The sequence below is a fragment of the Cytobacillus sp. EB106-05-05-XG126 genome (genome assembly GCF_058791715.1).
The window spans coordinates 57,672-113,824 of the sequence record NZ_JBYTDU010000007.1 but is presented as its reverse complement, the minus strand read 5'-3'; the positions used below and the strand labels follow the sequence as shown (position 1 = coordinate 113,824).

General features: G+C 40.3%; 65 protein-coding genes and 1 riboswitch (2 of these 66 cut by a window edge). Of the genes, 56 read left to right on the top strand and 9 right to left on the bottom strand.

The features are described from left to right. Nucleotides 1-270, top strand: partial view of a diaminopimelate decarboxylase gene (gene lysA / locus AC3WTL_RS18745; RefSeq protein ID WP_197213626.1) — the end only. The gene continues 1,050 nt to the left of window position 1, outside the view; only the last 270 of its 1,320 coding nucleotides appear in the window; its start codon lies beyond the left edge, outside the window; its stop codon occupies nt 268-270. A gap of 26 nt (nt 271-296) precedes the next feature. Here the strand turns inward: lysA and AC3WTL_RS18740 are convergent, their stop codons facing one another. After that, nucleotides 297-1,166, bottom strand: a complete 870-nt coding sequence (locus tag AC3WTL_RS18740; RefSeq protein WP_197213628.1) for a DUF1002 domain-containing protein — start codon at nt 1,164-1,166, stop codon at nt 297-299. Between the two features lie 482 nt (nt 1,167-1,648). On the opposite strand from AC3WTL_RS18740, the gene AC3WTL_RS18735 reads away from it, so the two are divergent. After that, nucleotides 1,649-1,996, top strand: a complete 348-nt coding sequence (locus AC3WTL_RS18735) for a GNAT family N-acetyltransferase (protein ID WP_035330083.1) — start codon at nt 1,649-1,651, stop codon at nt 1,994-1,996. Nucleotides 1,997-2,094: 98 nt separating this feature from the next. On the opposite strand, the gene AC3WTL_RS18730 is transcribed toward AC3WTL_RS18735, so the two are convergent. Further along, a complete protein-coding gene (locus tag AC3WTL_RS18730; protein ID WP_492369869.1) occupies nt 2,095-2,616 on the bottom strand; it encodes a DUF309 domain-containing protein in 522 nt (173 codons plus the stop codon). A 191-nt stretch (nt 2,617-2,807) separates the two neighbouring features. Continuing rightward, nucleotides 2,808-2,906, bottom strand: coding sequence for a YjcZ family sporulation protein (locus AC3WTL_RS18725; protein ID WP_076258148.1), 99 nt, complete (start codon nt 2,904-2,906; stop codon nt 2,808-2,810). Between the two features lie 207 nt (nt 2,907-3,113). Between AC3WTL_RS18725 and AC3WTL_RS18720 the strand changes: the two genes are divergently transcribed. From AC3WTL_RS18720 to AC3WTL_RS18630, 19 genes are all read left to right on the top strand, one after another. Then, the gene (locus AC3WTL_RS18720; protein WP_048008117.1) at nt 3,114-3,875 is read left to right on the top strand and encodes a segregation/condensation protein A; all 762 of its coding nucleotides are present in this window, start codon (nt 3,114-3,116) and stop codon (nt 3,873-3,875) included. A gap of 1 nt (nt 3,876) precedes the next feature. Then, the gene (gene scpB / locus AC3WTL_RS18715; RefSeq protein ID WP_095244736.1) at nt 3,877-4,464 is read left to right on the top strand and encodes an SMC-Scp complex subunit ScpB; all 588 of its coding nucleotides are present in this window, start codon (nt 3,877-3,879) and stop codon (nt 4,462-4,464) included. Nucleotides 4,465-4,572: 108 nt separating this feature from the next. Continuing rightward, nucleotides 4,573-4,995 carry a hypothetical protein gene (locus AC3WTL_RS18710; RefSeq protein WP_197213634.1) on the top strand — a complete coding sequence of 141 codons (423 nt, stop codon included), beginning with the start codon at nt 4,573-4,575 and terminating at the stop codon, nt 4,993-4,995. A gap of 28 nt (nt 4,996-5,023) precedes the next feature. Then, on the top strand, nt 5,024-5,512 hold the full coding sequence (locus AC3WTL_RS18705; protein ID WP_197247599.1) for a YpuI family protein: 489 nt from the start codon (nt 5,024-5,026) through the stop codon (nt 5,510-5,512). A 143-nt stretch (nt 5,513-5,655) separates the two neighbouring features. Further along, complete coding sequence (locus AC3WTL_RS18700) at nt 5,656-6,546, top strand: superoxide dismutase (protein ID WP_248348523.1); 891 nt, start codon at nt 5,656-5,658, stop codon at nt 6,544-6,546. Nucleotides 6,547-6,768: 222 nt separating this feature from the next. Continuing rightward, nucleotides 6,769-7,920 carry a D-alanyl-D-alanine carboxypeptidase family protein gene (locus AC3WTL_RS18695; protein WP_222497838.1) on the top strand — a complete coding sequence of 384 codons (1,152 nt, stop codon included), beginning with the start codon at nt 6,769-6,771 and terminating at the stop codon, nt 7,918-7,920. Continuing rightward, nucleotides 7,913-8,500 (top strand): nucleoside recognition domain-containing protein, encoded by a 588-nt coding sequence (locus AC3WTL_RS18690; RefSeq protein WP_222497840.1) that lies wholly within the window; start codon nt 7,913-7,915, stop codon nt 8,498-8,500. The genes AC3WTL_RS18695 and AC3WTL_RS18690 overlap by 8 nt, the downstream gene beginning before the upstream one ends. Before the next feature lie 7 nt (nt 8,501-8,507). Continuing rightward, complete coding sequence (locus tag AC3WTL_RS18685; protein ID WP_048008123.1) at nt 8,508-9,044, top strand: spore maturation protein; 537 nt, start codon at nt 8,508-8,510, stop codon at nt 9,042-9,044. Between the two features lie 210 nt (nt 9,045-9,254). Further along, nucleotides 9,255-9,980 carry a 23S rRNA pseudouridine(2605) synthase RluB gene (gene rluB, locus AC3WTL_RS18680; RefSeq protein WP_222497842.1) on the top strand — a complete coding sequence of 242 codons (726 nt, stop codon included), beginning with the start codon at nt 9,255-9,257 and terminating at the stop codon, nt 9,978-9,980. A 185-nt stretch (nt 9,981-10,165) separates the two neighbouring features. After that, complete coding sequence (gene resA / locus AC3WTL_RS18675; RefSeq protein WP_222497844.1) at nt 10,166-10,690, top strand: thiol-disulfide oxidoreductase ResA; 525 nt, start codon at nt 10,166-10,168, stop codon at nt 10,688-10,690. A gap of 19 nt (nt 10,691-10,709) precedes the next feature. Further along, nucleotides 10,710-12,341, top strand: a complete 1,632-nt coding sequence (gene resB, locus AC3WTL_RS18670; protein WP_197213639.1) for a cytochrome c biogenesis protein ResB — start codon at nt 10,710-10,712, stop codon at nt 12,339-12,341. 12 nt (nt 12,342-12,353) lie between these two features. Next, on the top strand, nt 12,354-13,535 hold the full coding sequence (gene ccsB / locus AC3WTL_RS18665; RefSeq protein WP_197247605.1) for a c-type cytochrome biogenesis protein CcsB: 1,182 nt from the start codon (nt 12,354-12,356) through the stop codon (nt 13,533-13,535). Nucleotides 13,536-13,982: 447 nt separating this feature from the next. After that, nucleotides 13,983-14,699 (top strand): response regulator transcription factor, encoded by a 717-nt coding sequence (locus AC3WTL_RS18660; RefSeq protein WP_048008128.1) that lies wholly within the window; start codon nt 13,983-13,985, stop codon nt 14,697-14,699. After that, nucleotides 14,696-16,480 carry an ATP-binding protein gene (locus tag AC3WTL_RS18655; protein WP_197213641.1) on the top strand — a complete coding sequence of 595 codons (1,785 nt, stop codon included), beginning with the start codon at nt 14,696-14,698 and terminating at the stop codon, nt 16,478-16,480. Before AC3WTL_RS18660 ends, AC3WTL_RS18655 begins: the two co-directional genes overlap by 4 nt. Before the next feature lie 252 nt (nt 16,481-16,732). Then, nucleotides 16,733-17,284: an RNA polymerase sigma factor SigX gene (gene sigX, locus AC3WTL_RS18650; protein ID WP_197208366.1), complete on the top strand. Its 552-nt coding sequence runs from the start codon at nt 16,733-16,735 to the stop codon at nt 17,282-17,284. Beyond that, nucleotides 17,259-18,521 (top strand): RsiX family anti-sigma factor, encoded by a 1,263-nt coding sequence (locus AC3WTL_RS18645; RefSeq protein ID WP_248348527.1) that lies wholly within the window; start codon nt 17,259-17,261, stop codon nt 18,519-18,521. Before sigX ends, AC3WTL_RS18645 begins: the two co-directional genes overlap by 26 nt. Nucleotides 18,522-18,734: 213 nt before the next feature. Continuing rightward, complete coding sequence (locus tag AC3WTL_RS18640) at nt 18,735-19,634, top strand: M23 family metallopeptidase (RefSeq protein ID WP_248348529.1); 900 nt, start codon at nt 18,735-18,737, stop codon at nt 19,632-19,634. Between the two features lie 68 nt (nt 19,635-19,702). Next, complete coding sequence (locus AC3WTL_RS18635) at nt 19,703-20,515, top strand: histidinol-phosphatase (protein ID WP_492369868.1); 813 nt, start codon at nt 19,703-19,705, stop codon at nt 20,513-20,515. Between the two features lie 158 nt (nt 20,516-20,673). Beyond that, nucleotides 20,674-20,845, top strand: a riboswitch (FMN riboswitch). A gap of 162 nt (nt 20,846-21,007) precedes the next feature. Then, a complete protein-coding gene (locus AC3WTL_RS18630; protein ID WP_197213649.1) occupies nt 21,008-21,592 on the top strand; it encodes an ECF transporter S component in 585 nt (194 codons plus the stop codon). A 123-nt stretch (nt 21,593-21,715) separates the two neighbouring features. On the opposite strand, the gene AC3WTL_RS18625 is transcribed toward AC3WTL_RS18630, so the two are convergent. Next, on the bottom strand, nt 21,716-21,964 hold the full coding sequence (locus AC3WTL_RS18625; protein ID WP_048008135.1) for a ferredoxin: 249 nt from the start codon (nt 21,962-21,964) through the stop codon (nt 21,716-21,718). A gap of 259 nt (nt 21,965-22,223) precedes the next feature. Here AC3WTL_RS18625 and AC3WTL_RS18620 point away from each other — a divergent pair, with 259 nt between their 5' ends. The 5 genes from AC3WTL_RS18620 to AC3WTL_RS18600 all read left to right on the top strand — a co-directional run bounded on the left by AC3WTL_RS18620 (nt 22,224) and on the right by AC3WTL_RS18600 (nt 26,743). Further along, a complete protein-coding gene (locus AC3WTL_RS18620; RefSeq protein ID WP_197213651.1) occupies nt 22,224-23,282 on the top strand; it encodes a YpbB family protein in 1,059 nt (352 codons plus the stop codon). After that, nucleotides 23,279-24,778, top strand: coding sequence for a RecQ family ATP-dependent DNA helicase (locus AC3WTL_RS18615; protein WP_492369867.1), 1,500 nt, complete (start codon nt 23,279-23,281; stop codon nt 24,776-24,778). The genes AC3WTL_RS18620 and AC3WTL_RS18615 overlap by 4 nt, the downstream gene beginning before the upstream one ends. Before the next feature lie 6 nt (nt 24,779-24,784). Further along, on the top strand, nt 24,785-25,414 hold the full coding sequence (locus AC3WTL_RS18610; protein ID WP_252219334.1) for a CPBP family intramembrane glutamic endopeptidase: 630 nt from the start codon (nt 24,785-24,787) through the stop codon (nt 25,412-25,414). 36 nt (nt 25,415-25,450) lie between these two features. After that, nucleotides 25,451-26,197, top strand: coding sequence for a LysM peptidoglycan-binding domain-containing protein (locus AC3WTL_RS18605; RefSeq protein ID WP_492369866.1), 747 nt, complete (start codon nt 25,451-25,453; stop codon nt 26,195-26,197). Nucleotides 26,198-26,284: 87 nt separating this feature from the next. Beyond that, entirely contained in the window at nt 26,285-26,743 is a 459-nt protein-coding gene (locus tag AC3WTL_RS18600) for a YpbF family protein (protein ID WP_492369865.1), read from the top strand. A gap of 54 nt (nt 26,744-26,797) precedes the next feature. On the opposite strand, the gene cotJC is transcribed toward AC3WTL_RS18600, so the two are convergent. The 3 genes from cotJC to AC3WTL_RS18585 all read right to left on the bottom strand — a co-directional run bounded on the left by cotJC (nt 26,798) and on the right by AC3WTL_RS18585 (nt 27,931). Then, on the bottom strand, nt 26,798-27,367 hold the full coding sequence (cotJC, locus tag AC3WTL_RS18595) for a spore coat protein CotJC (protein ID WP_048008140.1): 570 nt from the start codon (nt 27,365-27,367) through the stop codon (nt 26,798-26,800). 76 nt (nt 27,368-27,443) lie between these two features. After that, nucleotides 27,444-27,704 (bottom strand): spore coat protein CotJB, encoded by a 261-nt coding sequence (locus tag AC3WTL_RS18590; protein ID WP_048008141.1) that lies wholly within the window; start codon nt 27,702-27,704, stop codon nt 27,444-27,446. Next, nucleotides 27,704-27,931, bottom strand: a complete 228-nt coding sequence (locus AC3WTL_RS18585; RefSeq protein ID WP_048008142.1) for a spore coat associated protein CotJA — start codon at nt 27,929-27,931, stop codon at nt 27,704-27,706. Before AC3WTL_RS18585 ends, AC3WTL_RS18590 begins: the two co-directional genes overlap by 1 nt. Before the next feature lie 146 nt (nt 27,932-28,077). On the opposite strand from AC3WTL_RS18585, the gene AC3WTL_RS18580 reads away from it, so the two are divergent. From AC3WTL_RS18580 to AC3WTL_RS18550, 7 genes are all read left to right on the top strand, one after another. Continuing rightward, the gene (locus tag AC3WTL_RS18580; protein ID WP_061792426.1) at nt 28,078-28,710 is read left to right on the top strand and encodes a CBS domain-containing protein; all 633 of its coding nucleotides are present in this window, start codon (nt 28,078-28,080) and stop codon (nt 28,708-28,710) included. A 59-nt stretch (nt 28,711-28,769) separates the two neighbouring features. Next, entirely contained in the window at nt 28,770-29,174 is a 405-nt protein-coding gene (locus tag AC3WTL_RS18575; RefSeq protein WP_222497862.1) for a hypothetical protein, read from the top strand. Nucleotides 29,175-29,202: 28 nt separating this feature from the next. Then, entirely contained in the window at nt 29,203-29,991 is a 789-nt protein-coding gene (locus AC3WTL_RS18570; RefSeq protein ID WP_492369864.1) for a metallophosphoesterase, read from the top strand. 121 nt (nt 29,992-30,112) lie between these two features. Then, nucleotides 30,113-31,018 carry a MerR family transcriptional regulator gene (locus tag AC3WTL_RS18565; RefSeq protein WP_222497866.1) on the top strand — a complete coding sequence of 302 codons (906 nt, stop codon included), beginning with the start codon at nt 30,113-30,115 and terminating at the stop codon, nt 31,016-31,018. 126 nt (nt 31,019-31,144) lie between these two features. Next, nucleotides 31,145-31,723 (top strand): genetic competence negative regulator, encoded by a 579-nt coding sequence (locus AC3WTL_RS18560; RefSeq protein WP_222497868.1) that lies wholly within the window; start codon nt 31,145-31,147, stop codon nt 31,721-31,723. Nucleotides 31,724-32,112: 389 nt separating this feature from the next. Continuing rightward, complete coding sequence (locus AC3WTL_RS18555) at nt 32,113-33,387, top strand: Glu/Leu/Phe/Val family dehydrogenase (protein WP_048008147.1); 1,275 nt, start codon at nt 32,113-32,115, stop codon at nt 33,385-33,387. A 115-nt stretch (nt 33,388-33,502) separates the two neighbouring features. Further along, nucleotides 33,503-34,483 carry a YpdA family putative bacillithiol disulfide reductase gene (locus AC3WTL_RS18550; protein ID WP_261391205.1) on the top strand — a complete coding sequence of 327 codons (981 nt, stop codon included), beginning with the start codon at nt 33,503-33,505 and terminating at the stop codon, nt 34,481-34,483. Nucleotides 34,484-34,505: 22 nt separating this feature from the next. Here the strand turns inward: AC3WTL_RS18550 and AC3WTL_RS18545 are convergent, their stop codons facing one another. Continuing rightward, nucleotides 34,506-35,474, bottom strand: a complete 969-nt coding sequence (locus AC3WTL_RS18545; protein WP_492369863.1) for an asparaginase — start codon at nt 35,472-35,474, stop codon at nt 34,506-34,508. Nucleotides 35,475-35,606: 132 nt separating this feature from the next. Here AC3WTL_RS18545 and prsW point away from each other — a divergent pair, with 132 nt between their 5' ends. The 9 genes from prsW (at nt 35,607) to fni (ending at nt 43,849) form a co-directional block, all read left to right on the top strand. Beyond that, the gene (gene prsW, locus AC3WTL_RS18540; RefSeq protein ID WP_197208381.1) at nt 35,607-36,296 is read left to right on the top strand and encodes a glutamic-type intramembrane protease PrsW; all 690 of its coding nucleotides are present in this window, start codon (nt 35,607-35,609) and stop codon (nt 36,294-36,296) included. 118 nt (nt 36,297-36,414) lie between these two features. Beyond that, nucleotides 36,415-37,251: a spore cortex-lytic enzyme gene (sleB, locus tag AC3WTL_RS18535; RefSeq protein WP_048008151.1), complete on the top strand. Its 837-nt coding sequence runs from the start codon at nt 36,415-36,417 to the stop codon at nt 37,249-37,251. Between the two features lie 14 nt (nt 37,252-37,265). Then, complete coding sequence (gene ypeB / locus AC3WTL_RS18530; protein ID WP_048008152.1) at nt 37,266-38,615, top strand: germination protein YpeB; 1,350 nt, start codon at nt 37,266-37,268, stop codon at nt 38,613-38,615. A 409-nt stretch (nt 38,616-39,024) separates the two neighbouring features. Beyond that, a complete protein-coding gene (locus AC3WTL_RS18525) occupies nt 39,025-39,684 on the top strand; it encodes a flagellar brake protein (RefSeq protein WP_197213675.1) in 660 nt (219 codons plus the stop codon). Nucleotides 39,685-39,771: 87 nt separating this feature from the next. Beyond that, nucleotides 39,772-39,957, top strand: coding sequence for a YpfB family protein (locus AC3WTL_RS18520; protein WP_386852051.1), 186 nt, complete (start codon nt 39,772-39,774; stop codon nt 39,955-39,957). 166 nt (nt 39,958-40,123) lie between these two features. After that, complete coding sequence (cmk, locus tag AC3WTL_RS18515) at nt 40,124-40,804, top strand: (d)CMP kinase (RefSeq protein WP_197213677.1); 681 nt, start codon at nt 40,124-40,126, stop codon at nt 40,802-40,804. Beyond that, nucleotides 40,801-41,382 carry a lysophospholipid acyltransferase family protein gene (locus AC3WTL_RS18510; RefSeq protein WP_197213679.1) on the top strand — a complete coding sequence of 194 codons (582 nt, stop codon included), beginning with the start codon at nt 40,801-40,803 and terminating at the stop codon, nt 41,380-41,382. The genes cmk and AC3WTL_RS18510 overlap by 4 nt, the downstream gene beginning before the upstream one ends. 253 nt (nt 41,383-41,635) lie before the next feature. After that, a complete protein-coding gene (gene rpsA / locus AC3WTL_RS18505) occupies nt 41,636-42,775 on the top strand; it encodes a 30S ribosomal protein S1 (RefSeq protein WP_048008157.1) in 1,140 nt (379 codons plus the stop codon). A 12-nt stretch (nt 42,776-42,787) separates the two neighbouring features. Further along, nucleotides 42,788-43,849, top strand: a complete 1,062-nt coding sequence (gene fni / locus AC3WTL_RS18500) for a type 2 isopentenyl-diphosphate Delta-isomerase (protein WP_252219328.1) — start codon at nt 42,788-42,790, stop codon at nt 43,847-43,849. Nucleotides 43,850-43,919: 70 nt separating this feature from the next. Here the strand turns inward: fni and AC3WTL_RS18495 are convergent, their stop codons facing one another. Then, nucleotides 43,920-44,063 carry a YpzI family protein gene (locus AC3WTL_RS18495; RefSeq protein WP_082138921.1) on the bottom strand — a complete coding sequence of 48 codons (144 nt, stop codon included), beginning with the start codon at nt 44,061-44,063 and terminating at the stop codon, nt 43,920-43,922. Nucleotides 44,064-44,209: 146 nt separating this feature from the next. On the opposite strand from AC3WTL_RS18495, the gene AC3WTL_RS18490 reads away from it, so the two are divergent. From AC3WTL_RS18490 to hepT, 14 genes are all read left to right on the top strand, one after another. Continuing rightward, nucleotides 44,210-44,818: a YphA family membrane protein gene (locus AC3WTL_RS18490; RefSeq protein ID WP_222497878.1), complete on the top strand. Its 609-nt coding sequence runs from the start codon at nt 44,210-44,212 to the stop codon at nt 44,816-44,818. Continuing rightward, nucleotides 44,815-45,702 (top strand): YIEGIA family protein, encoded by an 888-nt coding sequence (locus AC3WTL_RS18485; RefSeq protein ID WP_048008160.1) that lies wholly within the window; start codon nt 44,815-44,817, stop codon nt 45,700-45,702. The genes AC3WTL_RS18490 and AC3WTL_RS18485 overlap by 4 nt, the downstream gene beginning before the upstream one ends. 3 nt (nt 45,703-45,705) lie before the next feature. Beyond that, entirely contained in the window at nt 45,706-45,891 is a 186-nt protein-coding gene (locus AC3WTL_RS18480) for a capping complex subunit for YIEGIA (RefSeq protein ID WP_048008161.1), read from the top strand. A 240-nt stretch (nt 45,892-46,131) separates the two neighbouring features. Then, nucleotides 46,132-47,442, top strand: a complete 1,311-nt coding sequence (gene der, locus AC3WTL_RS18475; RefSeq protein WP_048008162.1) for a ribosome biogenesis GTPase Der — start codon at nt 46,132-46,134, stop codon at nt 47,440-47,442. A 94-nt stretch (nt 47,443-47,536) separates the two neighbouring features. After that, nucleotides 47,537-48,598 (top strand): NAD(P)H-dependent glycerol-3-phosphate dehydrogenase, encoded by a 1,062-nt coding sequence (locus tag AC3WTL_RS18470; protein ID WP_252219326.1) that lies wholly within the window; start codon nt 47,537-47,539, stop codon nt 48,596-48,598. Nucleotides 48,599-48,842: 244 nt separating this feature from the next. Further along, nucleotides 48,843-49,046, top strand: coding sequence for a DUF2768 domain-containing protein (locus tag AC3WTL_RS18465; protein WP_048008164.1), 204 nt, complete (start codon nt 48,843-48,845; stop codon nt 49,044-49,046). Between the two features lie 25 nt (nt 49,047-49,071). Beyond that, nucleotides 49,072-49,785: a YphF family lipoprotein gene (locus tag AC3WTL_RS18460; protein WP_197247621.1), complete on the top strand. Its 714-nt coding sequence runs from the start codon at nt 49,072-49,074 to the stop codon at nt 49,783-49,785. A 348-nt stretch (nt 49,786-50,133) separates the two neighbouring features. After that, nucleotides 50,134-51,612, top strand: coding sequence for a stage IV sporulation protein A (gene spoIVA / locus AC3WTL_RS18455; protein ID WP_048008166.1), 1,479 nt, complete (start codon nt 50,134-50,136; stop codon nt 51,610-51,612). A gap of 694 nt (nt 51,613-52,306) precedes the next feature. After that, nucleotides 52,307-52,579, top strand: a complete 273-nt coding sequence (gene hbs, locus AC3WTL_RS18450) for a non-specific DNA-binding protein Hbs (protein ID WP_009332755.1) — start codon at nt 52,307-52,309, stop codon at nt 52,577-52,579. A 221-nt stretch (nt 52,580-52,800) separates the two neighbouring features. After that, nucleotides 52,801-53,367, top strand: a complete 567-nt coding sequence (gene folE / locus AC3WTL_RS18445; protein ID WP_035330138.1) for a GTP cyclohydrolase I FolE — start codon at nt 52,801-52,803, stop codon at nt 53,365-53,367. 120 nt (nt 53,368-53,487) lie between these two features. After that, nucleotides 53,488-53,724, top strand: a complete 237-nt coding sequence (mtrB, locus tag AC3WTL_RS18440) for a trp RNA-binding attenuation protein MtrB (protein ID WP_048008168.1) — start codon at nt 53,488-53,490, stop codon at nt 53,722-53,724. A gap of 280 nt (nt 53,725-54,004) precedes the next feature. Then, nucleotides 54,005-54,814 (top strand): heptaprenyl diphosphate synthase component 1, encoded by an 810-nt coding sequence (locus AC3WTL_RS18435; protein WP_492369862.1) that lies wholly within the window; start codon nt 54,005-54,007, stop codon nt 54,812-54,814. 3 nt (nt 54,815-54,817) lie between these two features. After that, a complete protein-coding gene (gene menG / locus AC3WTL_RS18430) occupies nt 54,818-55,519 on the top strand; it encodes a demethylmenaquinone methyltransferase (protein WP_492369861.1) in 702 nt (233 codons plus the stop codon). 80 nt (nt 55,520-55,599) lie between these two features. Then, nucleotides 55,600-56,153 carry the 5' portion of a heptaprenyl diphosphate synthase component II gene (hepT, locus tag AC3WTL_RS18425; RefSeq protein ID WP_492369860.1) on the top strand. 409 nt of this gene lie beyond the right edge of the window, so 554 of the gene's 963 nt are visible here — the first part of the coding sequence; its start codon is at nt 55,600-55,602; the stop codon falls past the right edge of the window.

Below are 56,153 nucleotides of genomic sequence, written 5' to 3'. Positions count from 1 at the left end.
GAAGAGACAGTATCAATTGCCGGAAAATGCTGTGAATCAGGCGATATGCTTATTTGGGATTTGCCTCTTCCAAAAGCAGGTGATCAGGACCTCCTGGCTGTTTTCTGTACAGGCGCATACGGTTATTCCATGGCAAACAATTATAATCGAATCCCAAGGCCTCCTGTAGTTTTTATTGAAAATGGAGAGGCTAAGCTTGTTGTTAAAAGGGAAACATACGAGGATCTATTAAGATTGGATCTGCCCATTAATGAAAAAATAAAAAATTAAGCTGCCCCTAAGGCAGCTTAATTTTTTTAAGAAAAGAAGGCTTTAATCGCATCTATTGCACTAGTGAAAAAACGTTTTAGGCTTTCTAAAAATCCCTGGCCTTCTTCACTTTCAAGGTACTTGGAAATTTTGTCTTTTGCCTGGTTAAGCTGTTCACCGACCTGATTCCAATCGATATCAAGCTCTTTCAGCTTGTTAAATAAATCTATTAAGCTTAGAATCTCCTGTTCGGTAAGAGTGATGCCAAGGTCCTTTGCTGCATTTTCGATAATTGTTCTGAGTTCTGCATCGGTTTCAGGTGAATTTTTGGCAATTTCCTCTTTGATTTTGGTAATTAAAGCAGCTGCATTCTCGTTTCCAACCGAATCGCCAAGCTTTGCTGTTTCCACCATTTCTTCATTTGCCGCCTGTTTTACATCTTCAGGGATCGTTTTTTCAGCTGAAATTTCATATGCCTTAATAATGCCTGTTAAAGCAGCTGTTCCAGAAACATTTGCAGGTGCTGTAATATAAATTTTTGCATCTTTTACACCTGCGGTAATCAAAGCATTAATGTACATTTCATCAGTGACCCAGTTAATATTCTTAGTCTCGACTTCAAGGCCGGAGCCTTGTTTTGCTACTGTGACTGCTGAAGAAGATATCGCTCTTGTTCCTATAAGAGCCTTAGAGATATAATTTCCAAGATACTGATGTTCTTCCTCATTTGAAACAGTAATGATGGTCGCATCTTTTGGAGCTTTCATTTCAGCCAGAAGCATATTTTTTTGTTCTTCTGATAGATTCTCACCTAAAGTGACAATTACATCACCTTCCGCCATATCTGCAAATGCCTGTATCGGCAAAATAAATAATAGCGACATTATGAATAGTAATAGCATTTTATTCCATTTCATGCGGTTACCTCCCGGAGTAAAAATAGGGAAGCCATTTGTGCCCGTTCTGCGGCTCGCTTAATGGCTTCCTGTAAATAGACGATTCCTTCTGCGAAAAAGTTTCAACTCTCCTCTAACAGAAACCTTAGCTCAAAATGCCTATTTCAGCAAGCAGAATGGAATTATGAGAAAGAATAGTGTAAAATGAATGATAGTTTGTAAGTCATAGGATTTATATATAAATGGGGGCAGTAAGGAAATATGAAAAAAAGCAATTGGCTTCTTTTTATAATATTGCTTGTGTTAAGCATCGGATGGGGACTTGTTTACTGGTTCTTTATAGTATAGGCTTTGCCGAAGGCGTCAAGGTAATGAATTAGCCGGTTTTATTCGAAAATAGCAACATTCAGCATGAATACATATACTGTTATGAAAAGTTTACAAACATTAAAATATGGGAAAAATAGTTTATGATGTTTTTATTCAAATAATGAGGGATTAATATGCTAATTCGATATAAAAAGTCATTTGAAAAAATTGCAATGGGTCTTTTATCTTTCATGCCTAATGAAAAAGACTTGAAAAGGCTGCAGCAGACGATGAAGCAATATGAATCAGAAGAAAATCGGCAGCTGTTTTTGTGGAAGGAAGGCGAAGATATCATTGGACTGGTCGGCGTTACTTCAAGTGATCAGACAATGGAGATTCAGCATATCTCTGTTAACCCGTCACACCGGCATCAAGGCATTGGCAAAACAATGATAAAAGCATTGGATGAACTATATCCTGGGAAAACTTTAACTGCAACCGATGAAACCGAATCTTTTCTAAGCAAATGTGATGTTAATTAACAAAAGCGGAAGTGCCTGCACAAACCCGCACCCGGTCAGCTTAACCGCTATCGGGGTTCAGCAATATGCTTTGCTACATGGAAAAGGCAGCGAATAAATTATTCCTGCCTTTTTTTCCGGTTCAGGGCATAAAGTCTTTCTTTAATAACCATGGTTCTATCTCTTCTTTTATGGCGGTGCACAATATCTTTATCTGGTAAATTGCTGTCAAAGCACCAGGAAAATCCTTTGGATGCGCAGAACTTCATACATTCTTCCTTAAGTAAGGGATCTATAATTGGCAAGTTAACGCTGGAGTAATGTCCGCCTTTTTGAATCAGTAGAAGCCTGTTCTTAAGATCCTTTATCAATTGACCTGTTTCCAGACCCAGTGCCTGTATCTCTTCAGCTCTGCTCTCCAAAATGACGATTCCTTTGCGGAGGGTTCGTTCAGCACCATTTAAATTCTTTCTGCGATGATGATAAAAAGAAACTGCCATAAGAATTAATCCGACCCATGCAGACTTTTTATTGTTTGGGTCCGTACTCTTCCAATATTCCTCCAGTAACTCGTGACATTCAAAATAATCTCGGTCACCATGAAAATGGACCAGGAACTCAATATATTTATCAGGATACATACTTTCACTCCTTGACAATTCTTACTTCATTTTACCACAGCACAATCGATTAACAGAAAAATAAAAACCCGGCGCTTAACCGGGCTTTAACAGCTGATAAATCTGAACATATATATTGGTGATTTTGGTTTCTAACAGGACAGCCTTGTCTATCGGCAAATGTGCAGAATCTGCTTAATAAACAAGGAGGTTTAGAAGAACCAGGAAGCTCCGACAATAATTAATAGGATGAACAGAACGACAATTAAAGCAAACCCGGTTCCGCAATCTCCAAATCCAGTATTAGACATATAAAATACCTCCTGTATCTTTATTTCCCTACATCGTATGTAGGCAATTGCCTTATTGATTGGGCGGTTCAAAAAAATCACGAATGAAGCAGGGGCATTGCTGACAGGGTTATTTTTCTATTGGATAACATCCATGAATAATCTATACTAGTTATAGCCTTTTGGCATTTAAGGGAATTTATATTAGGAAAATTTGGTGGGTATTTTATGCAATATGATCATTATAACGTCAAAATAGATGCTTTCGAGGGGCCTCTGGATCTTCTTCTTCATCTTATTAACAGGCTGGAAATTGATATCTATGACATTCCTGTATCAGAAATTACCGAGCAGTACCTCATTTATATACATACAATGAAGGAGCTTCAGCTTGACGTAGCAAGCGAATATCTTGTAATGGCCGCAACGCTTCTGGCAATTAAAAGCAAAATGCTGCTGCCAAAGCATGATGAGGAAGAGCTCGAGGATGAATTTGGAATGGAAATGGAAGAAGACCCCAGAGATGAACTTGTAGAACGGCTGATTGAATACCGTAAATATAAGGAAGCTGCAGAGGAGCTTAAGGAGCGGGAACAGGATAGAAGTTTAATGTATACAAAGCCGCCTGCAGACCTTTCGGAATATGTGAATGAAACACAGCAGGAAAAAGCTGATTTGAATGTAAGTCTTTATGATATGCTTGGCGCTTTGCAAAAGTTATTAAGAAGGAAGAAACTGCAAAGGCCGCTTTCTGCAAAAGTTGCCCGCCAGGAGATTCCCATTGAGAAGCGGATGTCTGAAATTGTGGAACAGTTAAGAAGTGTAAAAGGCAGGAAAAAATTCACCGATCTTTTTCCGGTATCGGACAGAGAGCATATAGTAGTAACTTTCCTGGCGGTACTGGAGTTAATCAAGCGAAAAGAAATTCAGGTCGAGCAGGACAAAAATTTCTCTGATATTTTTGTAGCTTCCATGGAAGGAGGAAAATAGTGTGGAGATCGTTAATTGGAAGGGGATAGCCGAAAGCCTCCTGTTTGCAGCTGGTGATGAAGGCTTGTCTCTTAAGCAAATTGCCCATGTGCTGGAGGTGGAAGAGAATCAGGCCCGTGAAATAATGGACAGTCTTATGGAAGACTACAATACTGGCAGCCGCGGAATAATGGCTGTTGAATTGGCGGGGACTTTTCAGCTGGTTACGAAAAAAGAGTTTTCCCCATACCTGAAGAAGCTGGTAGAGTCTCCTTCTGCCGCTTCCCTTTCTCAGGCGGCACTCGAGACGCTCGCAATTATTGCTTACAGACAGCCCATTACAAGGACAGAAATTGAGGAAATTAGAGGAGTCAAGACAGAGAGACCTCTTCATACATTGTCTGCTAAAGCCTTGATTAAAGAAGTTGGACGGGCAGATGGAACAGGGCGTGCCTATTTGTATGGAACGACTAAAGAGTTCCTTGATTATTTTGGCCTTAAAAGCATAGAAGAGCTTCCGCCACTCCCGGATAAGATCAGTGAAGAAGAGGATTCATTACAGGAAGAGGCTGATTTATTCTTTGAAAAGTTCCAGGAGCTCGATTCTTGAGTTTTCTGACACATTACATAGGAAGTGTGGTAAAATAGATTTAAATTTTTCCCTTTCCTTTTAATACATATTAATCTTGTAAACCATCGGGAAATAGGAGGGTTTTGCTTGCTGATTAAACATTGCAGGGGATATGAGCTTGAAAAAGAAAAGCCAAACACCTCGGAAGATTTTTTTAACAGAAGTGAGATTGTGTTCGAAGAAGATGGACAGGAGAAGACTTTTCATGTTTTATACGTCCGTTTCTTTGATGAATCCATGAATGAGTTCACACCATATGAACAGGATCCAGTCTTTAAGGCTGGTTCTAGAGAAGTTCAGTTCAAGGATATTGTTGCTCTTTCATGTTTATTGAAGAATCCGGGTTTTAGACATCGCAAACGAATTTATCTTAATTCAAAGGCTGATTTTGCATCCTATTTTCAGGATCTGGACTTTTCCAAGCTTCCCTCCATTTTTGAAGCGCTGGAGAGTAAAAAATCCTATGACCTGCGATCACCTTTAGATTTCATTGTTCAACCGCAACAATAGCCAGTTTATAATAATGGGGGTGTAATGGATGGGGAATTCAATAGTTAAATCACAGATGGAAGATGTGAAAAATTTCCTCGGTAATAGCGTTGCCGCATTTGAAGATTTCTTAAATAATACAACAATAAAAGATCTTGAAGCAGAACAACAAGGGAATGTGAATTATTATAAAAGTATCCTCTCACATGTTAGAAAACTGCTTGTATATTGTGAAGAAGGACTTGATGCCAGCACAATCATATTAAAAAGTGACCCTTTCCAAAAAGGGGCAGCCGAAAAGACGTTATACCGGATTTACCATCAGTGCATTGAAGAGTTTTTTTCTCCGAAAAATGATGCATGGTTTGAGAATAGCCGTTCAGCATATACAGGAAAAAACTCAATCCAGTTTCATGATGAAGTTCCGGACAGCCTCAAATCAATGTTCAGGCAGCTGGAAGGAGAGTTCCAAAGGGTTCGTGAGGAACTTGAATATTACGAAACTGATTATCGGACAAAAATGATTCAATCAAAATAGCATTGGAAGTGGAGAACAGCGGGCAGCTGTTCTTTTTTTTCTGGCACGTTATAGGGAGCTTTCCATTTTCATTGGAAAACGTACAAACTTTCACTCATACAAATAGAAAGTGAGCTATTTATGGAAGCGAGTGAGGGGATTATATGAGTAAAATGGAAGATTACATTAAGGACGTTACAAAATGGAACAAAGAGCTAAGAGATTTTTTAGACTCGGAGGATGTTGAACAAAACGATGAATTGTGGCAGAGGCTGGATCATTTTACCGATATTATAGATGGAATAAACGGCCCACTGGATATAGAAGCTTTGGAAAAGCTGCAGAAACAAGTGGACTCTCTTCATTCTGATATGGAGAATTACTTTTCCAATAGACAGCAGCTTGGAAATATCTATATGAATGAAACGTACATTTCTGCGGGAAAGCATATTTTACCCCCGCTTCCTTACGATTACAGCGCACTTGAACCGCATATCTCAGGGGAAATTATGAGGCTGCATCATGATAAGCATCATCAATCATATGTAGATGGCTTGAACAAAGCAGAGGTAATGCTCCAAAAAGCAAGGAATAATAATGATTACAGCCTCGTAAAACACTGGTCCCGCGAGCTGGCCTTTCATGGTTCCGGTCATTATTTGCATACGGTCTTCTGGAATAATATGAGTCCTGAAGGCGGTGGGAAACCTTCCGGTGCACTCCTGAAGGAAATGAACAAATACTTTGAGAGCTTTGAGAAATTCAAAAGCCACTTCACTGAAGCAGCCAAGCAGGTAGAAGGAGTGGGCTGGGCAATCCTGGTGTGGTCTCCAAGAGCGCGCAGGCTCGAAATACTTCAATCGGAAAGGCATATGCTTTTAACCCAGTGGGATACAATCCCTCTGCTTGCTTTGGATGTATGGGAACATGCTTATTATCTGCAATATAAAAATAACCGTGGTGACTATATTAAAAATTGGTGGAATGTTGTCAACTGGAAGGATGTAGAAAACAGGTATTTAAAAGCATCTGAATTAAAATGGAAGCCTTTCTAAATAGGAGCAGAAATAAGCAAGAGGGGAGTACTAAGCGTATTCCCCTGTTTTTTGATGTACAAGCCGTTTCCAAATCCACAATACAAGTCAAACATAATAGTCATATCACTACTTGTCCTGCATAAACTTGTACAAATAAATGAAAACATGCGACTCCTCCTTTTGGGGAGATCATGTATTTCGCTCAATCTGACATCCACAAAGGAGACGGGGTTTTGTGCAATGAAAATGTTTAGCAGGCTGATGGCCATATCTTTGGTCACCGCGTTGATGATGATGAATTTCCCTCAGAAGACAGAGGCTTCAGTTTCAGTAAGTGCCCGGAGCGCAATATTAATGGAACAGGATTCTGGCCGTATCCTTTACCAGAAAGAAGCAAATGAAATGAGGAGAATAGCAAGCATTACAAAAATCATGACGGCAATTCTGGCCATAGAATCCGGAAAAATGGACGATATGGTTAAAGTAAGTGATCGTGCTGTCAGAGCGGAAGGGTCATCGATATATCTAAAGGCAGGAGAAAAAATAAAGCTTGAAGATCTGGTTTACGGGCTAATGCTTCGTTCAGGCAATGACTCTGCAGTCGCAATCGCAGAACATGTTGGCGGAAGCCTTGAAGGATTTGGCTTTTTAATGAATAAGAAAGCTGAAGAAATCGGCATGAAGAATACCCATTTTGCAAACCCCCATGGTCTGGATGATCATGAAGACCATTATTCGACTGCTTATGATATGGCTCTGCTGACCAGGTATGCAATGAATAATGAGAGCTACCAAAAGATTGCAGGAACAAAGGTTCACCGTGCACCAAACCCGAATGAAAGCTGGGACAGGGTGTGGAAAAATAAAAATAGGCTCCTGACCGAATTATATGAGTATTGCACAGGGGGGAAAACAGGATATACAAAAAGGGCGAAGAGAACTCTTGTAACAACAGCATCGAAAGGCAGTCTTAATTTGATTGCAGTCACCTTAAATGGGCCAGATGATTGGAATGACCATATAAATATGTATGAAACAGCTTTTAGAACCTTTGATTCTGTGGAAGTCATGCCTGAGGGAATTATATCGGATATTGATGATGAATTTTATAAAGGCAGGGTTTATATAAAGCATTCATACAATTATCCTGTTACCAAAGAAGAGAAAAACAACTTTAAAATTGATATAAAGCTGCTGAAGCCTGAATCAGAATGGGATGACGGCAGGACAACACCTGACGTGGTCGGTCAGGCAACTGTGTATTTTGAAGACCAGCAAATTAAAAAGCTCCCAATCTATTATAAGCATGATGAGGTAAAAGAGGATAAGTCGCTATTAGACTACTTTAAGGGTCTTTTCACCTCAATTGCAGGAGTGAAGACAAATGGTTAATATCATTTGGGTGATGCTTACAGCTATAGGCTTAGTTTTTGCTATGATAAACGGCACCATAAATGAAGTGAACGAAGCCATTTTCAATGGTGCAAGAGAAGCGGTCACGTTGTGCATCGGTCTAATCAGCATTCTTGTTTTTTGGCTGGGAATGATGAAAATTGCCGAGGACGCAGGCCTGCTGAATAAGCTTGCTTCCTTATTCAGGCCAATTGTGAAAAAACTTTTTCCGGAAGTGCCCGGTGACCACCCGGCAATGGGATATATGCTATCGAACATGATGGCCAATATGTTCGGTCTCGGAAACGCAGCTACCCCTCTTGGCATAAAAGCAATGGAAGAGCTGAAAAGATTGAATGGGGGTAAGAATGAAGCAAGCCGTTCTATGATAACCTTTTTGGCCATCAACACTTCAAGTCTGACCTTAATTCCTACAACCGTGATTGCCATACGGATGAATTATAATTCTGCCTCGCCCACCGATATCGTAGGTCCTACCTTAGTGGCTACATTCTGCTCTACATTGGCCGCAATAATGATTGACCGTTATTTCTATTACCGAAGAACGCGAAAAGGATGAGGTTAGGATGGAGATTGTTTCAGCTGTTTCCCTTTGGTTAATTCCTATTTTAATAGGCTTTATATTAATATATGGAACATTTAAGAAAGTTCCTACCTATGAAAGCTTTACTGAAGGCGGAAAAGAAGGAATAAAAATTGCTGTATCCATTATTCCTTTTCTTGTCGGGATGCTTGTAGCCATATCGGTTTTCAGGGCTTCCGGTGCCCTGGAGTATTTTATGAATCTGATCAGGCCTGGACTGGAGGCAATTGGAGTGCCTCCTGATATCGTACCCTTGGCTATCATTCGCCCGATCTCAGGAACTGCAGCACTGGGAATGACCAGTGACTTAATTGCTGTCCATGGTCCGGACTCCTTCATAGGCAGGCTTGCCTCAGTACTGCAGGGCAGCACAGATACAACTTTTTATGTCCTGACGGTCTACTTTGGAGCAGTGGGAATCAAAAAAATGGGAGATGCACTTAAAGTCGGGCTGCTGGCCGATTTGGCAGGCATCATAGCATCCATTGTGATCGTAACACTTGTTTTTGGCAGTATGTAACCATTAAAGAAATGATCCGGAACAAAAGATACCTGAGTGTGGGTATCTTTTTTATTTTACTTTCAAATCTCAACTTTCAGTAATTACAGTTTATTACTTACCTAAGCTGTTTTGGCAATGGTTTGCTTTGAAAACTTGACGAATTATGTCATAATTCATTAGGAGTGAAAAAGTATGAAGTATTGTTAATAAAACTTTGAGGTGACATAAATGGAAAGATTGCAGAAAGTTATTGCCCATGCAGGGGTTGCTTCGCGAAGGAAAGCTGAAGAGCTAATGGCTGAAGGACGTGTAAGGGTTAACGGAAAAGCAGTAAAGGAACTGGGTGTTAAGGTCTCTCCTTCTGACCGCATAGAAGTGGATGGGATACCGCTGGAGAGAGAGGAGCCTGTTTATTTTCTTCTCTATAAACCAAGAGGAGTCATTTCAGCCGTCTCAGATGACAAGGGCAGAAAAGTCGTCACGGATTTCTTTGAGGGAATCAAACAAAGAATATACCCTGTTGGAAGACTGGATTACGATACATCCGGAATCCTCATTCTTACCAATGACGGGGAGTTTGCAAATCTTTTAATGCACCCAAGCAATGAGATTGAAAAAGTCTATGTTGCCAAGTTGAAAGGCATTCCTTCAAAAGAAAAAATGAAGAGCCTTCAAAGAGGCATCGTGCTTGAAGATGGAAAAACAGCACCTGCCAAAACCAAGCTGTTATCAATGGATAAGAAAAAACAGACAGCTATTGTGGAAATCAGCATTCATGAAGGACGCAACCGCCAGGTTAGGAGGATGTTCGAAGCCATTGGACATCCTGTTCTGAAACTGAAGAGGGAGAGATATGGGTTCCTAACTCTGCAGGGATTATCAGCGGGGGATGCAAGAGAACTTACTGCCCATGAAGTTAAGCAGCTTCGGACACTCGCGATGAAGAAGAAATAGTCAGCTTTTAGAAAAATTCATAGAAGTGTCACAGTTACGCTAATTTGTAAACAATATAGGTATGATGAAAAATGCTATAATAGTAAACAGCTATGAGGCAAAAATCTTTTCCATATGTTACATATAAATTTGTTAAGGTACGGTCTTTTGGCCTGATTAGGATGCCTTAGGAGGGGAAGTTTTTTATGAAAAAGCAGCGTCTGGTAATGAGAACAGTCATATTGCTTGTCCTTGGTGCTGCCGTGGCATATACGCTATACGCAAATTTTACGAAAGATAAAATTCAAAAGGTTGCTGTTGGGGAAAAGGCACCTGATTTTGTTCTGACAGATATGGATGGCAATAAACACAGGCTATCCGATTATGAAGGCCAGGGTGTTTTCCTGAATTTCTGGGGTACATGGTGCAAACCCTGTGAGAAAGAAATGCCATATATGAACAATCAATATGAGCAATTTAAAGATGAGGGTGTTCAGGTTTTGGCTGTTAATGTCGGCGAGACAGATTTAGCAGTAAATAAATTTTCTGAGCGTTACGATCTGGCTTTCCCGATTGTAATTGATAAGGATAGCCAAGTCCAATCTGCTTACGGAATTAATCCTCTTCCTGCCACTTTTCTCATTGATAAAGATGGAAAAGTTGTCAAGTATATTACAGGCGAGATGACGGAAGAAACGATCAAGAACTATATGGAACAGATTAAACCATAAGTTACGGGGAGTTTTATATATGAAAGAAGTAAAATGCGACTGCGGCCATGTTAATCCCATAGGTACTATACTATGTGAGTCGTGCGGGAAGGTATTGGAAGAAAAAGAAAAAGACAAGAAACTTCTCGATATGCGGTATGAAGGCAGTGCACGCCGCTCGCAAACCTATAATAAAACGATAATTGATAAGATATGGAATTTCTTCTCATCTGTTAAGGTTGGAGTCTGGCTGATCGTAATAACGCTGATAGCATCAGCCGTTGGAACTATACTGCCTCAGGAAATGTATATTCCGCCAATCATGCCTGCTGAAGAATATTACGAAGATCAATATGGATGGATTGGTAAATTATACTACGATCTTGGATTTCATAATCTATACAGCTCATGGTGGTATTTGATTTTGATTGCCTCAATCGGTATATCTCTTGTAATCTGCAGTCTGGATAGGGTTGTCCCTTTGTATAGAGCTTTAAAAAAGCAGAAGGTAAGCCGTCATGAAAGCTATCTGCAGCGCCAGAGGGTTTTTGGTGCCTCACAGCCTGAAGATACTGATAAGGCCTTCACAATGGCAAAAGAAAAATTAAAATCCAAGAAATACAGCATCCGGGAAGAGAATGGAAACATCCTTGCTGAAAAGGGACGTTTCTCAAGATGGGGCCCATACGTTAACCATGTGGGGCTTATCATATTTTTAATTGGAGGAATGCTCCGTTTTGTACCGGGCATGTATGTTGACAAAATTCTTTGGATCCGGGAAGGCGAAACAAAGGTAATTCCGGAAACCAATGGTGAATATTACCTTAAAAATGATGGCTTCATCCTTGAAATGTATGATAAAGAGAAAGATAACGAAGTGTTTGGGGAAGCGATTGACAAAGCAGGAATGGTAGCTAAAAATTATCAGTCCAATGTCATTCTTTATAAAAAACAGGGCGATACTGTTGCAGGTGAAGAGGCTGATCTCAAGAAAGTTAAGGACTATGAAATTAAGGTAAATAAACCTCTGAAATTTGAGAACTTTGCATTATACCAAGTAGATTATAAACTTAATGAACTTAACAAAATGTCATTTGCCCTTACAAATAAAAAAACGGGTGAGGAATACGGGGATTTAACAGTCGACCTGAATCATCCACAGGATGAATATGATCTTGGAAATGGCTATAAAGCAGAAGTTGTCAGCTATTTTCCCGATTTTGAATTTGATGAAAATGGAGAACCTGTTACAAAGTCCAGAATCCCAAATAATCCTGCCTTTGTTTTTAAAATGTTTACTCCGGATAAGCCTGATGGCGAAATAAGTTTTGTTGCGATCAGACAGACTATTGAACCATTCGGCGATAATGAATACAAGATGGCCTTTAAAGGCATAGATACTAAAAATGTATCGGCCCTGACCGTCCGAAAAGATTTAACATTATGGATTATCGCATTGGGCGGCGTTATTTTCATGATAGGTGTTGCACAGGGATCTTATTGGAACCATCGGAGAGTTTGGCTGCGCCGTGTGAATGGAGAGGTGTGGGTAGCAGGACACACTAACAAAAACTGGCATGGACTAAAAAGGGAAATTGAAGCAGCATTGGATGGAACCGGAATTACGATGCCGGAAGATCAGCTGCAAAATCAAAGTGAAAAGAAAGGCTAAGGAGGAATCTGAGTGGTTACAATAAGCAGCAATTTACTATACACAGCTTTTATCCTCTATTTAATTGCTACTGTCTTTTTTGCCGGCTCTATAAAGGATAAGAATAGAACGAAACAAGGGCCAAACAGATGGGCAGCAATTGGATTATGGATCTCGATTATCGGGTTTGCTGCACAGCTTGGCTACTTTATTACAAGGTGGATTGCAGCCGGGCATGCGCCTGTCAGCAACCTTTTCGAATTTACAACATTCTTTGGAATGTCACTTGTTGGTGCTTTTATAGTGATTTACTTAATTTATAAAACACCTATTTTAGGAGTCTTTACGCTCCCGGTTGCGGTACTGATGATTGCTTATGCAAGTATGTTTCCGCGGGAAGTTTCACCGCTGATCCCCGCCCTGCAGAGTGATTGGCTTCATATTCACGTTACAACAGCTGCAGTTGGGCAGGCTATTTTGGCTGTAAGCTTCGCTGCCGGATTAATTTATTTGGTAAAATCAGTGGATCAAACTAAGCAAAGCAAACAGAGATTCTGGCTTGAAGCCGTTATGTTTGGCCTGGTTTGCACACTTGGGTTTATTGTTATAAGCTCAGGCTTCTCAGCTTCAGGCTACAAAGCAGAATTTAACTGGATTGATAAGAACGGTCAGGAAGATGTTCTGGAATATCATATGCCTGCTTTAACAGGTCCTCACGACGGTCAGCTGATTACGGAAGGTAAATTTGAACCGCTGGCGGAAATGCCTGCAATTATTAATGCAAAAAAATTAAATACCGTTATATGGTCTTTGGCTTCAGGTGTTCTTCTATATCTTGCTTTAAGATTGATTCTCCGCAAAAGGGTGGGAGCAGCACTTCAGCCGCTTGCCAAAAATATTAATCTTGATTTGGTTGACGAGATCGCTTACCGTTCAGTATTAATAGGATTTCCGGTCTTTACACTAGGAGCTTTGATTTTTGCCATGATATGGGCACAAATTGCCTGGACCCGTTTCTGGGGATGGGATCCAAAGGAAGTATGGGCTCTCATCACCTTCCTATTTTACGCTGCCTACCTGCACCTTCGCCTTTCAAAGGGCTGGCATGGCGAAAAGTCTGCATGGCTCGCTGTAATCGGATTTATCATTATTATGTTTAATCTGGTTGCGGTAAACCTGGTCATTGCCGGATTGCACTCCTACGCTGGATCATAACAAGAAAAGCGGAGGCGCCTTGCTCACCCCCGACCAGCACAAGACGAGCCTTCCGGAAAGGCGTTCTTTGCCTTTTTGGAAGGATTGGCTTGTGACCTCGAGGGGGTAGGCGCTGGAGCTAGACCGTTCCCAAAATTCAAAGATAATATTCCTGATATTAATCATACAAGCCTTCACTTCACAATAGTGAAGGCTTTAATTAAAGATTTTAATCTTGTAAAATTTAGTGTTTTTCTGCTTTGTATACTATATTTCACCGCTGAGTTGATTGGAGCCTACGGGAGTATCGTACCAGGAAGAGACCCCGCAGACGCAGAGCGTCGAGGAGGCTCCCGGTAGCCCCGTGGGAAAGCTTGAGTGCCTGCAGCGGAAATCAACGGGCAGAATCCTTTAGCAAAAATGAATTTTGAAAAGAGCCAATTCTATTGACGTTAGGGGGACTTGAAAATGGAAAACCAAGTGAAAATATTGCTAGTGGATGATGAAGAAAGAATCCGCCGATTATTGAAGATGTACCTTGAGCGTGAAAATTTTTCAATTGATGAAGCAGAGAATGGAAACCAGGCTTTGTCAAAAGCCCTGGCAAATGATTATGATGTTATCCTATTGGATTTAATGATGCCCGGCAAAGACGGTATAGAAGTCTGCAGAGAACTGAGAGAAAAAAAAGCTACTCCCGTGATCATGCTTACAGCTAAAGGGGAAGAAGTTAATCGCGTACAGGGCTTTGAAGTCGGCACTGATGATTATATCGTAAAGCCTTTCAGTCCTAGGGAAGTTGTGCTGCGTGTTAAGGCTTTATTGCGCAGATCTTCTAAAACTACTTACCTGCAGACAGAAACAACAGCAAAAGATGTAATCGTATTTCCTCATCTAACGATCGATAATGATGCTCACAAAGTATTGGCTGATGGAAAAGAAGTCAGTTTGACGCCAAAGGAATATGAACTCCTTTATTTCCTGGCAAAGGCGCCCGATAAGGTGTTTGACAGGGAGCATCTGCTTAAAGAAGTATGGCATTATGAATTTTTTGGAGATTTGAGAACAGTTGATACTCATGTGAAGCGCTTGCGTGAAAAACTGAATAAAGTTTCTGAGCAGGCTGCCAGAATGATTGTCACCGTTTGGGGAGTGGGCTACAAGTTTGAGGTTATTAATGAATGATGCTCTTTAGGAGTGTTGCCGGAAAGCTTTGGGGCACAATTCTTTTATTAGTTTCCTTTGTACTGCTGATTTTAACAGTTATGCTGCTTGAATTTTTTGAGAATTACCATATAAATGAAACAGAAAAAGGATTATCGAATACTGCCCATAAAATAACCAGAATTTTAAAAGAACATAATCGTGATGTCGGTTTGGAGATTTCCTGGGAGCTTGTCGATGATGTTACAAAAGTAGTCATTATTAACTCGCCGAAAGAGTACTACTATTCTCCAAACCATACAGATTCATTAAAACTGCCCATTTCCTACCTCACCGAGGAAGATGATTTAAAAGAAGTTCTTACGAAAGACAAGACTGTAAAAAAAGTAACATCCGTTAATCCGGAGTATACAGACGTATCTGCAGATGACGACAGCAAAATTCTAATCATTGGAGTCCCGCTTGAAGGTGACGGCAGCAATGGAGCCGTTTTTATTTATCAGTCCATTGAGGTAATGCATGAAACATTGCGTTCAACCACAAAGTTTATTTTGCTGGCTGCGGGTGTAGCCATCATTTTAACAACCATCTTTGCTTTTTTCTTATCGACAAGAATCAATGCTCCGCTGAGAAAAATGAAAGAAGCTGCCTTTGAGGTAGCAAGAGGTAAATTTGATACAAAAGTTCCGATTCTGACTAATGATGAGGTTGGCGAATTAGCCATGGCTTTTAATCAAATGGGCAGACAGCTGAAATTTAATATGAATGCCTTAAGCCAGGAAAAAGAACAGCTGGCAAGCATTTTAAGCGGGATGGCTGATGGGGTAATCACCTTCAACCGGGATGGAACGATCCTGATCACCAATCCTCCTGCAGAGCGTTTTCTGCAAAGCTGGTTTTATGAGCTGGATGACATCGAGAATAATACAGAGGAAGTCCCTTCCAAAGTGATGGAGCTCTTCCAGCTTGCTGTTAATACTGAGAAGGAACAGATTGGTGAAATCCCAATACAGGGACGTTCATGGGTGATAATCGTCAGCCCTCTTTATAATAATAAATATATTAGGGGAGCGGTTGCAGTTATCAGGGATATGACGGAGGAGCGTAAGCTTGATAAGCTCCGCAACGATTTTATAGCTAATGTTTCTCATGAATTAAGAACACCAATTTCGATGATGCAAGGATATAGTGAAGCGATCGTCGATGATATTGCCGGAACGGATGAAGAGAAAAAAGAGATGGCAAGTGTCATTTATGATGAATCCCTTAGAATGGGCCGGCTTGTGAACGAATTGCTTGATCTTGCCAGAATGGAAGCTGGGCATATTCAGCTGACAATGGAAGAAACTGATGTAAACTCCTTTCTGCAAAGAATCACCAGGAAATTTCAGGGGCTCGCAAAAGAGAAGGAAATTAACCTGGAACATGATTTGCAAAGCAAAAATTTATCTATTCAATTTGATCCGGACAGAATAGAACAGGTTATGACCAATCTGATTGATAATGCCATCCGGCATACCCCCCATAACGGAGAGGTTAAAGTTATCGAACGGAGTGATGAACGGGGATTGCTTATCGAAGTGAAAGATTCTGGCTCGGGAATCCCTGAAGAAGACCTGCCCTTTGTATTTGAGCGTTTTTACAAAGCTGACAAAGCAAGGACACGGGGCCGCTCCGGAACTGGCCTTGGACTAGCCATTGCCAAAAATATTATTGAAGCTCATAAAGGTCATATTACCGTTCAAAGCAAGACCGGACATGGTACGACATTTTCAATATTTATCCCTCGAAATGACGGATAAAGACGGGAATTGTGGCGATTGTTCTTGATACACGGGAAACAATTAATTATAGGCCGGGGAAGGAGATGCAAGAATTTCCTTCCCTTTCTTTTTGAATTATAATGAAAAGGCATTGGCCATTCGTATCTGCAGGAAGGGAGTAATCCTCCACCTAAACAGGCTCTTGCGCTTTTCTGCACAATAATAATATAGTAAAACTGTAACTTTTTTTAGAGAGAGAACGACTATTTTATTGAACGGGGAGGGGAATTCATGGACTCCGTTTTTGATGAACTTTATAAAAAATACCATCAGGACGTTTTTCAATTTCTTTTTTATATGGTCAAAAACAAGGAACTGGCTGAGGATTTAGTCCAGGAAGTCTATATAAGAGTATTAAAGTCATATGAAAGATTTGAAGGGAAAAGCAGCGAAAAAACATGGCTCTTTTCAATTGCGCGGAATGTTGCCATTGATTCCTTTCGCAAGCAAAAGGGCTGGAAACAAAAGATTATGGAGAAATTTGACTGGTCAACTCAGCAGGTAAAGGATGAACTCCCCTTGCCTGATGAAATTGCTGTTCAACGGGAAGAAATCCAGATGATCTATCGCTGTCTGGATTTATGCACCATTGACCAGAGGCTAGTCATTATTATGAGATATATACATGAACTCACCATTACAGAAACAGCTGATTCACTTGGCTGGACGGAAAGTAAGGTAAAGACAACACAGCACCGTGCGTTAAAGGTGTTGAAAAATCATATGGAACATTTTAAGGCAAAGGAGGGATTGGATAATGAAGGAATCAAAATGGAGCGATGAGCAGCTTCAGGAATTGCTGAGCCAGATGCCTAAGATAAAAGATAGTCGAGACCCGAAAGAAATCTATCAAACCATACAAATCAAGATGGGCAAACAAAAGAAAAGAACATGGGTCATGCCTGCTGCAGCAGCGGCTGCTGCATTGCTCCTGCTTTTCATTCTTGCCCCGAACCTTATGAATTGGCAGGAGTCTGCTGATAATCAAGTCGAAATTCAATCAGATCAGACACAATCATCTGAACAAATAACCGGTGACAATTACAGTATATCGGAAGCCAAAGACGAAGATTCAGACCCGGAACCTCTTGCAAAAGAAGCAGATCCACAAGAGGATCATGCGCAGCTTTCCGGTGACCCGGAAAAAGAATCTAGCAATGATATAAGCATGAAGTCTGTTTCATCCGAAGCAAGCCCTACTGCCGTTTATGAAGAAGACTTGGCAGGAAAAGAAGTCCTAACCTATGCAATTCCGGATAAGGAAGCTCAAAATATTGTACCTGTCAGCGTTCTGGTTGATAATGACCCGGCCAGGACGAAATTTGCTCTGTTTGAAGACACGATGAGCAAACTTACTGAAGATGCATGGGGTTTAGATGATTACTATCCCTTAAAAGCAAATTTAACTCATGACCAGGAAAATAACATCCTGACAGTTGATGTGCCGGCGGATCACCCATATAGTATTTCCTCCACCTCAGAGTTACTTTTAGAGAAGGTTTTGGCGAATATCATGAACAATTTAGATATAGAAAAGATTAACCTCAGAACGGAAGGGAAAGTCGGCATTGAGTTCGGCCATTATGGATATAGAGACGAATTTATACCGGAAAATAGCAATGGTAACTTAATTTATTATTTCTTATATCCTAATGGTGCGGATTCAACACCATTCCTGGTGCCGTTAAGAGAAGAGCTCAATTCGGTAAAAGATGCTCTGAAAGCCATGAAACAAAATAGGACTGAAAATAATTTACAGGCATCCATACCGGATGATGTTGATTTTGAAATAGAAGAAATAAAGGATGGCAAACTCAAAATCCGTTTTAATAATGAATCAGAAATAATCGATAATGCACCAACACTTCATGCGATCGAAGCAATCCTTCTTACGGCAAAAGACTTTGATTTCGACACGGTCAAATTAGAAAATGCAGATGTTGATAAAATAGGCAAGTTTGATCTTACTGAGGAATTAAAGGTACCTGTAGCAGCTAATAAACGAGATTTGCCAAATTAGAAAGGCGGCCCTATGTGGCCGTCTTTTCCATTTTAGGATAAAGTTCCTCCATATCTGCATAAAAACCTTGCTGCTGGAAGAATACTAATCACTGTGCTTTTATGAGCTTCATTATTAATTGTTCTAAAAGAGTACAAGCTGTCATAGGGTGAAAGAGAGTGCGGATAGAAAGCGCTCGACGGATATTTCAGCTGACATCATAGGAGGAAAAGAATGAAGGATTACATAAGGCGTTTCTTTATCGCAGGAATAATGGCTCTTTGTGTGAGTCTGCTATTTCTGGGAGGGAAGCATTCTAAAGCTGCTGAGCCAAAAATTTCTGAGTTGACAGAGCATTGGGTATGGCCGGCAGATGGTGTAATTACGGACACGTATGGTACAAGAAGTGGTCAGCATAAGGGCATTGATATTGCCGGAGATTCCGGTTCTCCGGTTTATGCCGCTGACGCTGGAATTGTGTCCAGGTCGTATTACTCTCAAACATACGGAAATGTAATATTTATTAAACATAACAACCAAACCGAAACAGTATACGCCCATCTGAATAAACGATTATCTGCTGAAGGCGACAAAGTTTCGCTCGGACAGAAAATCGGATTGATGGGAAGTACGGGTGACTCTTCAGGAGTCCATCTTCATTTTGAAATACATGCGCAGGCATGGACAGCTGATAAAATAAATGCAATGGATCCCTCTGTGGCATTTGGCATGGGAGAAGTTGGACAAGCTGTAAATGCAGCGGCAAGAACTGAAAACGCACGTGAAGTTTCAGCCCGGCCGTCTAATTTTAATTCTGGGCAAATAACAAATGATTCCGGGGAAACCTACCATATAGTTAAAACCGGGGAAACATTATGGTCCATCGCTGCACACTATAATCTGCAGCCCGTTGATATTGCCGGTTTAAATAATATTAATCCTGATCACATTCTTACAGGTCAAAAACTGATGATAAAACCCGGCAAATTTAGTGAATACACTGTTAAGCAAGGCGATACATTAACTTCTATAGCGAAAATGCATGATACAACAGCAGAAGCTATTAAAGAGTTAAACAATTCAAATTCAGATGTTATCAAAATTGGACAAATTCTAATCATTCACAAAAAATAGAATAGAAATGATTGCACCGCTTTACTCCCTTAAAGTATAATGGGTAAAAAACTGGGGGAGTTAGAGAAATGCTTACAGACTATCATAACCATCTTGAAAATGGCACGTTAAGCCTGGATTATTTAAAAAAATTCACAGATGCTGCTGCCCAAAAAGGGATTGAATCTTTTGGGATTTCGGAACATGCATATCATTTCTATCAGACAGCAGACATTCTGCAAAATCCATGGGTAAACGAAAGACGATTTTATGATATGAAAGACTATGTGAATGTTTTTCAAGAAGCGTGGAGTAATAACAAAGATGTGAAAATGTCAATAGAAATGGACTATACGCCGGGCAAGCATGATGAAATGACGAAGTTTATTAACAGTTACTCATTTGATTATGTAATTGGATCCATACATTGGGTTGGAGATTTCGGCATAGATCTTGCTGAATTTAGAAAAGAATGGGATAAACGGGATCTTTATGAGATATATAGGAAGTATTTTGATCAAGTGGTCACACTGGCCCAATCCAATTTATTTGATATTGTAGGCCATTTAGACCTCGTGAAAATCTTTAAATATGTTCCTAAGGACGAAGAGTTTTTGCTGGAGCAGTATGATCGTGCAGCCAATGCACTGGCAGAATCCAAGACATGTGTAGAGATCAGCACAGCCGGTCTGCGAAAGCCAGTCGGTGAACTATACCCGGACAAAAGGCTCCTGCAGAAATGCTATGAGAAAAATATCCCGATTGTACTTTCATCTGATGCGCACTTTCCTGAACATGTAGGTGCCGATTTTGATAAGGCAATTGCTCTTGCAAAAGAAGTGGGATATGAGTCCATCATGACTTTTTCCAAAGGAGAAAGAAAGGAATATCCGCTTAGATAATGCAAAAGGGATGGCAGAGCCTCCCTTTTTTGTATTATCCAGAAACATTTTAATAGGTATGGACATGGATATATATATGTTTCAAATCCATACAGATAAACAAATCCCTTCACAGAATAACTTTTTTTCAGTATAATTAATCTGTATAAATAAATACGGTCTATCTTCGGGGCAGGGTGAAATTCCCGACCGGCGGTGATGGGTTAATCTTAACTCTAAGCCCGCGAGCCTGAGAGAAGCGTTTTGGTCGAAAAACGCTTTGCATTTAATTGGGCAGGATTTGGTGCGATTCCAAAGCCGACAGTACAGTCTGGATGGGAGAAGATGGAGGTTCTGCAGACGTTCAAAAAATGCAGGTTTTGAACGTTATTAAGCATGCCTTTGCAACACTCCCTCAAGTTATTTTAGCTTGAGGGTTATTTATTGCGAAGATATTTGCTTAGCCGAACCTTTCTTCTATAGGAGAGATAGTCCTAAAAAGGAGAGAGGAACTTGAAAAAACTTAATATCAAATCAATGGTTGCCATCGGAATGCTAAGCAGCATCTCTTATGTATTAATGCTGCTCAATTTTCCAATTCCGCCGTTTCCGCAATTTTTGATGATTGACTTCAGCGATATTCCTGCATTAATCGCAGCGTTAATCTTTGGCCCGGCAGCAGGAATATTAGTGGAGCTTATTAAAAATATTCTTGATTACTTCATGACTGGGAGTGCAACAGGGGTACCTGTCGGACATATTGCAAACTTTGCGGCAGGCATTTTGTTCGTCTTGCCTACTTATTATGTATACAGCAAGCTGAAGACCAAAAAAGGCATGACGTTTGGGCTCGTAATCGGCACCATGGTTATGGCTGTTATTATGAGTGTGCTTAATTACGTTGTCATTCTGCCGGCATATACATTCTTCCTGAATTTCCCGGCAATGTCAGCGCCTGAAATGAGAACAATGATTGTTACAGGGATATTGCCATTCAATATTCTAAAAGGAATTATTATTTCAATTGTTTTCATGCTCATTTTTACACGCATGAGAACCTGGGTAGAAAAGCAGGCTGTATTAAAAAGTGCAGCATAATGAATATATAAATTTAAAGCAGCGGCAAATGTTCCGCTGCTTTTTCAATTTGTAAGCCAAAAAACTCCCTTTCTAGTTGAAAGGGAGCAGTAGCTTAACAAAGATTAGAGTATGGCTGAGGGATTATTCGTATTTAAGCGGGTCGCCATCAAAAGCGTCATCAGCAACTTTGATTGAATCGGTTGGGCAGCCTTCGAATGCATCCATCATATCGTCCATCAATACATCTGGAATCTCAACGATACCCTGGTTATCATCAAGGGTAACAAATGCGATGCCTTCATCATCGTAATCATAAATGTCCGGTGCAGCTGCGCCGCAAGCTCCACATGCAATGCATGTTTCTTTGTCAACAATTGTATACTTTGCCATGAAAAAAACCTCCCAAGAATTAAACAATTAATCTCCCATCAAGATGATGGTAACACATTCCTCACATCCTATTGTAAAACTGTATGTTCAACTTTTCAATAGAAAATGTATTGAGAATGCTTATCACATAAGGGTTTAGGCATAATTTACCCTGTTAGAAATAATTAAAACGGCCTGCCGATTTCTTTCATGATAAAATAGAAGTAAGAAAAAGAAGGTAATGAAAAAATAAAAAATCTTAAGCCGTAAGGTGAACATAATGCAAAGAGCTTATTTGAAATCTGTAATAATGTACTGTGTTAACGAGTTGCAGGGACAAAGAACTATATATTCCATTTTACATTTGCTTAATGGAAAAAAGTCTTCCCAGACCATCCAAGATGCTCATCTATTTCAACTAACCCCGTTTTTTCGTACATTTGGAAATTTAAGCAGGGGAGTACTGGACCATCTTGCAGAAGAAATCCTAAGCAGCAGCTGGATGACTGCCATTGATGAAAAGCATTACATTTTAACTGAAGAAGGGAAGAAAGAGCTCGAAAGATCTCTTTTAGAATGTCCAATACCTTCATCATTAAACGGATGGCTGTATCATAGTACAGGTGAATTGTTTTGGGAGAGGATTACACTTTTAATTCAGGTAATATCCCACTTAAATAATAACAATGTAAAGTACCTTCCTATCCAAAGAAAAAGAGATATTCATGAATGGCTGAAAGACTTTCTGGGGAAATCTGGATTTTCCCGCGGTGAAGTTGGGGTTATGCTGTACAAGGAACTTGGTCAGTGCCTTGAAGATCTGAATAATATTAATCCTGCTGTGCTTACATTGAGGCTGACAGGCTATAACCGTATTGGCCTCACAGCTGTTCAGGCTTCTGAACAGCTTGGAATCAGCCAGGATTATTACCACCATCAGTTCCTTGGGGCTATTCATCATATACTGGCAAGCGGAAGAGATAATTCTGCCGAATATCCGCTTATCAATAAGATCGTTAGCGATGCAGGAAATGAAGTTCAGCTAACATTGTCTGCCCAAAAGACTTACACAATGTTAAAACAGGGACTGGATTTGGATGATATAGCTAAAATGAGAAGATTGAAAAAAAGTACAATTGAGGATCATATTGTGGAAGTAGCATTAAACGACAGCTGCTTTAATATCACACGTTATGTCTCCGAGGAAAAACAGAAGCTGATCCTTCATGCAGCCAATCGTGCTGATTCAATGCAATTAAAGCAAATACGTCAAATAGTGCCTGAATCCGATTATTTTGAAATCAGATTAGTAATGGCAAAGCTTGGAGAGGGACAATGAGATTGGACGAACTATTGGAAAGAAAATTTGGATATTCTGCCTTCAGACCTGGACAAAAGGAAATCATTGAATCCGTGCTCGCAGGCAGGAATACTGTTGCCATGCTGCCTACAGGTACAGGTAAATCCCTTTGTTATCAGCTGCCGGGATATATGATTGAAGGCCAGGTAATTATTATTTCTCCTTTGCTGTCCCTGATGCAGGATCAGGCAGAACAGCTCATGATGAATGGAGAAAAAAAGGTGATAGCATTCAATTCTTTTCTATCCCGTTCTGAAAAAAAGCAGGCATTAACTAATCTGGATCAGTATAAGTTTATCTTTATTTCACCCGAAATGCTTTATTTTGAATCAGTACAAACTCAGTTGAAAAAATTGCGCATCGCTTTATTTGTTGTTGATGAAGCACATTGTATCTCCCAATGGGGATATGATTTCAGGCCTGATTATTTAAAGCTTGGCGAAGTGAGACACAAGGTAGGGAACCCGGTTACACTTGCTTTAACTGCCACAGCTACGCATGAGGTTAAATCAGATATAAAAAAGTCACTCGGCATACTGGACTGCAGCGAAATTATTTATTCGGTTGACCGTCCTAATATAGCACTAACTGTAGAAAAGGCAGAAAATTTCCGTGTAAAAACAAAGAGGCTTGTGGAGCTTGCTGAGAGCCTTGAGGGTCCTGGCATTATATATTTTTCCAGCAAAAAAATGGCAGAACAAACAGCCGATATGCTGAGAGTAAATGGAGCTAAAAGAGTGATGGCTTATCATGGGGGAATGGACCAGGAAAGCCGCATCCTTGTGCAGCAGCAGTTTATCCATGGGCAGCTCGATCTTATTTGCGCTACAAGTGCCTTTGGCATGGGCATTAATAAAGAAAATATCCGGTATGTGATACACTTTCATATGCCTCTTCAGATTGAATCTTATTTGCAGGAAATTGGGCGGGCAGGAAGAGATGGAAAACAAAGTATAGCTATTATGCTCTATACACCCGGTGATGAGCAGCTTCCCATACAAATTGCAGAAAATGAATTTCCTGACAAGTCTCAAATTGATTGGATCAGCGGCTGGATGGAAGAAAACCCGAATGCGATCACGAATATCAGTGCTTATGAAGAACAAATTAAACAGTGTTCCGGTTTAACAGAAATTCAGTGGAGAATATTTTACGATTTTTTTGAACGGAAAGCCAAATCTGGACTGGGGTATAAAAGGATTCTGCAGGAAATGAATGGGTACTGCGAAGGCAGAATCAAATTGAAAAGAAATAGCATTGAGGAAGTGTATAGGTGGATACACAATAAAAATTGCCGGAGAGAAAATATACTTTCCTTTTTTGATGAGGAAAAAAATACCCTGGTCCAATACTGCTGTGATATATGCGGTTTGCAATTTGATGAATTCATAAGAAACACAAAATCAGATAATCAGGATAGTATGATTTATGATTGGAAAAATCATTTAGAATATCTCCTGATTCCAAGTGAGTGAACCGGATTGAAAAAAAAATACGAGGACATCATTAAGGAATTAACAGACAAGGAGCTATTATTCCATCTTTATCTTACTCAGGTGCTTATTTTAGCCATTGCTTTCATCTTTAGTATTATATTATTTAACAGCTTTAAGGAATTCCAGGCTCTTTTTGTACTTGATGATATTAATATTCTTGTCATTGGGGCAGCGGCGGGATTGACTGTTGTCCTGATTGATATTGTCTTGATGAAGCTCCTCCCTGAGGAAATGTATGATGACGGAGGGTTAAATAAGAAAATCTTTCAAAACCGCCATATTCTTCATATTGCTTTTATTGCAGCAGTGGTGGCAATAAGCGAAGAACTTTTGTTCAGAGGTGTCATTCAGACCCATTTTGGACTGGCAATTTCTAGTCTTATTTTTGCACTTGTTCATTATCGATATCTTTTTAATTGGTTTTTGTTTGTAAATATTATTACATTAAGCTTTTTTATAGGTTATATTTATCATATATCCAATAATTTGCTTGTTACGATTGTTATGCATTTTCTGATTGATTTTCTTCTGGGTATTCTTATTCGAAAACGGTACCTGAAAAAATCTAAAGAGGAAAAGGCAATGAACAAAGTAGATAACAGCAGCGTCAAATAAACTTCTTATGATTTTTTTTACAGGAAGGGATGAAACATGAGTAAAGAAGACCCATATAGAGATCAGGCTGAAAGACTCCGCAAGAGGATTGACAGAAAACAGGAGACGGGAGACAGCGTGCAAAAATCCGCTTTGCCGCCGCGGAGCCGTATACATCAGGAAAAAAGAAAAAAAAATAAATGGAGAGTTAAATACCCTGTTATTCGCTTGCTGGCTTTATTTTTTATCCTGCTCCCGATTACTATTTTCAGCATTTATCAATATGTAAGCAGTGATAAGAGCATTAATACCGGGTTAAATGCAGAATCTGAAGAAATAGGTTCTGAAACGGTCGTTTTTGCCACAAATGATGAAGGTGAAGGGACGACCATAGAAGCAAGAGAAGAGCAGGAAACTGAGAAACCTGAACAAGCTGAGAAACCTGAAAAAACTAAGAAAGCTGAAGAGTCACAAGAGAAAGATGATGCCAGCGACCAGCAGGAAAAACAGACTCCACAAAAGCCTGATGAAGAAGATAAAGGTTCTGAATCCGCTTCTGAAAAGCAGGCCCGGCAAACAGCTTCTGATCGTACAGACTCGTCGAAAACTGCCGGGACACAAGAAGAATTAAATAAGGAAGGCAAAGTTGTCTACCATACGGTTAAACCAAAGGAAACAATCTTTCGAATTGCCATGACCTATTATAAATCCCAATCCGGAATTGAAATAATAAAGCAAGCCAACAATTTGCCGTCAAATGAAATACAAACGGGCCAGGTATTAAAAATTCCGCTTGAGCAATAAACGAGTCTAAGACCATTTGCTGTCTTCTCTCCCAGTCATAGAATAATGTACAAGCTCATACATTATTATGAAAGGGAGGGAGCGTTTTTGGAATCGCCGATTAGAATGCTTGACGAACGTACAGACCAGGCAACAAGAAAAATGCTAGAGAAAGTTGTGGAGAGAAAACAAAAGTTTGATCGATTCAAGTCCTGGCATTTGATTGCCATGTGGGCGACCGTTTTTATATCCTTTTTATTCTTTTTTTATCTTTATAAAAGTGTTATGCAGCCTTACTCTTACTCGTTTGCATCGATGTTTTCGGCTTTTGTCAATCAGACTGAAAATTTCTATTTGCTTGTTTTTACGGTTGGCCTTTATGGGTTTATGAATCTTCTGAGAGAAAAAAGAGAAAAAGCAGAAAAAGAATTTCATGCACTAAGGTGTGAAATAATTGATAAGAGCAAAGATCTCTGGAAAAAAGAAGATGAATGGAAAAATCGCCATAACGTTTTCGAAATGATGAAAAAAAATTATGATATAAACCTTTATCATGAAAACAAATGAAAAATAAACCAAATGGAAAAAGAAGCAGCCTGCCTGCTTCTTTTTGTTAAGTATTTAGAAGAATTTCTTTTTATCCCGTTCTTCCTTTAGAATCTCAACGGCTTCTCTGAAGCGCTGTGAATGGATGATCTCTCTTTCTCTTAAAAACCGGAGTCCGTCATTTAGATCCGGATCATCACTCAAATTTATAATCCACTGATAGGTTGCCCTTGCTTTCTCTTCTGCGGCGATATCTTCGTATAAATCTGCTATTGGATCGCCTTTTGCCTGGATATAAGAAGCTGTCCACGGCACACCTGCAGCATTATGATAAAACAGAGCATTATCATGGTTAGCATAATGGGCATCCAGGCCGGCAGCCTTCATTTGATCAGGTGTAGCATCCTTCGTTAATTTGTAAATCATTGTCGCAATCATTTCCAGATGTGCAAACTCCTCTGTTCCTATATCTGTAAGTAGTCCGATGACCTTATCCGGTATAGTATAACGCTGATTCAAATATCTTAGTGCGGCAGCAAGTTCACCGTCCGCTCCCCCATATTGTTCTATTAGATACTTTGCCAGCTTAGGATTGCAAGTGCTTACCTTCACCGGGTATTGCAGTTTTTTTTCATAAACCCACATTTTATTCTCAGCCTCCTTTGGAAGTCCGTTAGTAAGTCTTGAGCGCCTCCCCATGAAGAAGGCGCCTGAAAATCAACTATACCTGCCATGGCCACGGGGGATCATCCCAATTCCATGGCTGTCCCGAATAGCTGTGGCCAAATTGCATTAATGGACCATATTTGCTTTCAATGGCATTTCTCAGTTTTTTCCGTTCTTTTGCATAATGGTTGAATTGCTTAATGGCTTCTGTATCATTATTGTGCGTATCAAGGTATAAAGTCAGCTCAACAAGAACAAAGTCCACAGCCTGAAGCTGTTCAAGAAGCTGGTAGTAATCTGCGGGTAATTGTTTCATTACTGCTGTCCCTCCCTGGATTTTTCATAGGGACTGTACCATGGATCATAGAAAGCCTTCCACAGAGTTCCTGTTTTTAAGGCCTGCATTGGTGTAAATTGTTCCAGTCCTGGCGGCTGAAAACCCATATAAAGGTTTGGAGGTGTGGAATAAGTTTTGACCTTTATAGGAGTGCAGGGGTCAAAGGGGCTAACATATGGGTGCCAGGTCTTGCGGAGTGTATTCATCATAATCCCTCCTTTTTATGCGTCATTGAAACTTATGAAAAGCACAGTGATTTTATGATCGTTTACTCCAATAAAAAGAGGGGAAAGTTGAATAAATGGCGAATTAAATGTTAGGTCTAATTAATATTATTCTTGAGGTGATGGCAATGTTTGTGAAAAGTATTATGATCCCTAAACATAACTGTAAAACGATCAGACAGGATGAAGCATTGAAAGATGCTCTGGATTTGCTTGAGGACAACCAGATTGATGGACTTCCTGTGTTGGACGGCGATCAATATGCCGGCATAATTACCAGATATGGAATATATGAGAACTTCTTTTTGTCAGGAAAATCAAAGGAAGAGTTTCTTGGAGGAACACTCGTAAAAGATATTGCCACACATCAGGAACAATATTTACAGGGGAATGAAATTTTTGAAAAAACACTGCTGGATTTAAAGGATTTTCCTTTACTTGCTGTTTTGGGCGAAAACCGTAAATTTCTGGGCATCGTTACCCGCTTTGATGTTCTGGCTCAATTTCAATCTGCCTTTGGGACGAATAAACCCGGTGTCAGGATTGCGTTTACCTCTGTGGAAGCGGAGGGGCGAATTGCCCGTTTGGCCGAAATCGCCCATTATTTCCATGAACACATCATATCCCTTGTTACTTTTGATGAAACAGACAAGCTGGTCCGCCGCATCGTGATGAAAGTAGAGAAAAATGATAATATGGATAAGTTCATCAGCCGGCTTGAAAAATCAGGTTTCCGTGTTCTGGATATTACTGAAGATTAATGTATATATAGTCAACAAAATAAATCCTTCTCATACACTCTGTATGGGAGGGATTTTTATTGTTTATTATTTTGCTGAAGCTGGTGACAGGCTTTATTGGCGGCATTTTATATATTAAACTTTTTCCGGTGTCTATTCCCATGGGCATTTCAGATATGATTGTTATTTTTGTGCTCGAGCCGGCAGGCTTTGTCCTGGGAATGACTTTTTTTCTTATCTCCTTTATTGCCAACGCAGAAATCATTAGGATGATCATCGAATGGGCTGCAGGAGTTTTTAAAAATTTCAAGTCATTGAAAGAAAGCAATGCTTTATTTGGGACTGTTCTGATCTTATTGCTGATGGGATGCTTTTTTACTTTATCAGTCCTTTCGCCATGGGAAGCGTTTGTCCTTTTCTGTTTTTCGGCAATCTATGGTATTATTTCTTTAGATTTCAAGAAAATCAATTTTGCTGGAGACTGAGTAAAGGAAATTTATGGCAGGAGGATTTATGATATACTTAATAGCTTTAGCCTTAATTGGCGTTGCGGGTTTACTATTGTTTATGCTTAGGGAGGCATTTGCAGATAGAATTATATATAAAGAGCTTTCTTTTCCTGAATTTCCGGAAACCTTTGGTGAAATAAAGCTTTTTTTTATTTCTGATATTCATAGGAGGACAGTATCAGAAACCATTATCGGGGAGATAAAAGAGAAGAAGCCTGACCTGGTGATTATCGGCGGCGATCTCTTGGAAAGAGGAATCCCTTTTGATAGAGTAAGGAAAAACCTGCTGGGTTTGAAGGAATGCGGGCCTGTCTATTTCGTGTGGGGGAACAATGATTATGAAGTTGATTACCATCAGCTCGACGCCCTCCTCCTCGAATGCGGAGTTAAAATTCTAGATAACACTGCCCTCTCTTTTGAATCAGAGGAAGGTGAGCGTTTTATTCTGCTGGGTACAGATGATTTCAGCAAAGAGAGGGATCGGCTCGACCTTGCACTTGAGGATGCAGGCTCTGACGGATTTAGGGTTCTCGTCAGCCATGATCCACGAATCATTAATAGTATAGAAAAAGAACAAAATATTCACCTTGTCTTAAGCGGGCATACGCATGGCGGACAAATACATATTTTGGGTTATAGCCCTTATGAAAAGGGACGGATAAAAGTGCTGCCGCAAACAACAATTCTGATCAGCAACGGCTATGGAACGACTGGAGTGCCTTTAAGGCTGGGAGCAAAGTCTGAAACTCACTTCATCACCTTAAAAAAAGCTGATATCTTAGCTTCAAAATGAAAACACATCCAGATTTTACAATACTTACTGTTGTTTTTATACTTTTTAAGTAGGTATAAGTTCTGAAATTTAATCGCTGTCCAGCGATATTTGCTAATTAGCATTGAAGGGAGGGCTGAGCATGGCAACTGAAGAAGGTAAATATAATATTAAGGCTGTTTCTAAGATGCTCGGTATTCAGCCAGGAACCTTAAGGGCGTGGGAAAGGCGGTATCAAATCGTTGCTCCAAAGAGAAATGAATCAGGCCATAGACTATACACCGAAGAGCATATCAAAATACTAAAATGGCTGATCATGAAAGTAGATCAGGGCTTTTCCATCAGCCAGGCTGTTTCCCTTCTTGAGAATAAGGAATTAAATGCCGAGCCGCTTCAGGTGGATAAGGAAGGAGACCGGTCGGGTGCCCTCGCCAATGAGCTTCTTGAAGCTCTCCTTCAATTTAATGAATCGAAAGCGCATGATTTGATTAATCAGGCTTTTAGTTTTTACACAATAGATAAAGTCCTAATTGATATACTAGGCTCTCTTTTAGTGAAAATTGGACATCTATGGGAGGATGGGAAAATTACCACTGCTCATGAGCACTTTGCCTCTTCCATATTAAGGTCAAGAATAGGGATGATTCTGCATTCATTTCCGCATAACGGGGTTCTGCCAAAGGTGGTCGCAGTTTGCGGGCCTGGAGAAGCTCACGAATTAGGACTTTTAATTTTTACGTTATTTCTGCGGAGAAGAGGATTTGAGGTTGTTTACCTTGGGACAAGCATTGCTGATGAAGATATTGACACTGTAATTGGAGTGGTTAAACCCAAGTTTTTATTTCTGTCGTGTACAATGAAGGCAAACGTGCCGGAAACCCTTAAACTTTCAGAGAGACTTACCGGGACTTATGGAAACCTCCATGTAGGCATTGGGGGATTCGGCATTGATTCCCTAAGCAATGAAGAAAAAATGAAGTATGAACAGTTTATACCCGGAAGTTCTCCCCAAGAATGGGAAGAATGGATTAAAGAACGGCTCCTTTAAACAATAGATCTGGCGGTTAATTGCCGGGTCTTTTCTTTTTTTAGTCACAGAAAAAAAGACGACTCACAAACTAAGCAATATATCATACACTAAACCAAAGAGTTGGTTCAGGTCAGGGGGCTTATCATGCGCTTAGAACGTTTGAATTATAATAAAATCAAAATCTTTCTCACTTTAGATGACTTGAATGATAGGGGACTGACTAAGGAAGATGTCTTGAAGGATTCATTAAAATGGCATCAGCTTTTTCATGAAATGCTGGAAGAAGCAAGTGAAGAATTCGGTGTAGACATTCATGGGTCAGTAGCAGTGGAAATATTCTCCATGCAGGCACAGGGAATGGTGATGATTGTTACGATGGAGGAGCAGATGGATGAAGAGCTCCTTGAGGATGGTTTTATTGAAATGCAGGTAACTGTTGATGGCAGTGAAGATATATTATTCGAATTCCTGGATTTTGAACATGTAATTCAAATGGCAAAAAGTCTGAACAGCGTGCAGATTGAGGAAGGAAGCCTATACTTTTATAAAGAAAAATATTTTTATCATGCAGCAGATTTGGAGGGGGGGAATATTCACCGGGTAATTGCCATATTAGCTGAGTACGGTGATTCGGCTTTTACCAGCATTCACGTTATTCAGGAATATGGGAAAGTGCTGATCGAAGCCAATGCAGTAAAAACGCTGGTGGAATATTTCTCATAATGTAAAGAGGGGATCCAACCTCTTTTTTTTATGCAGGTTACTCTTTTGCAATATGCATTCGCTGCATCCAGCAACGAATCTGGATTAATAGCTCATGAATTATATAAAAATTGGGTAAACCAAATATAGTCAAACAGCTGCAATAATATCATATATAAAGATGTTACTTTACAAAAGGAAACAGGAGGTTTCTTTTGCCCTTCAGCGGGAAAAGGAGTACTGGGAGTAAACAGAAAATTCCCTTTAATACCAACGCTGACAGCGTTTTCACAAAAATATCAAAAAATGAGGAAAACCGCATTATTCTTCTTGCATAAATTAGGCAAAGGTGTATACTATTCCATGGAAGCGGACAACTAATGAAAGTGATTTTTCTAGGAGGTTTACAAATGGTAGCCGAGAAAGGTACTGATTCAAATAAAGCTGAAAAATTGGACGTTTTAAAGTCGACTCAAACGGTCATACATAAGGCTTTAGGGAAGCTGGGTTATTCCGATGAGGTGTATGAGCTTCTTAAAGAGCCAATTCGTATGATGACAGTGAAAATTCCTGTACGGATGGATGACGGAACAGTAAAAGTCTTTACTGGCTACCGGGCCCAGCATAATGATGCTGTTGGTCCTACTAAAGGCGGTATTCGTTTTCACCCGAATGTAACTGAAAAGGAAGTAAAAGCACTGTCGATTTGGATGAGCTTGAAATGCGGAATTGTAGATCTTCCATATGGCGGAGGTAAAGGCGGAATCGTTTGTGACCCGCGCGATATGTCCTTCGGTGAGTTAGAGCGGCTAAGCCGCGGATATGTTCGGGCAATCAGTCAAATTGTAGGACCTACTAAGGATATTCCTGCGCCTGATGTATTTACCAACTCGCAGATCATGGCATGGATGATGGATGAATACAGCCGGATTGATGAATTTAATTCCCCAGGCTTTATTACCGGTAAACCACTTGTACTTGGGGGTTCACATGGACGGGAATCAGCAACAGCTAAAGGGGTTACAATTTGCATTCGGGAAGCTGCCAAGAAAAAAGGCATTAACCTTGAAGGTGCAAGAGTTGTTGTTCAGGGATTCGGAAACGCTGGAAGTTTCCTCTCAAAGTTTATGCATGATGCAGGTGCAAAGGTTGTTGGTATTTCAGATGCTTATGGCGGTTTATATGATCCAAACGGCCTTGATATTGATTACCTTTTGGATCGCCGTGACAGCTTTGGCACTGTGACAAAATTGTTTAATGATACAATTTCAAATAAAGAGCTGCTTGAACTTGATTGCGATATTCTGGTCCCGGCAGCCATAGAAAACCAGATAACAGAAGAAAATGCACATAACATAAGAGCTGGCATTGTAGTGGAGGCGGCTAACGGGCCAACTACTTTGGAAGCAACACAGATTCTGTCTGAGCGGGGAATCCTGCTTGTCCCTGATGTACTGGCTTCTGCCGGCGGTGTAACAGTATCCTATTTCGAATGGGTTCAAAATAACCAGGGATATTACTGGACTGAAGAAGAAGTAGAAGAAAAGCTTGAGAAAGTCATGGTTAAATCATTCGATAATATCTATCAGACATCCCAAACACGCCGTGTAGATATGCGTCTGGCTGCCTACATGGTAGGTGTCAGAAAAATGGCGGAAGCTTCAAGATTCCGTGGATGGATTTAACTGTAAATCTTCACATTTGAATAATCATAAAAAATCTCCTATCATAAACTGATGGGAGATTTTTTATAAACAGCAGCATGGAATACTTGTTTTTGGCATTTAAGGAGTGAGAATTTTGAATATAGACGCTATTATTGTTGGGGGAGGGCCCTGCGGACTGGCAGCTGCCATTGCCCTTCAGGAAGCTGGAAAAACCCCCCTTGTTATTGAAAAGGGCAATATCGTAAATGCAATATACAACTACCCAACACACCAGACTTTCTTCAGCACAAGTGAGAAGCTCGAAATCGGAGGGGTGCCCTTCATAACGGAAAATTACAAGCCTAAGAGAAACCAGGCGCTAACGTATTACCGGGAAGTGGTGAAAAGGAAAGGCATTAAGATCAATGCTTACGAAAAAGTTCTAAATGTAGTAAAAAATCATTCCGAAGCATTTGAAGTACAAACTGATAAGGGGGATTATACAGTCAATAACGTCATAATTGCTACAGGTTATTATGATAATCCCAATTACATGGAAGTTCCCGGTGAGGATCTTTCAAAGGTATTTCACTATTTCAAAGAAGCTCACCCATTTTTTGATAAAGACGTAGCAGTTATCGGAGGGAAGAACTCAAGCGTTGATGCCGCAATCGAACTGGTAAAAGCAGGAGCAAGAGTTACGGTGATCTATCGCGGAACAGAATATTCACCAAGCATAAAGCCCTGGATTCTGCCTGAGTTTGAGTCTTTAGTGAGAAATGGCGTCATTAAAATGGAGTTCAATGCACATGTGAAAGAAATTAATGAAAATAAGCTATTATATACAGTGGATGGTAAAGCCTTTGACATTAAGAACGATTTTGTGTTTGCCATGACTGGCTATCATCCTGATCACGGATTTTTAAGAAATATGGGGATTCAAATTAATGATGAAACCGGGCGCCCTCAATTTAACCCTGAAACAATGGAAACGAATGTCCCTGGAATATTTATTGCAGGTGTGATAGCTGCCGGAAATAATGCCAACGAAATTTTTATTGAAAATGGAAGATTTCACGGCGGACAAATAGCAAAAGCAATAATTGAAAAAGAGAGCGGAAACAGAAAAGGCTGATCATTTCAGATCAGCCTTTTAATTATATTTGAAAAATCTCTTCGATATTTTGCTGTGTCTCCAGTCCAATTAACAGTTTAATTCTGGCTTTTTGTCCATTAAGCCCATTTGAAAATATTACCCCCATGTCCTTGAGATGTTTTCCGCCTCCGTCATAACCATAAACATCTTGAGCAATTCCATTGAAACAGCGGGAAACCAATATAATCGGAATGTTTTTTTCTGTAAGGGCTTTAATGCCCTCAATTGTGGCTGGAGGCAGATTACCTTGTCCAAGTGCTTCGATAACAACACCATCGAAATCTAAATTCCCTATCGCATGAAGCAAAGAAGAATCCATTCCGGCGAAGGCTTTAATGAGTGTGACTTTTTTTACAACTGTATCCAAAGGGTAGTATTCTCTATTTGTCGGCGCGTTATGGAATAATACACCTCTCTTTGTGACTATTCCAATTGGCCCGTACTGAGGGCTCTGGAAAGTAGAGACATTACTCGTATGTGTTTTTGTAACATTTTCTGCTGTATGGATTTCATCATTCAAAACGACAAGGACTCCTTTGTCTTTTGCTTCTTCACAAGCAGCTACACGAATAGAAGAAATAAGGTTGTATAGTCCGTCTGAACCGATTTCATTACTCGATCTCATTGCACCTGTAACAACGATCGGAAGAGATGTTTTCACACTTAAGTCCAAAAAGTAGGCTGTCTCTTCTAACGTATCTGTTCCATGTGTGATCACTACGCCGCTAATCTCATCCTTTGCAAGGCTGTTTTCAATGATTTCCTTTAATTTAAGCATTTCCTTTGGCGTAATATGCGGTGAAGGAAGGTGGAATGGCTCTTCAATCAGTAATTCTGCAAGGGACAGCAGTTCCTTTGTTTTTTCAGTTAATGGATTATTATCTGTTGGTTTTACGGCACCTGTTGCTGCATCCTCGCTCATTGAAATGGTGCCTCCTGTGTGTAAAACAAGTATCTTTTTTTTCTCCATGTTAATCCCCCAATTTTCGCCTTGAAAAATAAATATGAACCGAAATATTTCTTTTCCAATATTTGAATAATCATTTTAATTCTTACTATATCATGATACGATTAAGAAAACAGATTGAAAAGAGGACAGCTCATGCTGGGAATATTATCCGCTGGCATCGCGCCGGGACTGGCACTATTAAGTTACTTTTATTTAAAAGATCAATATGAGTCAGAACCCATCTCAATGGTTTTTAAAACTTTTTTATTTGGTGCTTTGCTTGTGTTCCCCATCATGTTCATCCAATATGTTTTAGAAGCTGAAGGGGTGCTGCAGTCCAGTTTAGCGGATGCATTTCTATCATCAAGCATGCTGGAAGAGTTCTTTAAATGGTTTATATTATTCTATACTATTTATCAGCATATAACCTTTGATGAACCATATGATGGAATAGTGTATGGTGCCTCGGTATCACTCGGCTTTGCTACTGCAGAAAATATCTTCTATCTCATCGGGCTAGGTGTGGAACACGCACTTGGGAGGGCCTTGCTCCCGGTTTCCAGTCATGCTCTCTTCGGTGTTATCATGGGCTATTATATAGGAAAAGGAAAATTCTCGGCAACATCTACAAAAAAATGGATAGCCTTTTCACTTCTTATACCTTTTCTCCTTCACGGTATTTACGACTATATCCTTATTTCCCTTAAGCATTGGATTTTTATCATGTTTCCATTTATGATCTTCCTTTGGTGGCTGGGCTTAAGAAAAGTTAAAAAAGCAAGGGCTCATAGTGTAAAGCATATGAATAATCAAATTGATATACAGAAAACTCTCCATTCCTGATGGAGGGTTTTTTATTTGCCGGCAACCTTAATAAATGATTCAAGTTATTGAATAAAAAGCCAGAGACTACAAAAAATAGGGTCAATGATAAAAGATTGACTTTTGGAGGTTATAATCCATGAAAAAGAAATTTATGGCAGGAAAGGTGTTACTCATAATCTCCCTTTGTGTTCTGGGAATTCCATTGAGCGGGAATATGGAAAAAGCCAATGCCTTTTCAAATCAGGTGATTCAGCACGGGGCTGTAGGTAACGATGTAATAGAACTTCAATCCCGTCTGCAGTATTTAGGCTTTTACAATGGGAAGATCGATGGAGTCTTTGGGTGGGGAACCTATTGGGCACTTAGGAACTTCCAATATGAATTTGGACTTCCCATTGACGGGCTTGCCGGCCAGGAAACAAAAAACAAGCTCGTGAAAGCATCTAAATATAATGAACAATATGTGAAAGAACAAATCAATAAGGGCAATAAATTTACCCATTATGGCGGGGTGGAAACTGAAAAGCAGACTAAGCCTCAGCAAGGGTCAACGGGGGGAACAGCACAGCAGCAGGAAGCTCCCAAACAGCCCACTGCTTCAAATGTCCCTAATGGATTCTCGGAAAATGATATTCAGCTAATGGCCAATGCAGTCTATGGAGAGTCAAGAGGAGAACCGTATACAGGCCAGGTGGCAGTTGCTGCAGTTATCTTAAACCGTGTAAACAGTGCTTCATTCCCAAACACTGTTTCTGGTGTCATTTTTGAGCCTCGTGCTTTTACTGCCGTTGCCGATGGACAGATATGGCTAACACCGAATGATACGGCAAAAAAAGCAGTACTGGATGCGATTAATGGATGGGATCCGACAGGAGAGGCGCTGTATTATTTTAATCCGGATACCGCTACAAGCGGATGGATTTGGACACGGCCGCAAATCAAGCGGATTGGAAAACATATATTCTGTAAATAGAGGGGTGAATAATCATGCTTAGAGGAATTCTTATTGGAGTACTTGCGCTGGGTGTTGCCGGTACAGCGTTTTGGGGTTATCAGGAACACCGGGAGAAAAATGCAATCCTCATTAATGCTGAAAATAATTATCAAAGAGCATTTCATGATTTAACTTATCAAGTCGACCTATTGCATGACAAAATCGGAACAACTTTAGCGATGAATTCGAGAACTTCGCTATCACCTGAATTGGCAGAAGTATGGAGATTGACTTCAGAAGCCCACTCGGATGTGGGCCAGCTGCCTCTAACACTTCTTCCTTTCAATAAAACCGAAGAATTTCTATCCAATATTGGAGATTTCAGTTATCGGACAGCAGTAAGAGATTTAGAGAAGGAGCCATTATCTGAGAAGGAATACCAAACGCTCAAACAGCTTTATAAGCAATCTGCGGATGTTCAGCAGGATTTACGTAAAGTACAGCATATGGTTCTTGAAAAGAACTTAAGATGGATGGATGTGGAAATGGCTCTCGCGTCCAATAAAGAACCTGCAGATAATACAATCATAGATGGCTTTAAGACAGTGGAAAAAACAGTTGAAGGCTATGGAGAGACAGACTTTGGGCCTGCATTTGTAAATATGCAGAAAAAAGATGAAAACTACAAATATCTGAATGGCAAAGAAATAACAGAAAAAGAAGCTGCACGTATTGGCCAGCGTTATGCAGGTTTGGGAAAGAATGTGAATATCAGAGTAACGGAAAACGGCAAGGGATCTGATTACGGGTTTTTCAGTGTGAGTATCCTAAACGAGAAAACAAATGAAGAAGCAAACATGGATATTACCAAAAAAGGCGGCTATCCAATCTGGTTTATCCTCGACCGGAAAGTGGCGAAACAAAAAGTAAGTCTTAATGAGGCCAGCAATAATGCAGTTAAATTTCTTAAGGACAATGGCTTTAAAGACCTGGATTTATTCGAGAGTGCCCAATATGACAATTTAGGGGTATTCACCTTCGTGTCGAACCAGGATGGTGTAAGAATTTATCCGGACTCCATCCGTGTGAAAATTGCGCTTGACAATGGCAGGATGACTGCTTTTTCTGCCGAAGATTATTTAAAATCTCATCACCAGCGAGAAATCCCTGAGCCTGCGATTACTTCAGAAGAGGCAAGATCCAAGGTGAATCCGCAGCTGAAGGTCATGGAAGACAGGCGTGCAATAATCATTAACGATTTAAATCAGGAAGTTTCCTGTTATGAATTTATGGGCACATTGGGTGAAGATACTTACAGGATTTATATTAATGCAGAAACTGGACAGGAAGAAAAAGTAGAAAAGCTTAAGAATGCAGAACCAATATTTGAAGATGTAGTGTAGAGAAAGCCGGATAGGCTTTCTTTTTTTTGTTTGGCTATTTTCGAAGGTTTGTTGCTTTTTGTATATTATTCACTGAGTTGATTGGAGCGGAAGGTGCGAGATCCTCGAAAATGCATTCGAATTTTCTTCGTGCGGTGTTTATCCAAGGAAGCTTATTCAATGTCCTGCGGGAGTAGCGGGACAGGTCAGACCCCGCAGACGCAGAGCGTCGAGGAGGCTCACCGCCCGCCCCGCGGTTCGCTGAGCAGCCTGGAGCGGAAATCAACGGACAGCATTAAAGAACAGCAACTTATTCAGAGTGTTTGGGTCTTTTTACCTAAAGAAAATAAAAATGTTATTGCAGGATTCTTATATAGCGTTCATAATTAAATGACAAGATTATCCTTTTATTATGGGGAAGTGTGGAAGTATGATAAATATTGGTGAAGCATTGATGCTCGAATTGACGTACTCTGAAAAACCTGAGAAGTATAAATGCAAGCTTGCCGAAAGAGAAGGAAATAACTTATATATTGATTATCCAATAAATCAGGAAACGAATAAAACTGCATTTCTGGTTGATGGTACACAGCTGAAGGCTACCTTTTTGGCTGATGATGGAACGGTATACCTTTTCGAAAGCGAGGTTCTTGGAAGAGTTAAGCAAAAAATCCCGATGATGATTTTATCATATCCCGGGGATGAACATTTAGTGAAAATTCAAAGACGGCAGTTTGTCCGGGTAGAAACTCCTGTTGATGTTGCAATCCATGCGGAAGATAATGAGTTCTCTCCTTTTGTGTCCGTTACGGATGATATTAGTGCAGGCGGGGCTGCGATCATTGCTAAGATGGACAGTTCCTTAAAAGCCAATATGCAAATATTTACTTATTTCGTATTAGCCATGCAAAACGGTGTCAATTATTATTTGAAGCTTAAAAGTAAGGTAATAAGAGTCTCTGAACCCCGAAATGGTAAATCGCTTATTTCTGTTCAGTTTATGGAGGTAAGCCCGCAGGACAGGCAATTGCTTCTGCGCTTTTGTTTCGAAAGGCAGTTGGCCATGAAGAAAAAAGGCCTGGAAATATGAAGAAAGGAATAATTTTTATATTCATCTCTCATAATAGATGGTGAAGTCTATTGACTTGATTTTATATTTCCGGTTGGAGAGATGGCAATGATGAAAACAGTGGAGAGGATTATTCTTAAATTAATAATAGTGCAATTTGTTTTCCTGCTGATCACTCAATTTTTTTTTCACCATATGGATGCTTTTCCCGAATTAAAGCAGCTGACACAGTATGAAGGTGTCACAGATCAGAATTTTACTGAGCTGCTTGAAACTTTCAGGAAAAATAATTAGCAGGCAGGCGCCTGCTTATTTTTGTGGTGAAATTTTTTAAGACTGCTTTTGAAAATTTGTAAGACTTAAAATACAGCTTATTTATGCACTGAAGCAGACTTATTATGTTAAAATAAAAGCGGAATGAACCTGGGGAAAAAGCGGCCAGGGTTACACAGGAGGAACTATGAGTAAACGTATATCAATCGCAATTGACGGCCCAGCTGCTGCAGGGAAAAGTACAGTAGCAAAGATCGTGGCGGAGAAATTATCTTACATATATATTGATACTGGTGCCATGTATCGAGCCTTGACTTATAAAGCAATTCAGAAAAATGCAAACCTCGAAGATGAAGCCTCTCTTATGGAGATTTTAAACAATACAGTTATTGAACTGCAGCCAGGCGAAAAAGGGCAATTAATTCATCTTGACGGCCAGGATGTGACAAATGAAATCAGGACTTCCGAAGTGACAAATTCTGTTTCCGTTGTCTCCATGCATAGGCTGGTTAGGGAAGAAATGGTTTCGCGCCAGCAAAGCTTTGCTTTAAATGGAGGAGTGGTAATGGATGGCAGGGATATCGGAACCCATGTCCTGCCCCATGCAGAAGTGAAGGTTTTCCTTCTGGCTTCTGTCGATGAAAGAGCACTAAGGCGGCATAACGAAAATATCCAAAAGGGATATTCATCTGACCTGGACAAGCTGAAGGAGGAAATCTCTCTAAGGGACAAGCTGGACTCTGAACGTGAAATAGCTCCATTAAGAAAAGCGGCTGATGCAAAGGAGATTGATACAACATCCTTGTCAATTGGGCAGGTAGTCGACAGGATAATGGATCTGGCTATTGAAAGGATTGGTTCTAAGTGAATCTCTACGCTTTTGCCAAAGCGGCAGTCTATGGAGTCCTAAAACCCATTTACAGGTTTGAAGTATTCGGAAAGGAGAACTTTCCGAAAGAAGGCGGAGTTCTCCTTTGCTCTAATCATATAGATAATCTGGATCCTCCCGTAGTCGGCATTAATGCTCCAAGGCCAGTATATTTTATGGCAAAAGAAGAGCTTTTTAATGTTCCGGTCCTCGGAAAAATTGTTCCCCATCTAAATGCTTTTCCTGTCAAAAGAGGAATGAGTGACAGGGAAGCATTAAGAAAAGGTCTTGGAATTCTAAAAGAAGGTAATGTTTTAGGTCTGTTTCCGGAGGGTACTAGAAGTAAAACGGGACAGCTGGGAAAAGGGCTGGCCGGAGCAGGTTTTTTTGCTCTCAGATCGGAAGCGCATGTTGTTCCATGCGCCATTATTGGTCCTTATAAAGCTTTTTCAAAATTAAAAGTTGTTTACGGAAAACCAATTGATATGAACGAGCTCAGAGAAAGAAAGGCCTCGGCGGAGGAAACCACAGATATGATTATGTCTGAAATCCGTAAATTAATTGAAGATTACTCATAGACCTTCTTGCTTGACAAAAAACTTCTTTTGTAAGAAGTTAGTAAAAAGGCATTTTTTTAAAAGGCGAAAATATTCGAAAAATAAGGCTTTCCTTTACTGAACAATTTTACAATCAAAACAGTTGAAAAATAGCCTGCAAATAATTAGCCATTCGAGTATTTCTGCTGCTGACACAGGGTTCTTGCCTGGATGGCAGGCAGTTGAATACAGATTAAAAATTTGAAAGCAGCCATTGGATTAAGGAGGAATACATATGTCAGAGGAAATGAATCAAGTAGAAGTTAAAAATTTTGAGGTGGGTGACAAGGTAAAAGGCCAAGTTACCAAGGTTGAAGAAAAGCAAGTCATTGTTGATCTTGCTGACAGCAAACTGGATGGGATTATCCCAATCAGCGAGCTTTCAAGCCTGCACATTGAAAAAGCTGGCGATGCGGTATCAGAAGGAGACCAACTCGAGCTTGAGGTTTTAAAAGTCGAGGAAGATGCTCTTATTCTTTCAAAGCGTAAAGTTGATGCCAGTAAGTCATGGGAAACTCTCGAAAAGAAATTCAATGAGGGTGAAGTTTTTGAAGCAGAAATAAAAGATGTAGTTAAAGGCGGATTAGTAGTAGACCTGGGTGTTCGCGGTTTTGTTCCTGCTTCCCTGGTTGAAGCTCATTTTGTTGAAGATTTTACTGATTATAAAGGCAAAACGATGACATTTAAAATTGTTGAGCTTGATAAAGATAAAAATCGTCTGATTCTTTCCCATCGTGCTGTAATAGAGGAAGAAAAAGGCAAGCAGAAACATCAAGTGCTGGAGTCCCTTCAGGCAGGCCAGGTTCTGGATGGAACAGTTCAAAGAATTACTGACTTTGGAGCATTTGTTGATATCGGCGGAATAGATGGACTTGTTCATATTTCCCAGCTTTCCTATGAGCATGTGGAAAAGCCTTCAGATGTTGTCGAGGAAGGCCAAAAAGTGAAAGTGAAAGTATTAAGCGTTGACCGCGACAATGAACGCATTTCGCTATCCATTAAGGAGACTCTGCCTGGACCATGGGATAATATCAGCGAGAAGGCTCCTAAAGGCAGCACACTTGATGGAACAGTAAGAAGGCTTGTTTCATACGGAGCATTTGTTGAAGTTTTCCCGGGTGTTGAAGGACTTGTCCATATTTCTCAAATTGCTCATAAGCACATCGGAACTCCACATGAAGTTCTAAGCGAAGGACAGGAAGTGAAAGTGAAGGTTCTTGATGTGAACGAACAGGATCAGCGTTTGTCATTGAGCATCAAAGATCTTCTTGAAAAAGAGCAGGAAGAAGTGACTGACTATGAACTTCCTGAAGAAACAAAAGGCTTCTCGCTTGGTGATATGATTGGCGACCAGCTAAAGAATTTAAAAAAGTAATGGTGATAAATTGTGTCCAGATCAAAACGTAAATGGGATCATATACAGCATGCTTTAGCAACAGGCCAGAGCAGCAATACCGGTTTAGCGGATGTTGCTTTTGTACATCAAAGCCTTCCTGATGCGTTTCTTGATCAGGCAGATTTAGGCACTTCAATTGGCGAACTTTCATTAAGTTCGCCAATTTTTATAAATGCCATGACAGGAGGCGGAGGAGAAAGAACGGTTCAAATTAACCGGGATCTCGCCTTGGCTGCCAAATCAACAGGCCTTGCTATGGCAGTAGGGTCTCAGATGTCTGCACTTAAGGATCCAAGTGAAGCAGAATCCTACAGGGTTGTCAGACGAGAAAACCCCCGAGGAATTATTTTTGGCAACTTAGGAAGTGAAGCTACAATCGATCAGGCAAAAGCAGCAGTTGATATGATTGAAGCAGATGCACTGCAAATTCATTTAAATGCTGTACAGGAATTGACCATGCCGGAAGGGGACCGTGATTTTCGCGGTGCATTAAAGAGAATTGAAAATATTGTCGCCCATTCGGAAGTCCCAGTAGTAGTAAAAGAAGTAGGGTTTGGCATAAATAAAGAAGCAGCTTCAATGCTTGCATCTGTCGGTGTTACAGCCATTGATATCGGCGGATTTGGAGGAACAAATTTCTCCCGTATTGAAAATGCAAGAAGAGATAGACTGTTAACGTTTTTCGATGAATGGGGAATACCGACAGCTGTCTCCATCGCAGAAGCTGCATCTTTAAAAGCAGGCGTTGCTGTCATTGCTTCCGGGGGAATTCAGACAAGTCATGATATAGCAAAGGCAGTTGCGCTTGGTGCAGGAGCTGCCGGGATGGCGGGATTCTTTTTAAAGGTTCTGATGAAAGAAGGACTTGAGGCACTTATCGAAGAGATTAACAGTATTCATTCTGAATTGAAGATGATCATGACTGCCTTGGGGGCAAAAAACATAGCGGAACTAAAGCAGTCTCCGATTATCATATCTGGAAGAACCCACCATTGGCTGAATGAACGTGGAATTGATACAAAAGCATATTCCAGACGGACCATCAAAAAATAGCTCTCGTCATTTGACGAGAGCTATTTTTTTCATTATGGCTGCAGTGCATAGCAAGGCGCAGCAGCTTTTCTTAACTGTATTTCGAATCATTCAGAGATCTGGCTTCTTCGGGACTCTGCATCTTGGAAGCTCCAGGATAATGAAGTGCCTGGTCGCGATCGGACTCCACTTTTCCGCTATTCTTCAGCTTTTTTTCCTGTCTGTCTTTGCCCATATTTAACACCTCCATGTTATTAAGATGAAGTGAGCGGAAGAGAATTATGCAAAAAAGGCAACTGGGATTCCATAGACGCAGCTTTTGAACTTACAGGGTTAATTTACATACGAAGTAGCCATAATGGAAATGATAGGAGGTAGAGGATGGAAGGGTTAATTTTTTATTGGATTTCCTGGATGGTTTGGATTATGGCGACTTTTTTTATGGCTCGAACTAATAAATACAGGTTTTTATTGTCTGCCTGGATCTTATGCTTAATGATCATGTCACCCCTGACAGTTAATATCCTTAATTTTGAAATTGGTATCGCTGTACTTTTTCTGCTTGCATCACTATATGTTTTTGCCGGGAGACTAAAAAAACTGAGCAAACTTTATTTCCTTTTTTGCACATTCATCCTGATGATGGCCTATGTCACTTTTCACCTTTTTGAACTGTTTGATCCTGTTTGGGTGATTTTCTCCCGGGAATGGATGCTTTCAGTCCTTATGGTTTATATGGCTGTACTCCTGCAAAAAAACAGAATGCTCAGGCTGCCGTTAATATTGCTCGGAGGCATTCAGGGAGAATTTTTGTATGCATTTATCCTTAAATCATTTTCCTTTCCGTATACGATTGGATCATTGGCCTTTTTGGATATCATGGCCATTTCAATTTCCATATCTTCTTTATGGATTGCAGTGCATTGGACGGTCAAATATATTGAAGCGAACTTTAAACATTTTGAAAGGGAGAAACAAAAATTATCATGAGTGAATACACGTACCCGATCCTTTTTGGTCTGGCAACAGGAACCTTGACCCGTATTTATATGCTTCGGACCGATTACCGGCAATATCCTACATATTTGCATGGGAAAATTATACACGTTGCACTGGGATTCATTGCTGCAGGCCTGGGAACGGTAGCAATTCCTTCAATTATGGAGGAAGACTTCACAGCCATCACCTTTCTGACTCTTGCAGCATCCCAGTTTAGAGAAGTCAGAAATATGGAGAGAAACACACTTACTGAGCTGGACAGCTATGAAATGGTTCCAAGAGGCAAAACATATATAGAAGGTGTAGCAATAGCCTTTGAAAGCAGGAATTATCTTGTAATCTTCACATCATTGCTTAGTACGCTAGGCTATCTGCTGTTTAATATATGGGGAGGACTTGCGGCAGCCGTTCTTGCCTTACTGATTTCCACGAAATTAATGTCGGGTGGCAGGCTGAAGGATATTGTTGATGTTGAGTTTGTGGAACCGCGTTTTGATGGAGCGGGCTTGTATGTGGACAATATTTACATTATGAATATAGGCTTGCCTGAAAGGCAAGCAGAAGTGCTCCGATATGGCATGGGTTTTATTTTAAATCCAAAAAATTTCAATGCCCGATCCACTATTGCTAATCTGGGACAGAGGCAGGCTATATTGCATGATGTTTCTACAGCTTTGGGTGTTTACCGGGATTCCGGGACTCCTGCGCTTGTTCCTCTGGCGAAAAGGGATCTGGATGATGGGCGTGTAGGGGTATTTGTCTTGCCCCAGGAAAAGGATATTAATAAAGCCCTAAAAGTCATCGAAGCAGTCCCGACACTCGAAAATGCGATTAGGATGCCTACTGAACGGCAAACGAACGGGAAAGGAAGTTAGTGTATGGTGCTTGAAAAATACATACTTGCTGCAATTACAACAAATCCATCCAAAATACCTTCAGGAACAGCCGTTTTTCATTGTGAAGATAAAAAAGAAATGGAAATCATCGCAGCCAATCTCGAAGCAATTCTAGACGGAATTGCCCATGCCTTAACAGAAGAACTATATGTAATTGTTAAGCATTAAGGGAGGTTTCCAAGTTTTTCATTGCCGTGAAGGTTTCTCTTTGTTAAAATATCTAAGTTAGACCCTTCTATCTTTGAGAAGGGTTTATTTTATAAATGTAAAGCGTTTTGGATGGTTTTAACATCAATGTAGTGTTATTGTGGACAGCCATCTGTATGCTTACTTTAAGTAAAAGTCCTAAATGGATCATAGACGCAAAGTTTAACAATTTAAGAATAAAGAATCGAAAGGGTGATGTTCATGGCAAAACCAGTTTTGGCTATTGTCGGGCGTCCTAACGTTGGAAAATCAACGATATTTAACAGAATTGTAGGAGAACGGATATCAATTGTCGAAGATATTCCGGGAGTGACCAGGGACAGAATTTATAGTTCTGCAGAATGGCTGACTCATGATTTTAATATTATTGATACAGGCGGAATTGATATTGGGGACGAGCCATTTTTAGAGCAAATTCGTCTTCAGGCAGAAATTGCGATAGATGAAGCAGATGTCATTGTCTTTCTTGTGAACGGAAGAGAGGGTGTCACCTCTGCAGATGAGGAAGTTGCGAAAATTTTATATAAAGCCAAAAAGCCTGTAGTTCTGGGTGTGAATAAAATCGATAACCCTGAGATGCGGGATTTGATTTATGACTTTTATGCACTTGGCTTTGGTGAGCCGTTTCCGATTTCAGGTTCCCATGGTCTTGGTCTTGGAGACTTGCTTGATGAAGCTGCTAAGCATTTCCCAAAACATGGCCAAAGTGAATATGGAGAAGATGTCATTAAGTTTTCATTAATTGGCCGCCCGAATGTCGGGAAATCCTCCCTTGTAAATGCAATGCTTGGCGAAGAACGGGTCATTGTCAGCAATATTGCAGGCACCACAAGAGATGCAATCGACTCGAAGGTAAAAGTGGATGGACAGGAATATGTCATCATTGATACTGCGGGTATGCGAAAAAAAGGGAAAGTATATGAAACAACAGAAAAATATAGTGTACTAAGAGCTTTGAGGGCAATTGAACGTTCCGATGTTGTCCTGGTGGTCATTGATGGGGAAGAAGGAATCATTGAACAGGACAAGCGCATAGCCGGTTATGCTCATGAAGCAGGCAGAGCTGTTGTTATCGTTGTCAATAAGTGGGATGCTGTTGAAAAAGATGAGAAAACAATGAAGGCATTTGAACAAAATATCCGTGAGCATTTTCAATTCCTGGATTATGCACCTGTTGTTTTCCTTTCTGCCAAAACTAAAAAGCGTATTCATACACTTATTCCAATGATTAACACAGCCAGTGAAAATCATTCTTTGCGTGTTGAAACAAGCGTCTTGAATGATGTTGTCATGGATGCTGTTGCAATGAATCCTACGCCAACAGATAAAGGAAGACGCCTCAGAATTTATTACACCACACAGGTTGCTGTGAAGCCGCCGACATTTGTTGTGTTTGTCAATGATCCTGAACTTCTTCATTTTTCATATGAACGGTTCCTGGAAAACCGAATCAGGGACGCTTTTGGTTTTGAAGGCACACCTATTAAGATATTTGCTAGGGAAAGAAAATAATGCGATGACTCCGGCCGGATAGCTTTATAATGTGTCTGGCTGCAGAATCGGATGAATTTTTGATGCATCAAATACATTAAAAGGCAGTGATCAAATGGAGCGAAAAAAAGAAAGCGTAGCTGTAGCTGGTGCCGGCAGCTGGGGTACTGCCCTGGCGATGGTGCTTGCAGATAATGGGCATGATGTCAGACTGTGGGGCCATAATCCTGATCAGATAGAGGAAATTAATAAGCACCATACTAATCAAAAATATTTATCAGGGATACAGCTGCCTGCGGAAATAAAAGGATACACATTACTTGAAGAGGCTTTAACCGGAACAGACACGCTGATTTTGGCAGTTCCGACAAAGGCCATTCGTGAAGTAGTGGGGAAGATCAAGGGAATTAGAAGAGAGCCCCTAACCATTGTACATGTAAGTAAAGGAATTGAACCTGATTCACTTCTCAGGATATCTGAAATGATTGAAGAGGAAATGCACGGAGACCTTCTGGACAGTGTAGTTGTGCTATCAGGCCCAAGCCATGCAGAAGAAGTTAGTCTCAGACATCCTACAACTGTTACGGTATCATCAAAAAATATGGACGCTGCCGAGAAAATTCAGGATTTGTTTATCAATAACAACTTCAGAGTATATACCAACCCTGATATCATTGGAGTGGAAATTGGCGGTGCTTTGAAAAATATCATTGCCCTTGCTGCCGGAATTACAGATGGCTTAGGTTATGGAGACAATGCAAAGGCAGCTCTGATAACGAGAGGTCTTGCTGAAATTGCCCGTCTCGGGATGAGGATGGGGGCAAGTCCGCTTACTTTCTCCGGATTAGCGGGTATCGGGGATTTGATCGTTACATGTACTTCCGTCCATTCACGCAATTGGAGAGCAGGTAACCTTCTTGGAAAGGGACATAATCTGCAGGAAGTTCTGGATAATATGGGCATGGTCGTAGAGGGTGTCAGAACAACAAAAGCGGCGCATCAGCTGGCTCAAAAATATGACGTCAAAATGCCTATTACCACTGTTCTGTATGATGTCCTTTTTAATAATGTTAATGCGAAGGATGCTGTTGATCTTCTGATGGCAAGAGGGAAAACACATGAGATGGAAGATCTTGCGAACGTTTTGGAAGATCAAAGCGGGAATAAAAAAATCTGATATCTATATAAATTTAAAAATATAGGCATTAGATGATGCGAGACAGCAGGTTCCTGCATACAATGCAACGAAGCAAACTAGTGTAATGAACAGGGTGCTGGGTTATTTAGTCAAATGGCTGAGGTAAAGAATTGCCCCTTCTTTGCCTCAGTTTTTTTTGTCTTCATTTTTTTCGTGATGAAAAGTTTTTAGATTTATCCATTTAATATGGTATAATACATTTCGGAAAAGGGAGTTGATTTGTATGTCGCCGGCTTTAATGAAAATGTGGATTTCCCTTGCTTCTATGGGATTCATGTTTTTATCTATAATATTGATTTATCTTAGCCGATACAAGCTGAAAGCTGGAGTTTTTAAGTTTATAACAGCTATCGTTGCCTACTTTTTAATGATAATAAGCGGAATTATTATAGTGATTGTCGTGTTCAGCGGTCCGACAAGCAGCTAGCACTTTTACATAAAGGGTTGATTACATGAAAAAAGCTTTTAACATGTTTTTGCTTTTACTAAGCTTTGCTTTGATTCTGACAGGCTGTATGTACCCTGAAGAGAAATTATCTCAAAACCAGATAGCCTATAAGGATCAGATTCAGTCAGTACAGTCTGCAGTGGATCAATATAGGGAAGCGAATGGAGGTCTCCTTCCAATTAAAACCAAGGGCCAGACAACCCCTATCTATCAAAAGTATCCAATTGACTTCAAAAAAATTGCTCCTGAATACATGGCAGAACCGCCGGGAAATGCCTTTGAATCCGGCGGAGTTTTTCAATATGTGATTGTTGACGCAGAAACAGATCCAAAAGTGAAAATTTTTGATTTGAGAATTGCTGAAACAATCCGGGATATTAACCTGAGGGTTAAGGCACATGGATTCCCGCCATATAAAGAGCAAATTGCTGAAAATGTTTATACAATGGATTTTAACAAATTAGGATTTAAGGAAGAGCCAAAAGCCCTCAGTCCTTATAGCGGCCAGAGCCTTCCATATGTCGTAACCGGCAATGCTGAAGTATATGTAGATTATCGGGTTGATTTGTATCAGGCATTGGAGAATAAGAAGAATAAACCTGAACCTGGAAAGGATATTAGAAATCTTCTTGTGGAGGATTCTGATTTTGTTCCCGCCTATTCACTGCCTTATACGATTGAGCCCGGCACAAATGATCCAATCTTTTTGGTGAAATAGTCATAACCCTTCTCCTGCAAAATATATTGTAGGAGAAGGGTTATTTTTTTATTTATTTTTATAACCACTCTTCAACTAATGACTAAAAGCATAAAGGCAAAGAAATAAAGGAGCAGGGGAGTTTGAAAATAAAAAGGAAATTTGGAATGGCCTGCTGTCCATTCCAGACTGTCATAGGATTGGAGATTTCCAGCTCGGTTGACAGGTGCAGTGCACTTTCCTGATAGGGGGGTAAAAAAGAAAAAAACTGTCATAACAATGTAGGACAACATCATACACATATAATGTCCAAACATAATAGATAGGATAATATTATCCCATTAACTCAAGATTTCAGGAGGGGATCACTTGGAAAAGGTTGATATTTTTAAAGATATTGCCGAAAGAACTGGCGGCGATATATATTTCGGAGTAGTTGGCGCAGTTCGCACCGGCAAATCTACATTTATAAAAAAGTTCATGGAATTGGTTGTACTGCCAAATATGGAGAACGAAGCAGAACGTGCCCGCACACAGGATGAGCTTCCGCAAAGTGCTGCCGGCAAAACAATTATGACCACAGAACCGAAATTTGTTCCTAACCAGGCTGCTACAGTTCATGTAGCAGAAGGGCTGAATGTAAATATCAGGCTTGTGGATTGTGTGGGATATACAGTACCGGGGGCGAAGGGCTATGAAGACGAAAACGGCCCGAGAATGATCAATACACCATGGTATGAAGAGCCGATTCCTTTTCACGAAGCTGCTGAGATAGGAACAAGAAAGGTGATTCAGGAGCATTCCACAATCGGAGTGGTGATTACAACAGACGGAACAATTGGGGAGATACCGCGTGCAAACTATATTGAGGCTGAAGAAAGAGTTATTGAGGAGTTAAAGGAAGTTGGCAAGCCGTTTATCATGATCATAAACAGCGTCCAGCCTCACCACCCAAATACGGATGCCCTCAGAAATGATCTTGCTGAAAAATATGATATCCCTGTCCTGGCTATGAGCGTAGAGGGCATGAGAGAATCAGATGTATTAAATGTTATGCGTGAAGCTCTTTATGAGTTCCCAGTACTGGAAGTGAATGTAAATCTTCCAAGCTGGGTTATGGTGCTGCATGAAGATCACTGGCTTCGTGAAAGCTATCAGGAAGCAGTTAAAGAAACGGTTAAGGATATTAAGAGGCTAAGAGATGTTGACCGTGTGGTCCATCAGTTCAGCGACTTTGAATTCATTGACCGGGCAGGCCTTGCAGGAATTGAGATGGGGCAGGGAGTAGCCGAAATTGACTTATATGCGCCGGACGATCTTTACGATGAGGTCCTTAAAGAGATAGTGGGCGTTGAAATTCGCGGAAAAGACCACTTGCTCGAGCTGATGCAGGAATTTGCCCATGCTAAAGCAGAGTATGACCAAATTTCCGATGCGCTGAGAATGGTGAAGCAAACCGGCTATGGCATTGCAGCCCCTTCACTGGCTGATATGAGCCTCGATGAACCGGAAATTACACGCCATGGATCACGCTTTGGTGTAAGGCTTAAGGCTGTTGCTCCATCCATTCATATGATTAAAGTAGATGTGGAATCTGAGTTCTCTCCTATCATCGGAACAGAAAAGCAAAGCGAAGAACTCGTCCGGTACCTGATGCAGGACTTTGAAGATGATCCGCTTTCAATCTGGAACTCCGACATCTTTGGACGCAGCCTCAGCTCCATCGTAAGAGAAGGAATCCAGGCAAAATTGTCACTAATGCCTGAAAATGCAAGATATAAGCTCAAAGAGACTTTAGAAAGAATCATCAACGAAGGCTCTGGCGGATTAATTGCGATAATCCTTTAATGAAGGCTCCTTTTGGAGTCTTTTTTTATTGCCGGCGAAATGAGCCGGAACCGGGCTAACTTCGGACACAGGAGGAGAAAAATCCAGTGCCCAGAGTCAGAACCCGTGGCAACTTCGGACACAGAAGGAGAAAATCCAGTACCCAGAGTCAGAACCTGGGCTAACTTCGGACACAGGAGGAGAAAATCCAGTGCCCAGAGTCAGAACCCGTGGCAACTTCGGACACAGGAGGAGAAAATCCAGTGATCAGAGTCAGAACCTGGACCAACTTCGGACACAAAAAGCTAAAATCCAATGTTCAAAGTCAGAACCCAGACCTCCTATAGGAAATGGCAAACCTTGAAAATTGAAAAAATATGTTTCAACCCGCATGTTAAGGGTAATTAAACGAGGTCAGCGTATTACAAATATGTTGCAGATAAGAAAAGATTCCCATTAAATCATGAAATATTCTTGATAACAGCATTTGATTGTGATAATCTTTTAACAGAATTACCGTTATGGCGGCCAAACCCTTATTTTAAAAGGGTTTATAATGATTTTTTGATTGAAAAATTTCAATTTATCATTTAATATAAGGCTTGTTAAACAAAAACACGCCATAACGTATAGAATTCAGTAATTTTGTTTACAAATGTATGTAAGGAATCTTATTTTACTGGGTTTTATCCATATTTGGGAGGAGGTGAAAGGCATGAACAAAACAGAACTAATTAACGCAGTTGCTGAGGCTGGCGAACTTTCTAAAAAAGACGCGACTAAAGCAGTTGATGCTGTTTTCGATACAATCCTTGATGCTTTGAAAAATGGTGATAAGGTACAACTAATCGGTTTCGGAAACTTTGAAGTTCGCGAACGTGCTGCCCGCAAAGGACGCAACCCGCAAACTGGCGAAGAAATCGAAATCGCTGCAAGCAAAGTTCCTGCTTTCAAACCAGGCAAAGCGCTTAAAGATGCAGTTAAATAATCTACATACAAGTGCTTAAAGCTTATGCTTGAGCTAAAAACCGCGATATATTCGCGGTTTTTTCTTTTTTGCGTTACTGGCCCTTAAAAAGCAGAGGATTCACTCTGTTCCAGATATTTTATTTGAACTCATAGAAAGAAGTTTCAGTTTTGCCTGAATGAGGGGGTTATGCTAATATGAACATATTATTACCACAGTGTTAATACATAGGAGGCATAATTATGGCAGAGGTAAATCGTGCCCAGATCGAAGATGCGGTGCGTTTAATATTGGAAGCAATCGGTGAAGATCCAAATCGGGAAGGACTTCTTGATACACCAAAGCGAGTCGCTAAAATGTATGAAGAAGTTTTTATGGGACTGAACCAGGATCCTAAAGAATACTTTGAAACAGTATTTGGCGAAGACCATGAGGAACTTGTCTTGGTTAAAGATATTCCGTTCTATTCTATGTGTGAACATCATCTTGTGCCTTTCTTTGGTGTTGCCCATGTAGCTTACATCCCGCGGAATGGCAGAGTAACAGGTTTAAGCAAACTCGCCAGAGCTGTAGAGGCAGTTGCGAAGCGTCCTCAACTTCAGGAACGCATTACATCTACTGTAGCAAATTCGATCCTGGAAAAGCTTGAGCCGCATGGTGTGATGGTTGTTGTGGAAGCAGAGCATATGTGCATGACAATGCGCGGAGTTAAAAAGCCTGGTTCAAAAACGGTGACATCAGCAGTAAGAGGCGTATTTGCAGAGGATGCAAGAGCACGTGCAGAAGTCCTTTCACTGATAAAACAATAATATGGACTCTGTTTATGAATGAGTTTAGGCAATAAACAGGTCAAAGGCTGAAAGATAAAACTTTTAGCCTTTTTTTGTAAATAATTATCAATCACCAACATTTAGCAAAGGATGGTATGAATGGAAAAGAAAAATCCATCAGGAAACGATTATATTGTGATTAAAGCAAAAGAAGACGGTGTTAATGTAATAGGGTTAACAAGAGGATCTGATACAAGATTCCACCATTCAGAAAAACTTGACCAGGGAGAAGTCATGATTGCGCAATTTACTGAGCATACTTCTGCGATTAAGATCAGGGGGAATGCCAGGATCATGACCAGCTATGGAGAACTCGAAAGTGAGGCTAAGAAATAGGTTTCCCCTGGAATAGAAGGGCAGAATATTTTCATAAGATAATGTCCTGACATGTTCCTGTCATTTATGATATAATTGTCTCTGCTTGATTAATTCTCTTGAATACAAGATACCGGGTAAAAGGTTTTTTTGCCCTTTTTATATTTAATAGGAAACAATGAATTGGCTAAAAATAGATAATAATGTGTAAGGCGTTTTGTATCCGTTCTCTTTGTCGCAGTATTCACATGGAGAAATAGCGGTTGGGAAAAGAAAATTAAGGGGAAACAAGGGTGATGGCATGCATGATGTGAAGATTAAATTAGCAGATGTGAAAGAACAGATTGAAAAAAAAGTTAACCACCCTTATCTGCTCAGGTATATTGATTCACCTGTTATTGATGAAGACAAGCTTCTGCTTTTTATCTCATTACTCGATGATGTGGAGATACCTGAATCAAAAGCAGAAAAATATGCAGTAACTGCAATGCTTATCCAAATCGCCCTTGATACCCACGAACTTGTTAAGAACGATGAATCTGAAGACAAAGGTCTTAAACATAGACAGCTTACTGTCCTTGCTGGTGTTTATTACAGCGGATTATATTACAATATTCTCGCAGCTCTTGATGATATCAAAATGATCAGGGTCTTCGCAGATGGGATCAAAGATGTAAATGAGCATAAAATTTCTCTATATCAGAAATCTCCTGAAGCGGTCGACACTCTGATGAGTTCAGTCAGGAAAGTTGAGGCGTCACTTTTTGAAAAGCTGGCTGACGCATTCAGCAAAACAGCATGGAAAGACGTAATATCCAATCTTTTATTCATTAAGCGCCTGATTATGGAGAAGCAGCAGTTCATGAAGGAAGGCACCTCAGTTGTTTTTGAAGCGCTTAAAAAGCTGACTTTCCCAAAAGTGAAAGAGATGTCTGCTGAGCAGCGGAAATACTTAATTCTCATTTGCGACAGGTATATTGATTTTTCAAGGAATATTGTCGATCAATCACTGCTTAAATTTCCTATGGCAAATGAATTATTAGAGCAGCGTATTCACTGCATTTTCAACAATAATCAGTCTGTGGCTAAAACATTTGTGGAAGAAGGATAAAATATGCAGCAATCAAAAGAAGAACGTGTTCATAGCGTATTTGAAAAGATTTATGGCAACTACGATAAAATGAATTCGGTTATCAGCTTTCAGCAGCATTTAAGATGGCGTAAAGATACAATGAAAAAGATGAATGTTCAAAAAGGTACAAAAGCGCTTGATGTATGCTGCGGTACAGCCGATTGGTCCATTGCGCTCGCTGAAGCTGTAGGTGAAAGCGGTAAAGTGGTAGGCTTGGATTTCAGCAAAAATATGCTTAAAATCGGTGAGGAAAAAATCAGGGAGCGGAAACTGAAGCAAGTTGAGCTTGTCCATGGTAATGCAATGGAGCTTCCTTTCGCTGACAATTCCTTCGATTATGTTACAATCGGTTTTGGTCTGCGCAACGTTCCGGATTACCTGCAGGTGTTAAAAGAAATGCACCGTGTTGTAAAGCCAGGGGGTTTAGCAGTTTGTCTGGAGACTTCTCAGCCAACAATGTTCGGATACAAGCAGGCATATTATTTCTACTTCCGCTTTATTATGCCTATGTTCGGAAAGCTTTTTGCCAAAAGTTTTAATGAATATTCCTGGCTGCAGGAATCTGCGAGAGACTTTCCCGGGATGAAAGAACTTGCAGGAATGTTCAAGGAAGCAGGCTTTAAAAACGTTACATTCAAGCCTTATAGCGGCGGAGTGGCTGCCGTACACATTGGAACGAAATAAAAATAATAACTTGTTCTGTATGTTTCTCGTGGAAGATAGAGAATAGATCAGACGGGATCGATAAGCTGGGTGAGTAAGCGATGAAATTGAAAATGATGTATTCATTTTTAAATTCAGATTTAAATGTTATAGAAAACGAGCTGGAGGAGACGATTAAAGCTGAGTCTCCCCTATTGCATCAGGCTTCCCTGCATCTGCTGCAGGCCGGGGGGAAAAGAATCCGCCCAGTTTTCGTTTTGCTGGCTGCGAAGTTTGGAGAATACGATATTGATAAAATTAAAAACGTAGCTGTATCACTGGAGCTTATCCATATGGCGTCGCTTGTCCATGATGATGTTATTGATGATGCAGAACTGCGCAGGGGACAGCCTACCATCAAAGCAAAATGGGATAATAAAATTGCCATGTATACTGGTGATTATATTTTTGCGCGTGCGCTGGAATTAATAACAAATGTGGAAAATCCGCATGCTCATAAAATTCTCTCTCATACACTTGTGGAGCTGTGTATAGGTGAAATAGAGCAAATTAAAGATAAGTATAATTATGACCAGAATATCAGGACATATTTCCGGAGAATTAAAAGGAAAACAGCCATGCTGATTGCTGTGAGCTGTCAGCTTGGCGGAATTGC

Excerpts from the sequence above, each read along its gene's own strand:
- AC3WTL_RS18690 (WP_222497840.1), top strand. The coding sequence starts at position 7,913 with ATGGTTAATATCATTTGGGTGATGCTTACAGCTATAGGCTTAGTTTTT.
- AC3WTL_RS18590 (WP_048008141.1), bottom strand. The coding sequence starts at position 27,704 with ATGAAACAATTACCCGCAGATTACTACCAGCTTCTTGAACAGCTTCAG.
- AC3WTL_RS18695 (WP_222497838.1), top strand. The coding sequence starts at position 6,769 with ATGAAAATGTTTAGCAGGCTGATGGCCATATCTTTGGTCACCGCGTTG.
- menG (WP_492369861.1), top strand. The coding sequence starts at position 54,818 with ATGCAGCAATCAAAAGAAGAACGTGTTCATAGCGTATTTGAAAAGATT.
- AC3WTL_RS18485 (WP_048008160.1), top strand. The coding sequence starts at position 44,815 with ATGAGTGAATACACGTACCCGATCCTTTTTGGTCTGGCAACAGGAACC.
- mtrB (WP_048008168.1), top strand. The coding sequence starts at position 53,488 with ATGGAAAAGAAAAATCCATCAGGAAACGATTATATTGTGATTAAAGCA.
- folE (WP_035330138.1), top strand. The coding sequence starts at position 52,801 with ATGGCAGAGGTAAATCGTGCCCAGATCGAAGATGCGGTGCGTTTAATA.
- AC3WTL_RS18565 (WP_222497866.1), top strand. The coding sequence starts at position 30,113 with ATGGCAACTGAAGAAGGTAAATATAATATTAAGGCTGTTTCTAAGATG.
- rpsA (WP_048008157.1), top strand. The coding sequence starts at position 41,636 with ATGTCAGAGGAAATGAATCAAGTAGAAGTTAAAAATTTTGAGGTGGGT.
- AC3WTL_RS18660 (WP_048008128.1), top strand. The coding sequence starts at position 13,983 with ATGGAAAACCAAGTGAAAATATTGCTAGTGGATGATGAAGAAAGAATC.
- AC3WTL_RS18615 (WP_492369867.1), top strand. The coding sequence starts at position 23,279 with ATGAGATTGGACGAACTATTGGAAAGAAAATTTGGATATTCTGCCTTC.
- AC3WTL_RS18480 (WP_048008161.1), top strand. The coding sequence starts at position 45,706 with ATGGTGCTTGAAAAATACATACTTGCTGCAATTACAACAAATCCATCC.
- AC3WTL_RS18495 (WP_082138921.1), bottom strand. The coding sequence starts at position 44,063 with ATGGGCAAAGACAGACAGGAAAAAAAGCTGAAGAATAGCGGAAAAGTG.
- sleB (WP_048008151.1), top strand. The coding sequence starts at position 36,415 with ATGAAAAAGAAATTTATGGCAGGAAAGGTGTTACTCATAATCTCCCTT.
- AC3WTL_RS18570 (WP_492369864.1), top strand. The coding sequence starts at position 29,203 with ATGATATACTTAATAGCTTTAGCCTTAATTGGCGTTGCGGGTTTACTA.
- AC3WTL_RS18465 (WP_048008164.1), top strand. The coding sequence starts at position 48,843 with ATGTCGCCGGCTTTAATGAAAATGTGGATTTCCCTTGCTTCTATGGGA.
- AC3WTL_RS18620 (WP_197213651.1), top strand. The coding sequence starts at position 22,224 with ATGCAAAGAGCTTATTTGAAATCTGTAATAATGTACTGTGTTAACGAG.
- ypeB (WP_048008152.1), top strand. The coding sequence starts at position 37,266 with ATGCTTAGAGGAATTCTTATTGGAGTACTTGCGCTGGGTGTTGCCGGT.
- sigX (WP_197208366.1), top strand. The coding sequence starts at position 16,733 with ATGGACTCCGTTTTTGATGAACTTTATAAAAAATACCATCAGGACGTT.
- AC3WTL_RS18490 (WP_222497878.1), top strand. The coding sequence starts at position 44,210 with ATGGAAGGGTTAATTTTTTATTGGATTTCCTGGATGGTTTGGATTATG.
- AC3WTL_RS18435 (WP_492369862.1), top strand. The coding sequence starts at position 54,005 with ATGCATGATGTGAAGATTAAATTAGCAGATGTGAAAGAACAGATTGAA.
- AC3WTL_RS18740 (WP_197213628.1), bottom strand. The coding sequence starts at position 1,166 with ATGAAATGGAATAAAATGCTATTACTATTCATAATGTCGCTATTATTT.
- AC3WTL_RS18700 (WP_248348523.1), top strand. The coding sequence starts at position 5,656 with ATGAGTAAAATGGAAGATTACATTAAGGACGTTACAAAATGGAACAAA.
- AC3WTL_RS18560 (WP_222497868.1), top strand. The coding sequence starts at position 31,145 with ATGCGCTTAGAACGTTTGAATTATAATAAAATCAAAATCTTTCTCACT.
- AC3WTL_RS18735 (WP_035330083.1), top strand. The coding sequence starts at position 1,649 with ATGCTAATTCGATATAAAAAGTCATTTGAAAAAATTGCAATGGGTCTT.
- AC3WTL_RS18580 (WP_061792426.1), top strand. The coding sequence starts at position 28,078 with ATGTTTGTGAAAAGTATTATGATCCCTAAACATAACTGTAAAACGATC.
- AC3WTL_RS18585 (WP_048008142.1), bottom strand. The coding sequence starts at position 27,931 with ATGAATACACTCCGCAAGACCTGGCACCCATATGTTAGCCCCTTTGAC.
- prsW (WP_197208381.1), top strand. The coding sequence starts at position 35,607 with ATGCTGGGAATATTATCCGCTGGCATCGCGCCGGGACTGGCACTATTA.
- AC3WTL_RS18460 (WP_197247621.1), top strand. The coding sequence starts at position 49,072 with ATGAAAAAAGCTTTTAACATGTTTTTGCTTTTACTAAGCTTTGCTTTG.
- AC3WTL_RS18640 (WP_248348529.1), top strand. The coding sequence starts at position 18,735 with ATGAAGGATTACATAAGGCGTTTCTTTATCGCAGGAATAATGGCTCTT.
- AC3WTL_RS18625 (WP_048008135.1), bottom strand. The coding sequence starts at position 21,964 with ATGGCAAAGTATACAATTGTTGACAAAGAAACATGCATTGCATGTGGA.
- AC3WTL_RS18645 (WP_248348527.1), top strand. The coding sequence starts at position 17,259 with ATGAAGGAATCAAAATGGAGCGATGAGCAGCTTCAGGAATTGCTGAGC.
- cotJC (WP_048008140.1), bottom strand. The coding sequence starts at position 27,367 with ATGTGGGTTTATGAAAAAAAACTGCAATACCCGGTGAAGGTAAGCACT.
- AC3WTL_RS18555 (WP_048008147.1), top strand. The coding sequence starts at position 32,113 with ATGGTAGCCGAGAAAGGTACTGATTCAAATAAAGCTGAAAAATTGGAC.
- AC3WTL_RS18725 (WP_076258148.1), bottom strand. The coding sequence starts at position 2,906 with ATGTCTAATACTGGATTTGGAGATTGCGGAACCGGGTTTGCTTTAATT.
- der (WP_048008162.1), top strand. The coding sequence starts at position 46,132 with ATGGCAAAACCAGTTTTGGCTATTGTCGGGCGTCCTAACGTTGGAAAA.
- AC3WTL_RS18470 (WP_252219326.1), top strand. The coding sequence starts at position 47,537 with ATGGAGCGAAAAAAAGAAAGCGTAGCTGTAGCTGGTGCCGGCAGCTGG.
- resB (WP_197213639.1), top strand. The coding sequence starts at position 10,710 with ATGAAAGAAGTAAAATGCGACTGCGGCCATGTTAATCCCATAGGTACT.
- cmk (WP_197213677.1), top strand. The coding sequence starts at position 40,124 with ATGAGTAAACGTATATCAATCGCAATTGACGGCCCAGCTGCTGCAGGG.
- resA (WP_222497844.1), top strand. The coding sequence starts at position 10,166 with ATGAAAAAGCAGCGTCTGGTAATGAGAACAGTCATATTGCTTGTCCTT.
- AC3WTL_RS18705 (WP_197247599.1), top strand. The coding sequence starts at position 5,024 with ATGGGGAATTCAATAGTTAAATCACAGATGGAAGATGTGAAAAATTTC.
- AC3WTL_RS18720 (WP_048008117.1), top strand. The coding sequence starts at position 3,114 with ATGCAATATGATCATTATAACGTCAAAATAGATGCTTTCGAGGGGCCT.
- AC3WTL_RS18525 (WP_197213675.1), top strand. The coding sequence starts at position 39,025 with ATGATAAATATTGGTGAAGCATTGATGCTCGAATTGACGTACTCTGAA.
- AC3WTL_RS18685 (WP_048008123.1), top strand. The coding sequence starts at position 8,508 with ATGGAGATTGTTTCAGCTGTTTCCCTTTGGTTAATTCCTATTTTAATA.
- AC3WTL_RS18605 (WP_492369866.1), top strand. The coding sequence starts at position 25,451 with ATGAGTAAAGAAGACCCATATAGAGATCAGGCTGAAAGACTCCGCAAG.
- AC3WTL_RS18545 (WP_492369863.1), bottom strand. The coding sequence starts at position 35,474 with ATGGAGAAAAAAAAGATACTTGTTTTACACACAGGAGGCACCATTTCA.
- AC3WTL_RS18730 (WP_492369869.1), bottom strand. The coding sequence starts at position 2,616 with ATGTATCCTGATAAATATATTGAGTTCCTGGTCCATTTTCATGGTGAC.
- AC3WTL_RS18655 (WP_197213641.1), top strand. The coding sequence starts at position 14,696 with ATGATGCTCTTTAGGAGTGTTGCCGGAAAGCTTTGGGGCACAATTCTT.
- AC3WTL_RS18520 (WP_386852051.1), top strand. The coding sequence starts at position 39,772 with ATGATGAAAACAGTGGAGAGGATTATTCTTAAATTAATAATAGTGCAA.
- AC3WTL_RS18635 (WP_492369868.1), top strand. The coding sequence starts at position 19,703 with ATGCTTACAGACTATCATAACCATCTTGAAAATGGCACGTTAAGCCTG.
- hbs (WP_009332755.1), top strand. The coding sequence starts at position 52,307 with ATGAACAAAACAGAACTAATTAACGCAGTTGCTGAGGCTGGCGAACTT.
- rluB (WP_222497842.1), top strand. The coding sequence starts at position 9,255 with ATGGAAAGATTGCAGAAAGTTATTGCCCATGCAGGGGTTGCTTCGCGA.